The sequence below is a fragment of the Musicola keenii genome (genome assembly GCF_014855505.1).
GTDB classification, from domain to species: Bacteria; Pseudomonadota; Gammaproteobacteria; order Enterobacterales; family Enterobacteriaceae; genus Musicola; species Musicola paradisiaca.
The window spans coordinates 1-57,671 of sequence record NZ_JAAWVW010000019.1; the positions used below are offsets into that span (position 1 = coordinate 1).

Annotated in this window: 55 protein-coding genes and 8 pseudogenes; 18 read left to right on the plus strand and 45 right to left on the minus strand. The window is 48.4% G+C overall.

The window, feature by feature from the left end; translation table 11 throughout:
- Window positions 1-704, plus strand: a 704-nt coding sequence (locus HEP82_RS16405) for a P-loop ATPase, Sll1717 family (RefSeq protein WP_407938301.1), incomplete at its 5' end; no start/stop codon positions are given.
- Between the two features lie 224 nt (window positions 705-928).
- On the opposite strand, the gene HEP82_RS16410 is transcribed toward HEP82_RS16405, so the two are convergent.
- From HEP82_RS16410 to HEP82_RS16445, 8 genes are all read right to left on the minus strand, one after another.
- Window positions 929-1,675: a hypothetical protein gene (locus tag HEP82_RS16410; protein ID WP_192459081.1), complete on the minus strand. Its 747-nt coding sequence runs from the start codon at window positions 1,673-1,675 to the stop codon at window positions 929-931.
- A 98-nt stretch (window positions 1,676-1,773) separates the two neighbouring features.
- Window positions 1,774-2,547: a TIGR03747 family integrating conjugative element membrane protein gene (locus tag HEP82_RS16415; RefSeq protein WP_192459082.1), complete on the minus strand. Its 774-nt coding sequence runs from the start codon at window positions 2,545-2,547 to the stop codon at window positions 1,774-1,776.
- Window positions 2,547-4,637 (minus strand): type IV conjugative transfer system coupling protein TraD, encoded by a 2,091-nt coding sequence (gene traD / locus HEP82_RS16420; protein WP_192459083.1) that lies wholly within the window; start codon window positions 4,635-4,637, stop codon window positions 2,547-2,549. Before traD ends, HEP82_RS16415 begins: the two co-directional genes overlap by 1 nt.
- Window positions 4,627-4,956 (minus strand): hypothetical protein, encoded by a 330-nt coding sequence (locus HEP82_RS16425; RefSeq protein ID WP_192459084.1) that lies wholly within the window; start codon window positions 4,954-4,956, stop codon window positions 4,627-4,629. Before HEP82_RS16425 ends, traD begins: the two co-directional genes overlap by 11 nt.
- 2 nt (window positions 4,957-4,958) lie before the next feature.
- Window positions 4,959-5,480, minus strand: coding sequence for an integrating conjugative element protein (locus HEP82_RS16430; RefSeq protein ID WP_192459085.1), 522 nt, complete (start codon window positions 5,478-5,480; stop codon window positions 4,959-4,961).
- Window positions 5,477-6,094: a transglycosylase SLT domain-containing protein gene (locus HEP82_RS16435; RefSeq protein ID WP_192459086.1), complete on the minus strand. Its 618-nt coding sequence runs from the start codon at window positions 6,092-6,094 to the stop codon at window positions 5,477-5,479. Before HEP82_RS16435 ends, HEP82_RS16430 begins: the two co-directional genes overlap by 4 nt.
- Window positions 6,073-6,822 (minus strand): TIGR03759 family integrating conjugative element protein, encoded by a 750-nt coding sequence (locus HEP82_RS16440; RefSeq protein WP_192459087.1) that lies wholly within the window; start codon window positions 6,820-6,822, stop codon window positions 6,073-6,075. The genes HEP82_RS16435 and HEP82_RS16440 overlap by 22 nt, the downstream gene beginning before the upstream one ends.
- A 4-nt stretch (window positions 6,823-6,826) precedes the next feature.
- Window positions 6,827-7,729 (minus strand): hypothetical protein, encoded by a 903-nt coding sequence (locus HEP82_RS16445; protein ID WP_192459088.1) that lies wholly within the window; start codon window positions 7,727-7,729, stop codon window positions 6,827-6,829.
- Between the two features lie 405 nt (window positions 7,730-8,134).
- Here HEP82_RS16445 and HEP82_RS16450 point away from each other — a divergent pair, with 405 nt between their 5' ends.
- Window positions 8,135-9,163, plus strand: coding sequence for an AAA family ATPase (locus HEP82_RS16450; protein WP_192459089.1), 1,029 nt, complete (start codon window positions 8,135-8,137; stop codon window positions 9,161-9,163).
- Entirely contained in the window at window positions 9,160-9,669 is a 510-nt protein-coding gene (locus HEP82_RS16455) for a cysteine--tRNA ligase (protein ID WP_192459090.1), read from the plus strand. Before HEP82_RS16450 ends, HEP82_RS16455 begins: the two co-directional genes overlap by 4 nt.
- A gap of 18 nt (window positions 9,670-9,687) precedes the next feature.
- On the opposite strand, the gene pilV is transcribed toward HEP82_RS16455, so the two are convergent.
- From pilV to HEP82_RS16540, 17 genes are all read right to left on the minus strand, one after another.
- A complete protein-coding gene (gene pilV, locus HEP82_RS16460; RefSeq protein ID WP_192459091.1) occupies window positions 9,688-10,923 on the minus strand; it encodes a shufflon system plasmid conjugative transfer pilus tip adhesin PilV in 1,236 nt (411 codons plus the stop codon).
- Between the two features lie 2 nt (window positions 10,924-10,925).
- The gene (locus HEP82_RS16465) at window positions 10,926-11,579 is read right to left on the minus strand and encodes a prepilin peptidase (protein ID WP_192459092.1); all 654 of its coding nucleotides are present in this window, start codon (window positions 11,577-11,579) and stop codon (window positions 10,926-10,928) included.
- Window positions 11,576-12,064, minus strand: a complete 489-nt coding sequence (locus HEP82_RS16470) for a lytic transglycosylase domain-containing protein (RefSeq protein ID WP_456238331.1) — start codon at window positions 12,062-12,064, stop codon at window positions 11,576-11,578. Before HEP82_RS16470 ends, HEP82_RS16465 begins: the two co-directional genes overlap by 4 nt.
- The gene (locus HEP82_RS16475) at window positions 12,064-12,642 is read right to left on the minus strand and encodes a type 4 pilus major pilin (RefSeq protein ID WP_038903520.1); all 579 of its coding nucleotides are present in this window, start codon (window positions 12,640-12,642) and stop codon (window positions 12,064-12,066) included. Before HEP82_RS16475 ends, HEP82_RS16470 begins: the two co-directional genes overlap by 1 nt.
- Window positions 12,643-12,651: 9 nt before the next feature.
- Window positions 12,652-13,761: a type II secretion system F family protein gene (locus tag HEP82_RS16480; protein ID WP_225622518.1), complete on the minus strand. Its 1,110-nt coding sequence runs from the start codon at window positions 13,759-13,761 to the stop codon at window positions 12,652-12,654.
- Entirely contained in the window at window positions 13,754-15,310 is a 1,557-nt protein-coding gene (locus HEP82_RS16485; RefSeq protein ID WP_192459093.1) for a GspE/PulE family protein, read from the minus strand. The genes HEP82_RS16480 and HEP82_RS16485 overlap by 8 nt, the downstream gene beginning before the upstream one ends.
- 10 nt (window positions 15,311-15,320) lie before the next feature.
- Window positions 15,321-15,821, minus strand: a complete 501-nt coding sequence (gene pilP, locus HEP82_RS16490) for a type IV pilus biogenesis protein PilP (RefSeq protein ID WP_192459094.1) — start codon at window positions 15,819-15,821, stop codon at window positions 15,321-15,323.
- Window positions 15,808-17,094, minus strand: coding sequence for a type 4b pilus protein PilO2 (pilO2, locus tag HEP82_RS16495; RefSeq protein WP_192459095.1), 1,287 nt, complete (start codon window positions 17,092-17,094; stop codon window positions 15,808-15,810). The genes pilP and pilO2 overlap by 14 nt, the downstream gene beginning before the upstream one ends.
- Window positions 17,095-17,101: 7 nt before the next feature.
- Complete coding sequence (pilN, locus tag HEP82_RS16500) at window positions 17,102-18,796, minus strand: PilN family type IVB pilus formation outer membrane protein (RefSeq protein ID WP_161130156.1); 1,695 nt, start codon at window positions 18,794-18,796, stop codon at window positions 17,102-17,104.
- 10 nt (window positions 18,797-18,806) lie between these two features.
- A complete protein-coding gene (pilM, locus tag HEP82_RS16505) occupies window positions 18,807-19,277 on the minus strand; it encodes a type IV pilus biogenesis protein PilM (RefSeq protein ID WP_238553546.1) in 471 nt (156 codons plus the stop codon).
- Complete coding sequence (pilL2, locus tag HEP82_RS16510; protein ID WP_192459096.1) at window positions 19,246-20,454, minus strand: PFGI-1 class ICE element type IV pilus protein PilL2; 1,209 nt, start codon at window positions 20,452-20,454, stop codon at window positions 19,246-19,248. Before pilL2 ends, pilM begins: the two co-directional genes overlap by 32 nt.
- A 139-nt stretch (window positions 20,455-20,593) precedes the next feature.
- On the minus strand, window positions 20,594-20,764 hold the full coding sequence (locus HEP82_RS16515; RefSeq protein WP_192459124.1) for a DUF29 family protein: 171 nt from the start codon (window positions 20,762-20,764) through the stop codon (window positions 20,594-20,596).
- Window positions 20,765-20,923: 159 nt separating this feature from the next.
- Window positions 20,924-21,406 carry a single-stranded DNA-binding protein gene (gene ssb, locus HEP82_RS16520; protein WP_024108351.1) on the minus strand — a complete coding sequence of 161 codons (483 nt, stop codon included), beginning with the start codon at window positions 21,404-21,406 and terminating at the stop codon, window positions 20,924-20,926.
- Window positions 21,407-21,484: 78 nt separating this feature from the next.
- Window positions 21,485-21,712, minus strand: a complete 228-nt coding sequence (locus tag HEP82_RS16525; protein WP_192459097.1) for a hypothetical protein — start codon at window positions 21,710-21,712, stop codon at window positions 21,485-21,487.
- An 82-nt stretch (window positions 21,713-21,794) separates the two neighbouring features.
- Entirely contained in the window at window positions 21,795-22,274 is a 480-nt protein-coding gene (locus HEP82_RS16530; protein WP_024108349.1) for an STY4534 family ICE replication protein, read from the minus strand.
- Between the two features lie 697 nt (window positions 22,275-22,971).
- Window positions 22,972-24,996: a DNA topoisomerase III gene (locus HEP82_RS16535; RefSeq protein ID WP_192459098.1), complete on the minus strand. Its 2,025-nt coding sequence runs from the start codon at window positions 24,994-24,996 to the stop codon at window positions 22,972-22,974.
- Window positions 24,993-25,769, minus strand: coding sequence for a PFL_4669 family integrating conjugative element protein (locus HEP82_RS16540; RefSeq protein ID WP_192459099.1), 777 nt, complete (start codon window positions 25,767-25,769; stop codon window positions 24,993-24,995). The genes HEP82_RS16535 and HEP82_RS16540 overlap by 4 nt, the downstream gene beginning before the upstream one ends.
- A 167-nt stretch (window positions 25,770-25,936) precedes the next feature.
- On the opposite strand from HEP82_RS16540, the gene HEP82_RS16545 reads away from it, so the two are divergent.
- Window positions 25,937-26,614: a CPBP family intramembrane glutamic endopeptidase gene (locus tag HEP82_RS16545; protein ID WP_192459100.1), complete on the plus strand. Its 678-nt coding sequence runs from the start codon at window positions 25,937-25,939 to the stop codon at window positions 26,612-26,614.
- A 552-nt stretch (window positions 26,615-27,166) separates the two neighbouring features.
- Here HEP82_RS16545 and HEP82_RS16550 read toward each other — a convergent pair.
- The 12 genes from HEP82_RS16550 to HEP82_RS16605 all read right to left on the minus strand — a co-directional run bounded on the left by HEP82_RS16550 (window position 27,167) and on the right by HEP82_RS16605 (window position 36,531).
- Window positions 27,167-28,405, minus strand: a complete 1,239-nt coding sequence (locus tag HEP82_RS16550; protein WP_192459101.1) for an STY4528 family pathogenicity island replication protein — start codon at window positions 28,403-28,405, stop codon at window positions 27,167-27,169.
- A gap of 44 nt (window positions 28,406-28,449) precedes the next feature.
- Entirely contained in the window at window positions 28,450-28,689 is a 240-nt protein-coding gene (locus HEP82_RS16555) for a ParE family toxin-like protein (protein WP_050570885.1), read from the minus strand.
- Window position 28,690: 1 nt separating this feature from the next.
- The gene (locus tag HEP82_RS16560; protein WP_038913058.1) at window positions 28,691-29,266 is read right to left on the minus strand and encodes a DUF2857 domain-containing protein; all 576 of its coding nucleotides are present in this window, start codon (window positions 29,264-29,266) and stop codon (window positions 28,691-28,693) included.
- An 81-nt stretch (window positions 29,267-29,347) separates the two neighbouring features.
- Entirely contained in the window at window positions 29,348-30,097 is a 750-nt protein-coding gene (locus HEP82_RS16565) for a DUF2786 domain-containing protein (RefSeq protein WP_192459102.1), read from the minus strand.
- Window positions 30,090-30,338, minus strand: coding sequence for a TraR/DksA C4-type zinc finger protein (locus HEP82_RS16570; RefSeq protein ID WP_038913055.1), 249 nt, complete (start codon window positions 30,336-30,338; stop codon window positions 30,090-30,092). Before HEP82_RS16570 ends, HEP82_RS16565 begins: the two co-directional genes overlap by 8 nt.
- Window positions 30,328-32,088, minus strand: coding sequence for a ParB family protein (locus HEP82_RS16575; protein WP_225622519.1), 1,761 nt, complete (start codon window positions 32,086-32,088; stop codon window positions 30,328-30,330). The genes HEP82_RS16570 and HEP82_RS16575 overlap by 11 nt, the downstream gene beginning before the upstream one ends.
- A complete protein-coding gene (dnaB-PI, locus tag HEP82_RS16580; RefSeq protein ID WP_038914980.1) occupies window positions 32,085-33,413 on the minus strand; it encodes an SPI-7-type island replicative DNA helicase in 1,329 nt (442 codons plus the stop codon). Before dnaB-PI ends, HEP82_RS16575 begins: the two co-directional genes overlap by 4 nt.
- Before the next feature lie 28 nt (window positions 33,414-33,441).
- Window positions 33,442-33,852: a hypothetical protein gene (locus HEP82_RS16585; protein WP_192459103.1), complete on the minus strand. Its 411-nt coding sequence runs from the start codon at window positions 33,850-33,852 to the stop codon at window positions 33,442-33,444.
- On the minus strand, window positions 33,849-34,220 hold the full coding sequence (locus HEP82_RS16590) for a hypothetical protein (RefSeq protein ID WP_192459104.1): 372 nt from the start codon (window positions 34,218-34,220) through the stop codon (window positions 33,849-33,851). Before HEP82_RS16590 ends, HEP82_RS16585 begins: the two co-directional genes overlap by 4 nt.
- Window positions 34,204-35,229 carry a hypothetical protein gene (locus HEP82_RS16595; protein ID WP_192459105.1) on the minus strand — a complete coding sequence of 342 codons (1,026 nt, stop codon included), beginning with the start codon at window positions 35,227-35,229 and terminating at the stop codon, window positions 34,204-34,206. Before HEP82_RS16595 ends, HEP82_RS16590 begins: the two co-directional genes overlap by 17 nt.
- Window positions 35,222-36,109, minus strand: coding sequence for a ParA family protein (locus tag HEP82_RS16600; RefSeq protein ID WP_038913050.1), 888 nt, complete (start codon window positions 36,107-36,109; stop codon window positions 35,222-35,224). Before HEP82_RS16600 ends, HEP82_RS16595 begins: the two co-directional genes overlap by 8 nt.
- A gap of 164 nt (window positions 36,110-36,273) precedes the next feature.
- Window positions 36,274-36,531 (minus strand): helix-turn-helix domain-containing protein, encoded by a 258-nt coding sequence (locus HEP82_RS16605; RefSeq protein WP_192459126.1) that lies wholly within the window; start codon window positions 36,529-36,531, stop codon window positions 36,274-36,276.
- Between the two features lie 120 nt (window positions 36,532-36,651).
- Between HEP82_RS16605 and HEP82_RS16610 the strand changes: the two genes are divergently transcribed.
- From HEP82_RS16610 to HEP82_RS16625, 4 genes are all read left to right on the plus strand, one after another.
- The gene (locus HEP82_RS16610) at window positions 36,652-36,912 is read left to right on the plus strand and encodes a helix-turn-helix domain-containing protein (protein ID WP_012883609.1); all 261 of its coding nucleotides are present in this window, start codon (window positions 36,652-36,654) and stop codon (window positions 36,910-36,912) included.
- A gap of 103 nt (window positions 36,913-37,015) precedes the next feature.
- Window positions 37,016-37,276: a helix-turn-helix domain-containing protein gene (locus tag HEP82_RS16615; RefSeq protein WP_192459106.1), complete on the plus strand. Its 261-nt coding sequence runs from the start codon at window positions 37,016-37,018 to the stop codon at window positions 37,274-37,276.
- Window positions 37,277-37,401: 125 nt separating this feature from the next.
- Window positions 37,402-38,895: an AAA family ATPase gene (locus HEP82_RS16620; protein WP_192459107.1), complete on the plus strand. Its 1,494-nt coding sequence runs from the start codon at window positions 37,402-37,404 to the stop codon at window positions 38,893-38,895.
- Window positions 38,888-39,451 carry a hypothetical protein gene (locus HEP82_RS16625; protein WP_192459108.1) on the plus strand — a complete coding sequence of 188 codons (564 nt, stop codon included), beginning with the start codon at window positions 38,888-38,890 and terminating at the stop codon, window positions 39,449-39,451. Before HEP82_RS16620 ends, HEP82_RS16625 begins: the two co-directional genes overlap by 8 nt.
- Window positions 39,452-39,519: 68 nt before the next feature.
- Here the strand turns inward: HEP82_RS16625 and HEP82_RS16630 are convergent.
- Window positions 39,520-39,756: pseudogene (locus HEP82_RS16630) on the minus strand (Fic family protein); the annotation flags it as partial.
- A 522-nt stretch (window positions 39,757-40,278) separates the two neighbouring features.
- Here HEP82_RS16630 and HEP82_RS16635 point away from each other — a divergent pair.
- A pseudogene (locus HEP82_RS16635) lies at window positions 40,279-41,524 on the plus strand (tyrosine-type recombinase/integrase).
- Window positions 41,525-41,664: 140 nt separating this feature from the next.
- On the opposite strand, the gene HEP82_RS16640 reads toward HEP82_RS16635, so the two are convergent.
- Window positions 41,665-41,853, minus strand: a complete 189-nt coding sequence (locus tag HEP82_RS16640; protein WP_033111580.1) for a hypothetical protein — start codon at window positions 41,851-41,853, stop codon at window positions 41,665-41,667.
- 122 nt (window positions 41,854-41,975) lie between these two features.
- Here HEP82_RS16640 and HEP82_RS16645 point away from each other — a divergent pair, with 122 nt between their 5' ends.
- Both HEP82_RS16645 and mobC read left to right on the plus strand, forming a co-directional pair.
- Window positions 41,976-42,326 (plus strand): hypothetical protein, encoded by a 351-nt coding sequence (locus HEP82_RS16645; protein ID WP_015855074.1) that lies wholly within the window; start codon window positions 41,976-41,978, stop codon window positions 42,324-42,326.
- 899 nt (window positions 42,327-43,225) lie between these two features.
- Window positions 43,226-43,936: pseudogene (gene mobC / locus HEP82_RS16650) on the plus strand (MobC family replication-relaxation protein); the annotation flags it as partial.
- Window positions 43,937-43,952: 16 nt separating this feature from the next.
- On the opposite strand, the gene HEP82_RS16655 reads toward mobC, so the two are convergent.
- Window positions 43,953-45,064, minus strand: a protein-coding gene (locus HEP82_RS16655; RefSeq protein ID WP_192459109.1) for an IS3 family transposase whose coding sequence is annotated in 2 segments (ribosomal slippage) — window positions 43,953-44,803 and window positions 44,803-45,064 — 1,113 coding nt in all. Because the reading frame shifts where the segments join, the coding sequence is not laid out codon by codon here.
- 155 nt (window positions 45,065-45,219) lie between these two features.
- Window positions 45,220-45,549 (minus strand): annotated as a pseudogene (locus tag HEP82_RS20000) (transposase); the annotation flags it as partial.
- Between the two features lie 64 nt (window positions 45,550-45,613).
- On the opposite strand from HEP82_RS20000, the gene HEP82_RS20005 reads away from it, so the two are divergent.
- From HEP82_RS20005 to HEP82_RS16675, 5 genes and pseudogenes are all read left to right on the plus strand, one after another.
- Window positions 45,614-45,853 carry an HTH-like domain-containing protein gene (locus HEP82_RS20005; protein ID WP_225622520.1) on the plus strand — a complete coding sequence of 80 codons (240 nt, stop codon included), beginning with the start codon at window positions 45,614-45,616 and terminating at the stop codon, window positions 45,851-45,853.
- Window positions 45,854-45,887: 34 nt separating this feature from the next.
- Window positions 45,888-46,850: a DNA-methyltransferase gene (locus HEP82_RS16660; RefSeq protein ID WP_192459110.1), complete on the plus strand. Its 963-nt coding sequence runs from the start codon at window positions 45,888-45,890 to the stop codon at window positions 46,848-46,850.
- Window position 46,851: 1 nt separating this feature from the next.
- Window positions 46,852-48,867, plus strand: coding sequence for an ATP-binding protein (locus tag HEP82_RS16665; RefSeq protein WP_192459111.1), 2,016 nt, complete (start codon window positions 46,852-46,854; stop codon window positions 48,865-48,867).
- On the plus strand, window positions 48,867-50,255 hold the full coding sequence (locus tag HEP82_RS16670; protein WP_192459112.1) for a hypothetical protein: 1,389 nt from the start codon (window positions 48,867-48,869) through the stop codon (window positions 50,253-50,255). Before HEP82_RS16665 ends, HEP82_RS16670 begins: the two co-directional genes overlap by 1 nt.
- A 408-nt stretch (window positions 50,256-50,663) precedes the next feature.
- Window positions 50,664-50,780: pseudogene (locus tag HEP82_RS16675) on the plus strand (transposase); the annotation flags it as partial.
- A gap of 222 nt (window positions 50,781-51,002) precedes the next feature.
- On the opposite strand, the pseudogene HEP82_RS16680 reads toward HEP82_RS16675, so the two are convergent.
- Window positions 51,003-52,025 (minus strand): annotated as a pseudogene (locus tag HEP82_RS16680) (IS110 family RNA-guided transposase).
- A 67-nt stretch (window positions 52,026-52,092) separates the two neighbouring features.
- Between HEP82_RS16680 and HEP82_RS16685 the strand changes: the two are divergent.
- A pseudogene (locus HEP82_RS16685) lies at window positions 52,093-53,087 on the plus strand (IS3 family transposase); the annotation flags it as partial.
- On the opposite strand, the pseudogene HEP82_RS16690 reads toward HEP82_RS16685, so the two are convergent.
- The 3 genes and pseudogenes from HEP82_RS16690 to HEP82_RS16700 all read right to left on the minus strand — a co-directional run.
- Window positions 53,079-53,546 (minus strand): annotated as a pseudogene (locus tag HEP82_RS16690) (TRC40/GET3/ArsA family transport-energizing ATPase); the annotation flags it as partial. The pseudogenes HEP82_RS16685 and HEP82_RS16690 overlap by 9 nt on opposite strands.
- A 46-nt stretch (window positions 53,547-53,592) precedes the next feature.
- Window positions 53,593-53,958 (minus strand): arsenite efflux transporter metallochaperone ArsD, encoded by a 366-nt coding sequence (arsD, locus tag HEP82_RS16695; protein ID WP_192459113.1) that lies wholly within the window; start codon window positions 53,956-53,958, stop codon window positions 53,593-53,595.
- 264 nt (window positions 53,959-54,222) lie between these two features.
- The gene (locus tag HEP82_RS16700) at window positions 54,223-54,597 is read right to left on the minus strand and encodes an ArsR/SmtB family transcription factor (RefSeq protein ID WP_192459114.1); all 375 of its coding nucleotides are present in this window, start codon (window positions 54,595-54,597) and stop codon (window positions 54,223-54,225) included.
- A gap of 827 nt (window positions 54,598-55,424) precedes the next feature.
- Between HEP82_RS16700 and HEP82_RS16705 the strand changes: the two genes are divergently transcribed.
- Window positions 55,425-57,098, plus strand: coding sequence for a GGDEF domain-containing protein (locus tag HEP82_RS16705; RefSeq protein WP_192459115.1), 1,674 nt, complete (start codon window positions 55,425-55,427; stop codon window positions 57,096-57,098).
- The last annotated feature ends 573 nt before the right edge of the window (window positions 57,099-57,671 follow it).

Sequence of the window (57,671 nt, forward strand, 5' to 3'; positions counted from 1 at the left end):
GAACAGATATTCTCATGGGTATTTACAAAAGCAGCTTAAGACAAGATGAAAAAGATCAATCATTAATATATTCAATAAATTGGAATAAGACAGAGATACGCGAAATAATTGATAGAAGAATTAATCACCTAGTAAAAAATAAATATCAATCATCTAAAAACGTTACAATGAGTGATATATTTAACTTTAAAATCAACGATGAAAATGCTGATGAATTCATAATTAACAGAACAATGCTTAGGCCTAGAGATGCAATAAACTTTGTGAATCTTTGCTTGTCAGAATGTGATGGGGATGTTCTCTTAGACAAAGATATCGTAATAATGGCTGAAGAGAAATTCTATTCCGCTAGAAAAAGGGCGTTAGTAACAGAGTGGAAAAGCATATATAGAAACATTGAAGAATATCTAGATGCACTTTCCATAATCCCAAATAAAGAGTTCAATACTATTGAACTGAACTCAACTATAAAAGACAAAATACTAACCTACCTGATAGACAAATCTGCATCTATTGAATCAGATAAAGAGCACGACAAAATAATATTGGATTTTGAAGAACTCTTAAAGGTTTGGTTTACAGTAGGGGTAATAGGGATTAAAAAATCAGACTCTCTGACAATTTACTCATCATTCGAAAAATCGACACTAGACATTACAGATATAAAAAGAACATTTATCATCCACCCATTATTTTTCAGATGAGATATTGTCAGCTATAAAGTAAAAACCTGCTTTCATTGAAGGCAGGTTTTATTTCATTCAGAAATGGCGCATCAAAACTCTTAAAAGGAAGTCTCTACCAGCCCGGTTGGATTTAAATCCGAAGACAATAAGGCAGAGCCAAACCGGTTGATGACCTCGCCCACAGGACGAGGCTTAAAATTGGTAATAAATAACTGAGCTAGGATTCCTCGCTCAGTAAACATTCACTTATCTGAAATCTCTGTTGGCGTACTAACTACCATATGAGAAACAGATTTTATCTCCCATGCTATAGCCTGAAAATCAACGGTTCCATTTTTAGTTTGATGTGGATGTAAACCATGAGATTGACACACAAAAGAAACAGGAATAGAAATACCTGCAGAAGTAAAATAATTCACTGCCTTGGAGAAAAAATCCTTATTAACCAAATCGTTAAAATCAATGTTAACTCTCTTCTCGTTCCCAGTACAATGAATACCAGAACCGGCTTTACCAGATGAATAAAAGGGCATGTTTTTCAAAATATCTTTGATCTCTTTATGCGTACCAGCAAGAATAAAAACACAGATAGTATCTGGTTCCGCCATTTTAACACTAGCAAGCCTTAAAAAATCCTTAAATATATTATCAGGAGTACAATGAGATGATTGTGACCATTTTGTTTCTATCACAATCTGAGCATTTCCCTTCGAGACCCCATCGCCGGAGAGAACCAATGCAAAATCTAACTCTCTTTTCCTCCCTCTATTATCTCGAGAACCATCATTCCTTTGGGGATTCAAAACATCATGAGCAAAATCAGCATAGACACGAGAGCCTTTTACTAACTTTGGGAATGAGCTCAAAACCTGTCCTACAGCAGTTTTTAAAGAACTTTCAGAAAGTAAACCAGCACGATAACAACAAAACTCCATATGCAGCCAGCTTCCAATTGCCTCAGACAAACGGCGAGCGACATTCATTTTCATATAGCATCCATAATAAAAAAAATATAAAAGGCAAACCTAGACCAATATTTACCATCAAAAATATCTAAAAATATTTCTCAGTATATACAAAAAGTATCTTATAGGTATTTTTTAAATGCGCCCATCGTCACCGAGATAACACCACCCAGCAGTATTGCGGCAGGCAAAATCAGCAGATTCGGCCATACAGCCGTTGGCCAGCCGAGATAGAGCATGGTCGGACCGTAGAACGCTGGTTTGATAAAGCGTTTGGCATGGTGATAAAGAAAACTGGATTCATAACCGGCGCCGTAGCGCCGTAAATCGCGCCGAACCAGCCCATCTACAACGCCGGTGATTATGACCAGGACAAAGAGAGGGATTGAGAGAACGAGGATGCACACCCGGATGACGTAGATGAGCGTCACGTACATCATCGCCTCCAGGTACTCCCCCACCCACATCGCCAGGGATCTTCCTGTCTGGCTAATCGCCTCCAGCAGCTCACCACGACGATGGCCTGCTGCCGTTTGGTGAGCCGCACTGCCGTTCAGCCAGCTAATAAAGCCGGTATCAACAAACCCCCACTGATAGACCCGGTTCACTACGTGATTCATCGTGATAACCGGTTCCGACATCAACAAACTGCGGGTAAAGCCTTCTGATAAGTAGGCGCTTTCTGTATGCAGAACTTCACGGCTATGCTCCGCCCCAGCTGTCGGCCAAATCAGCGTCATGCAGGCAAACTCAACAATAATGCTGACCAGCCACGCCGCCAGAAAAATCCCCACCAGTTTCCACGGCAAATCCCAGAGCAGAAACATGATCGGCCCTGACTGTTTCGGTGGAGCGGCAGGCCGCTGTTGCTGTGATTGTTGTTGCGTCTGTGCCATCACGCCGCTCCCTGGCTCAAGGGTGCTTCCGCTTCCATGGCAGGTTCAGACCACCAGGACTCAGCCGTTCTGTAGTTACGCTGCATGTATTCCGCTATTTTCTCGATGCTCTCCGGCATCAAGGGATCATTTTCGGATGCCGGCAACGGCATCCGAATCTTCCACAACTTGCCCCCCTCAAGTAACGCAAAGGCCTGCCCTTTCGGCAGGTTGATCACATCTGCCGGCGTTATCATCGGCATCCGCACCGAGCTCACACTGTCCTGGACATTACTGGTGAAATCGCTGCCATGCTCCGGGTTAGACACATCCGTCACACCAGACATCAACGTCTTGGTATAGACGTCGACTTCAGGCAACTGACTGGTGAGCAGCTCGGCGGTGGTGTTCTCACGAACACGCAGCATGATGAGCGAGTTAAAGTTCCCCACAACCTGTGCTGCCTTCGCGGCACTACCGATGCGAGCCTCGATATCTGAAACCGTCTGTGTATATGCCGAAACCTGTATCCCTGCGCCCCCGCCTTTGTTGATCAAGGGAATGAACTCGTCACCCATCAGTTCATTAAATTCGTCGCAGTGGAGGTTAATCGGGGTTTTCTCGGCATTGTCCAGCCCCTCGCCGAGACCAAACTTGTAGATATGGCCAGCTACAGAGACAAGGTCAGCAAACATGGAATTGCCGACCGCGGATCCCACCGCCGCATCTGACAACGCATCCAGGCCGATGTAGACGATGCCTTTCTTACGGATGACATCCAGCCAGTTGAAAATAGGACGAGGGTCGTCCATATCGTCGTAATCCGGTGACAGCAGTCCCGCCGTCTTGCCGGTGGTGAGTTTTTCCAGCAAGGGCAACAAGCTCGCGACGATCTTGTCGAAATAGGTTCTGTCATAGCGCACCGCGGAACGCAGCCCATCCAGTACAGGGTCATATACCAGCGCCTTGGCCGCCTCGCTGCCGAGGACCGTTTCCAGCGCCCAGACTTTCATCGCGTTGGGCTGCCCGGACAAATTGCGGGGAAGATTACGTTCGTCCAGCGTGGCCAACAGGTTCTCGGCGTCTATCAGCAACTGTGGGGCCACTCTGGCCAGCAGGCTCTCCGCATAGCTCTCGTACAACTCCCCAATGTTGGTCACATAACGCAATACCAGGGTGTAATCCGGGCGCTGCCCCTGAGCCACCAGCGCGCGCGCAACGATGTTGACGAAACGCCAGGCAAACTCTTTAAATGCCGCGGAGTTGCCCTCTCCGGACAACTGCCCGGAGATACGTGATGCCACTTCGGACACACGGCTGAACCGCCCAATGGCGTTATATCGGGCGCTGATGTCAGGCCAGCCCAGATGAAATACATAAAACTCATTTTCCCGGCCAGCGCGCCGGGCTTCGGCCCACATACGCCGCAGCAGATCGGCATCCCCTTTCGGGTCAAAGACGATAGTCACGTCCCCCCGCCTGATATCCTGCGTGATCAGCAGTTCAGCCAGTCGGGTTTTGCCAACGCGGGTGGTCCCAATCACCAGCGTATGACCAACACGCTCTCCCAGGTCATAGCTGACATCCTGCTCATCCGGCTCCACACCGTGGTAAATCGAACTCCCCCCCACCGGCGGCAGCGGGCGTGCCGGGTTCAGCGGTGAATCCCAGCGCGTCAACTTACATAGTGCCGGCACATGTTCAAATCGCTGCTCCAGTGATCGGGCCGCCCGATACAGCGCCCCCGGCTGAACAAAATGCGACAGTTCCGGTCGCCGCGCCTCCATCACGCGTTGGGTATGTATTGGTGTCCAGGCAAACCCTTTTCCCAGGAACAGCCGTTTACGGCTGACCGGGATTTGATGACTGGACACAACGTAACGCGGAAGGCGTCGGATATTACGGCGATAACGCAATATCCTTAGCCCCTCCCTCGTCCGTTTCAGGGCCAGTACACCAAATCCAACAGCGGGCACCCAGCTGACGGACGGGGCCAGCGCAATCGACCAGGGTGCAGTCAGGCACAGACAGGTCGCACAGCTGGCGACGACGGCCGTATTCAACTCAACCGCCGGTCGCAACAGGGATTCCATCACATATTTATGGCTCATGACGCGACACCTCCGACGCCTCGCCGATTCGACGGTTCGCGTTCATATTCACAGCCAAAAACCACTGGAACACCAGGTAGAACAACAGAAAACCCAGCCAGTACTGGGTCAACAGTTCGGTGATATGTTCGTTTTCAAGAAAGGCGCGGACATATAGGAAGTAATCAGGCAACGAGAACAACCAAAGCGGGATAACAAGCAGGCATCCGAGACCAAACAGCGGGAAAAGTAGAACGGCCTTATATACAAACAGTACCGCCTCACGACCGGTTGTCACACCAAAGAGTAGAAAAAAACGTGAAACCAGGGGATTCATCATGGTTATTTCCCCTTACCACAGGCACTCAGTCCAATGGCACTCGCGGTAACCAGTACCGGGTAATGCGACAACTTCAGGCGTCGAGCCAGATCGCTGCCATTAACAGGCAAAATGGTGACATCCGGGTAATTGGCCTGAATGGCCCGGAACAGACTCTCATCCAGCACACTGACCATCAGTACCGTCGCTGCCATCTCCTTAAGTTGCGGATAGCAATAACGCAATGTCGCCAGCGATCGCTGATCATCCCCAAACAGAAATAACGGTTGCATACCTGGCAGCGAAACCGCCCGTTCCTGCTCAACACCCGGGGACAATTCCGGGGTGCGGATCGGCATCATGGACGACACGAACGCCCGTCCAGTCGGAGGGGTGTTTTCTGGCATACGAACCTCGTCCTGAACCGGGTTAATTGCCGAAAAATAACGGTCGGTCGACTCCCCACCCAGGTCCGCCACCACCGTTAGCGCCGTAGCGGCAGCCGGCACAACAAAACAGAGAGAACAAAACAAAATACGGATCATTTATCGGGCTCCACCCAGGTCAGTTGGGCCAAGGACGTGGCAGACGCCACAGAAAGGGGTTTCGTTTTCGGGCGAGGATTCCCCATCGCATCCAGCTTGCTGCGAACGATGGCCATATACACCCGGGCAGCCTGTCCGCCGGCAGGATGGTGATAACATCCCGCCGCCCGAATCCAACTCCCAGGACTGGATTCGTAACAGGCACGCAGCAGACGTGCCGCCACACGCAGGTTGAGATAGGGATCAAACGCATCGTGTAACGATGGGAAAAGATGACCATTCCAGCCGAGATTGACCTGGGCGATACCGACATCGATGCGTTTGAGTGGATACACCCGAATAAATGACAGCAGCGCCGCCATCGCTTTTTCACGGGTGTCGTAGCGATATCCGGTTCCGGCGACATTCAGCGTCCATGGCCACGGACGTACCCGACCGCCGGCCAACTTTTTGGAGCTTTCCGCCAACGCCAGCGAGTACAGCGACTCAACCGGGACCTGTTCTTCCTGCGCAATCTGTTGGTAAGCCCAGGGAATATCCAGGTCGGTTGCCGCTGACGCCAGCGGCATAATCAGAGAAGACAGCAGAGTTATCAAAACGCCGCAATTTGCCATCCGCCGTTCTCCCCCTGTTGTAAGACCACAGGCATTTGTCCCTGGCCATACTGCGTCCACAGCCCTTTGTCGTGATTCAGCGTAATCTGCCGGTTACGTACCCGCTCGACCGGGATACGGTGGGCTATCGCCCAGTTACGCACCTTGTCATCACTCCCGTTGCTGTCGACCAGGTAAATGTCTACCGGCCTGTTATCAGCCAGGATAGCGGCGAGACGCGCATCACAACGCGAACAGTTGTCCTGCACAAACAGAGCCAGACGGCCGGACGTGTCATGAGCGATACCGGTCGCATTACCCATATTGACTGCCAGTGAATTCGGGTACAGACGCGTCCACGCAGCGTTCACTTCACGCTCAAATGCCAGCTCTTTTTCAGTCCGCTGGAATTCTTGCTTCACCCACAGTTCGGCCAATTTGCGACGGTCGGTCGGATTATCGCTTTCAATCCCCAGTGCCGTCAGCGGATCGAGACCCGGAGATTGCACGCCTCGCGGTCCCTTCATCAGTTGCTGGTAGCGCTGCCATTCGTTCTCACTCAGCCCCCAGGCGCTGGCCTGACGTTGCTGTTCTTGACGTTGTTGTTCTTCACGGACAATTGACTGCAACTGGGATGACAATGACTGGGATTGCTGAACGCTGGAGTCCTGTTTATCTGCGGCCAACGCTATCGAACAGACGGACAGCAGCAATACGCCACCGGCCAGTTTCCTGGTTTTGTAATTCATGGTGTTACCTCAGGGGAATAGATTGGGAATGGCCGTTGACGGTAAAATGAGCCTGACCACCATCAACAGCCGTCAGTGTCCAGCCGGAAATGCTGTCGCCGGGAGATAAGAGACGAACCTGCGACAATGAAGTTGGCGCATCGGCAGGCGATGCGACCAGAAACATCTGGCCGCCGCGGCGCTCCACGCCATTCACGACGAAAGGCGGAGACAGCAATTTATCCTGCGCTCTAATGCGAGATACCCGCGTCAGGGACTTTTTTTTTACGGTCTCTTTGGCTGCTGAGGCACCTTCTGTCGTCGAAGTCGTAGCTGATTTTTCCGCTTTGCGGTCAGCGGTCATTTTTGACCACTGTTCTTTCCAGTCAGACAGGGCAGTAAACTGAAATTGCAACGTTTCCAGCGTTTTCCGTTCTGCCGCCTGCGCGGCACTCAGACGCTGTATACTCTGTGTATTCTCAGCAACCTGCTGTTGTACCGCGTTACGCGATTGCTCAACTGTCGTTAACCGGTCAGCCAGGGCCTGTGCATCCTGACGAGATAGAAACTCAGCAGAAAAGCCCGTTAGCCGCCCTTCAATTGTCGCGATAGATTCTGACAGCTTGCTCAGATTCCCCGCCCGGAAAGCCGCTTCAAGCGATGTCATCCTGATTTGCTGCAGACTCAGCTCATTGAGCAGATAAGCGTTGCAAGCCAGACTGGCAGTGATGATGACCACTTTCCCGACACGCCAGATAGTCATCAGAAGCGAGGAAAAAGGAGGAGTAGATTTACGTTCACGGCTCTGCCGGAAGATAAACCCGTTTTTTACTGGCTTCTCATCGGGTAACGACGAGACAGCAGGAGAAACGGCGGGCTCCTCAACCGAAAACGAAGTAGCGGCTTCGGTGAGTGTTTCGGTCGTCATAACAACATCCTTTAGCATTTAGCAAATAGCGGACTACTGTCGCGCTACAGTGCTAAATTCAGTCAGCCATGACGAGCCGAAACTCATTTTGTGAAGGATGAAAAAACGTTAACGCCAATAGAGCTTCCCAGACTCTATCGGGGATGCTCCAGGTCACGAGAATGTTGTCACATGTTGAGACCCGATGGATGCCGAACCCCGGAGTTGAAATCCCGGAGTGCAACTGCTCAAATGAACCCATTAGCCGGAACAGTGGTACAGGAACAGGATTGTCATAACCTGGTATGGAAATGTCTGTACAAACAGACAAGCCTGCCAAGCATGAGTGATACAATTCGGCCCCTTATCTACAGATGTGTCCGAAAGCCGCAAGGCGGGTGAAAATTTCAATCTGGATTTTTAATCATGTTAAAACTGGCCAAGCTCAAGAACTTCACCACTCTACCCAATGAAACCATAGTGTTCGCGCCGGGTCTCAATGTGATTGTTGCGGAAAATGGTTGTGGCAAGACTCATTTACTCAAAGCCATCTACTCGTTGCTAAGCGTCAATACCGGTAAGGATCTTTCAAAAACTGTCTTGCAAAAAAGTTATGCCGATAAGCTGATGGGGGTATTTAGGCCAGAAAGCTTGGGACGGCTAGTAAAACGCAAACAAGGGCGTGAGCGCTGTGAAATTCAACTGCAGATGGCTGACTCCCAGCAGAATTGCGAGATCAATTTTGCTTCCAATGCAGCGACCGCTGTTCAGGTTGAACTTGCCCCGCAAGTGAACTTGAGTCAACCTCCCGTCTATTTGCCGACCCGAGAACTGGTCACGCTTTGCCCTTGGTTTATCAACTTGTACGACAACTACCATCTGGAGTTTGAAGAGACTTGGCGCGACACCTGTTCATTGCTGGGGGCGCCGTCGGTAAGAGGCCCACGAGAAAGGTTGGTTGCAGAACTGATGCAACCACTGGAAGAGGCCATGAACGGTAAAGTTTTGGTTGAGGCCAATACGGGACGATTTTATCTACAGCAGTCTGGCCAAAAGTTGGAGATGCCGCTGGTCGCAGAAGGTTTGCGAAAATTGGCAATGCTGACGCGGTTGATCAGTACTGGTGTACTGCTGGAGCAAGGGTATTTATTTTGGGATGAACCAGAATCAAACTTGAACCCAAAATTAATCAAGATGTTAGCCAAAGTGATTCTGTCACTGGCGAAACAAGGGATTCAGATTTTTATCGCCAGCCATTCGCTGTTTTTACTACGTGAGATTGAAGTGTTGGCCCGCAGTGACTATGCAAGCGTGGCTCGCCGTTATTTTGGTTTGAGTCAAGGTGAAGAGGGAACTGTGCTCGAGCAAGCCGATGAGCTGGAAGATATCCAGACACTGGTGTTGCTGGATGAAGAGCTGGAACAGTCAGACCGCTATTTGGGGTTCGGTAAATGACACAGATCACTGAGGGGGCGTTGACGTTTACGTTTCCGGATAACGCACTGGTGTGTAAATACGATGAAACGAGTTTCTATCGCAACCAATTTATCAAGATGGCGAATAGCATCAAAGCGATGGACGTGGTGTATATCGATGCGCGCACATTCTGGCTGATCGAAGTCAAAGATTACCGGGTTCATCGACGCACCAAGTCTATTGAGTTAACCGATGAGATCGCAGCCAAGCTGCGTAATACCCTCGCGGGGCTATGGGCGGCCAAATGCAATGCCAATGATCAGGATGAAAAGCGATTTGCGGCTGAGGCGATCAAAGCGAAAAGGATCCGTGTCGTTCTTCATCTGGAGGAATCACCTCACCTCGATCGTTTGGCTCCGGACCGGTTGCTGAAAGCAGGATTGCAGCAAAAGATGAAACAAAAATTAAAGAGTGTGGATGCTCACCCTTATGTTGTGGATCAGCATTCACTCAAGCCGGAAATGAGATGGACAGTAGAGGGATAACTACCGATAAAGTTAAATCTATTGCCCGACAATCAGCTTACCGACATAATCGCACCCCGCCTGGCCACCGCTTGCTCGACACTGACACATTGGTTGCGTGCTCAGTTGGCCAGCACAGGTACTGGCAGAGTTGTTATCACAGATCTGGTAGGGACACTGGTAGACATTGATGTTCGTAGCTTTGCCCGACGAAGCAGTCCAGATGCCATCTTTACACGATAGAATTCCGCCTGACGCATCACGGCTGACCAGGCCATTCGGGCCGCATCCGACACCAGCGGTATTTACCTGATCCAACTGCAGAACCTCACCGGAACTTAATCGGCCATTTGCCCGAACACTGCCCCCCAGCATCGTACCTCCCGTGTAAATGTTTTTATCGTTCACTGAACGGACCCAGTCATTGTCTGTCATATAAAATCCGCCGCCGTGGTCGGCGTTAAGCCAGCCAAGATTACCCCGTGAAACCAGCCATCCGTTTGTGCTGGTAACATTACCACCGGCGGTCACCGCGCCGCTGGCATTCACATCACCACTGAAATTCCCAGTCTGTGCGTTCACAGCGTTGGCGTTGTTGAGGTTATTGCTTCCCATGTCGATGTCGGTATGCATTTTGTTTAAATCCGGCTTTCCTGTGACAGAGAACCGGTATAACCGATCGTTTTCGTTCCTTGCGGCTCCTAGTTCGTCCGTGGTCAGTAACGCAACAATATGGCCATTGGTAGTGCTAACGCCAAAACTGCTGAGCGGCACACTCCAGCTGTTCATTGCACCGGTCGCATTGGTGCCATCCCATATATAGCCTCCCAGCCCATTGGTAATATCGATAGCAATCTGTCGTAATGCCAGAAACGGTAGCCCTACCCCACCCTGAGTGAACACCAGCGCTTGCAACTGGCTGGTGTTGGTCGCATTGCGAATGACGGCTGCGCGGTAAGTATGACCAGATGAGTTGGTGTCACTGAATCCGGCTTCCAGAAAACCAGTGCTCTTGAGCATGGCAGGAGTGATCACCACCGGTGCAGTTGTCGTGGCCGAATTCAACAATGTGTCGTAATACCGGGCGGCATAGCTTTTCACCGCTACGGTAAATCGACTGGTCTGTGCCGCGACTACCTGCCATTCCCGCTGCTGCAGGTAGTCATTCCACCTGGTAGTCCCCCAGATAGCCACGATAACGAGAATAATCAGCGAGACACCGGTACTCAGAATGGCCCAGCCACGATCCGGCGTTTTTCTGGTTGAAATGTTCATGTTCACCACGTCAATAAAGGTTGATACAGCATCTGCAACATCAGCAACTGGCCGCCCCAGCACAGCCAGGGCCCCAATGGCCCTCCGTGGGATTGACGACCAGCCAGTTGCCACAGGACAAATCCACCGGTGCCAGCCAACACTGCCTGCAACGCTGGCATCCAGCCAAGCCAGGCACCGAGTGCACCAGTCAGCCACACATCACCAAGGCCAATAATCTCCTGTCCGGCATACCGGGAGCCGACGCTGCGCAGTAGCGCACTCGCGCACACCAGCACTGCGGCCGCTGCAAGGTTGACCAGCCCCTGCGACTGCATCACGGCGGCAAGAATGCCGGCGAGCAGGCAGCTCCAGGTAAAATCACTCGGCAGCCAGCCGGACAGGCGATCTGTCAGGGACAGACGGAAGACGAACAGACAGAAAAAGGTCCACAGCAGCCGCGTTCCAGCATCAGTTGGTGCCATGATGATGAGCGTCAGTACACCGGCATGTAGCCAGGCGTAGCGCAATGCCGTTCGTCTGCACCACAGCTCAACAGAGTGCTGTTCAGCCAGGAAATAATGCACCTGTCCGGACACAGCCATCAGTGCCGTCAGAGAGAGCACAAAAATCGGTACCATCAGCGGCCATGGCAGGGCCAGCGTAATCAGCGTCACAGTACGATCCCACGCCGTTCACGCAGCAGTTGGCGATAAATGGCATAAATGCGGTTGGCATAGGATTCGCGGCTTTCGTGTCTGTCCTGGCGAAAACCCGCGTTGTAGGAACCAAGACAGTTCCATGAGATACCGCACACCTGGAAATGGCGGGCCAGTATCCAGGTGCCGATTTGCACGTTAAGACACGGACGGGTGAGAAGATCGTCCGGCCCGCTGATGATGCCTTGTTTAATCAGGCCGGGCAGGTTTGTTGAATTCACCTGCATCAGACCATAATCCCTGCTGACCTCCCGCCGGGTGACTTTGTCACGATTGATATTCACCGCAGCAGGATTCAGTGAGCTCTCTCCCTTGGCTATCGCCAGCAACAACAGCGGATCGATATGGTATTTTTCGCCGGCCGCTTCGAAGCAGAATGCCCGTGCCGACGGCGATACCAGAGCCAGCAGGACGGAAAGCAAGGCCGCATACCACATCGTCATCAACCGTTAACAGTAAAGACCAGCGTGTTATTACCGGTACGACCACTATCAGCCTGGCATGACTTGCCGGCATCTTCGGCGGACACTGCACCGTCGCTAAACGCCGTGCTGTTGATCGTGATACTGGCAAATGCACCACCACCACCCAGTTGCTGAGCAATGGAGATACAATCCGCTTGCGGAACTCGCGGATACGTGACCGAAAACCCGTTGTTAAACCCGCTAGTGGCGACAGGAGCCATCACCACCTGGCCGCCGTAGGAGTTCCACAATGTTGCGGTTCCCGATGATGCGGTGCCCTGCACCGTCATGCCTTTGGGTGCCCCACCCACCTGGATCAGGGTCCCGGTCATGGTGGTACCACTGGTAAAGTTGTAGCCACTGTTGCTTTTCATTGCGCGTCCATTCGATACCAGGGTCTGAATGTTAGTGGTTTCAACAGCAACGTCCTTTTTAAACCACAGGTCCCACAACTTGGATGCCACATAGGCCACGACAATGATGATGAGTACAGCGACCGTACCATGCTCAAGGATCGCCCAGCCACGATGTGGACGTTGATTAACTGAAACTGACATAGGTATTCCTTAATGGACAGATAATGAGACGATGTCCTGAATCTGCATCACCATCTCAAGGATGAGTAAGAAGAAAGTGATTATCAGGAGCAGGGAAAAAAACTTGGCAGTATTGGCACGACGGGCGACCAGCTGCAGAGCCTGCTCCAGCCAGCGGTCGGCATAGTTGCTGATAAGCGTGGACGCACCATCCCCCTTACCCAACAGCGACAGATAGTTGGCGGCCTCCTGACTTGGGAAACGATAGCCACAATGACGCAGTGCCATGCCCAGTGCATCACCTCCGGTCATGCAGTCCATCGCCGCTTCCAGCCGCTCCTGCAACCACGCAGAGCCGTAGCTATGCAGGACCTGCAGCGCTTTTAGTTCAGGTACACCGGCACCCAGCAACGCGGCAACATTCATCAGGAACACCGCCCCCTGCAGGTCTTTGTACAGCGACCACGGCAGAGCATAGTCAGCCAGTCTACGCAGTTGGCCACACCAGCGTGGTAACGACCAGGTCACCCCAATCACCAACAACACGCCACCAACCCCTGCGACCACACCCCATTCGGATATCCAGGTGGCGATGGTGTTCATCAGGCCCAATGCGCCGGACCAGTTTTTCGGGTCTGACATCGAACTGAGTGTGGGAACAAGCATCAGGTTATTAACAGCCAGCAGCGCCCCACCAAGGATTACCAGTACCAGCGGGTAAATCGACGCGAACAGGACCTGGAGCAGGATCCGCCGCCTCGCCATAATCAGCTTGTCAGCTTGCATCAGAGCACGAGGCAAGCCACCACTTTGCATCCCGGCACTGATCAATGCGGCCTCTTCGCTCGGTGCCCATACAGCAAGCACGTCTTGCAATTCGCGCCCTGCACGGTTATCGCTTAGCGCCTCAAGGCAGTCGTCTACCAGCTCGATATACGGACTCCACCGGCGTCCGAAATCGGTATGCACATCACCGATCATCTGCAGCGCTTCAGCCAGCGGAGTCTTGTTATCCAGAAGGAAACGCAGCGTTTCGTAGAACGGCTGACGGTAACGGCTGGTAAACGAATGACGAACCAGGTAATAACGCAACCGCCTGAAGACATGCATCGGACGTTCTGGATGAAAGGCATCAGACATGAGGAACCTCGCTCGCCAGCACCGCATCCTCATCAAGCGGACAGACACGATCCCCTTCCAGTGGATCAACCCGTCCTTCAGCCAGCCGACGCAGCAGATGTTGACGACGGCTAATGCCTCCCAGATTGTTCCGCCAGTACTGACGGGCTACAGCATTACCGTGCGACAGCCATAGCGACATAAACCGAGCATCCGGACGAATCACCTCCGCTATCGCCGTCCGGCCAATTACCCCACGGCTGACGATGCGACCGGTCAGTTCCAACATCTTCTGACAGCGCGGACAACCATCAGGGTGGCGAAACCACAGTTGCTCCGGGGTACAAATACCCGGTTCATTACACCACTGCTCCAGTCGAGCCCGGGTTTCCTCACTCAGTGTCGGCGCTTTTTCATGCCAGGGAACCCGGCAATGTGGACACAACACCGGAACCAGGCGCTGACTAATCAGGCCGATCATCAATTGCGCATCGGCGATCAGATGTCGGTCAACCCCCATCACCGCCATACGCGACAGAATGCCAACGGCACTGTTACTGTGCAGGGTGGACATCAGCAGATGCCCGGTCTGTGAGGCGTAAATACCCGACATCAGCGAGTAAAATTCACGCATCTCGCCGTTTACAATACCGTCAGGGTCAAGACGCAACAGGGATGCATCGCCATCTTTCCAGGCTTGTGCAACATCGTCTGGAGACTGGCTTTTGGGGATCACCGGCGTCTGAACAGCGCCGGCAGTACGTCCCTCAATGGGATACTCCTGTGTCAGCAGACGCCGCCGCCCCTGATACTGATCCAGCCACATCCGACTGAACACACGCAGCGTGGTCGACTTACCCGAGCCTGTAGGGCCTGACAGCACCACCATGCCTTCTGGCTGACGCAGGATGTACCGGCACTCTTTTTCCTGCTCCGGCAGAAACCCCTGCTCAGCCAGCGTCGGCACCCGGTCGCTGTCATCAACAATCGTTCGTAGTACCACATACAGACCATCTGCCGTCGGTTTATGCTCATAGCGTGCGCCATACAGACCGGCACGCCGGGCATAACGGGCATCGATACGTCCTGACTGTATTTTGTTGTCATAAAAGCTGGTTTCGTGGAGATCACACATCGACAGGTAGATGGTGGATACCAGCGTCTGACCTTCTTCAGCTGTCAGTTCGTCAATGACATAAAGTTCGCCGTGAACACGCATCTCAATAATCGTCAGGTTGCGATCATGGCTGATGGTAAAATGGATATCCGACGCGGCGTGCTGTTGTGCCAGTGTCAGATAGGCCACCACTTTTTTCTGCGACTCGCTGAGATCACCTGCCGCATCAGCTGACGGAATAATCAACTGTAAACGCCGTGAGCTGAGCTCACTTAGCGGCACAAATTCGGTTTCAACCCTCGGTTTCTTCTTACGCTGATCCATCACCCAGCGTTGTATACGTTCATCGCTCTTCCGGTTAATGTCGATGACCAGTCTGGTGGCTCCCAGCGTCGTCGTTTCCACCAGCACAAAGTCCATGATGTCTTTATCTACTTGCTGCACGGCCTGCATGGGTTACTCCTCAGAATGACAGTTCAGAACCGTCACTCAATCTGACGGCCGTTGCTGTGACTGACTGAACACGCGTGTTCATGCCAGGAATGGGATCCCCCGCAGCCACTTCAGTGACACCGCCGCGTGGCAGCAGAATGCGGGCGCGTAACTGATTGCCACGCCCATAGATTTCCTGCAATTTTACCGTTGAGGACTCGGTGCCAGCTTTCTCCTGTGCTGTCGATAATGGCGATGAGGGTGCCATGGACGGTGATACCGGCATCGACAACGCTGATGGCATGGATGTCATCGCCGTTGTGGCTGCGGCATCAGTTTGGCTCTCACGCAACTGACGCTGGAGACGTGCAGTCTGCACCTGCTGCTCCAGCAGCATATTTCGTGCCTGCGCCGTTTCGAGTTCACCCATGGTGACATTGCCGACGTCATCCATAGCCCACACAGGTACAGAACCGGTGAAAAGGAACAGAGCCAGGCACCTCCCCGGCCAGATCGGGTTATTTTTGCGCATACAGGCTCCCTTTGATCGTGTAGGTAAATTGCGACTGTGGACTCACCGTGATGGCAATACTGGTCAGACGCAGACCGGTGTCATCAACGTCAGCCAACAGCCATTCAGCAGCCAGCCGGGAATTGAGGGAAAAGGTGAACTCACGCCAGTCCTGCACCGAAGGAGTATCCTGTGTACCCGGTACCGGCTCCGGCGGTTTGACTTCAGTAAACTGGACATTGAGATGGCGACGCTGAAGATGAGAGATAAACCGCATCAGTTGCTCGTCAGCCGTCGGAACACGCTCATCGCGCCAGACTGTTTTGCTCTCTGACGTAAACGGAATGAAGACATCACCGCTCTGCCCGCCCTCCTGCAGGTTGAATTGTGCTGAATGACCCAGCAGTTCGCGGGCACGACGGGCAAAGTCGATCACGGTACTGCCAGGTGTGACGGCATACCTCAGCCGTAACCCTTCGGAAATACATTCGGCATTAGTCAGACGCCAGCCCGCTACAGAAACCGGCAGCGGCTCGCGGGTAAACCAGCACTGATTCAGAAAAACCGAGGCGGGCAAGAGGCGTGACCAGGGATGCGGCACCTTTTGCGGCTCCGCCGGTTTGGTGGGCAACAATGCCTGACGAGCACGTAACTCAGCCAATGCGGCTGCCTGCTGTGCTTTTTTAGCCGCCTCATCGCGCCAGAAATAAAGCCCGGTCAGAACCAGGCTGACCACTAATGTGAGTGCAACCACTCTGACCGGTGACACGTTCTGTCGCAGGCGTGACTGACGTAACTGACGGCGGCTCAGCCCCTGAATCAATACCGACCAGTCTTGTGGGTCATCGACCGACGCACAGCAGGAAAAGCCGTCGTCACCAGACTCGTTAAAATCCAGAAAATGCTGCTGAGCCAGCTCAACATCCTGGCGAGTCCCTATCACATCAGCCATGACGGATAGCCGCCCCTGTACCGTGGCCAGAAATACCCAGCGGTCATCCACGTCACTCAGTCGGTAGATGCCATAGCTGTTGGCCCCGGCCTGTTGCAGAAAGGCCATGGCCAGCACATACAGAGGCAAACGACGGCGCCGTTTCGCCAGGCTGACATAGCCGACCATGCGAGAGGGCTGACGTCCGGTAAATATCACATGCGTGTCCGGCTGCCGGACAGACAGACGACGTAACCAGTCCGTCGTCTGGTAATTCTCCCATCGCAAACCGGCCACCCACCCCTGCCGGTTAGCCAGCAATAACGTGCCGACGGTTCGTGTATTATTTTTTGTACGTTTCATAGCGGCCTCAGTTCAGCAGGAAAGGCGTGATCAGAATGACCAGCGTGGTGCGCTTTGCAGAGCCGTTCTGGCCACCTCCGAGAATGAAATTCCCTGGTGTAAAGGTGCCCTGCCGATCAGCCGAGGTTGTCTTCTGATCCGACCCTGTCAAAATCAGAGTCTGACCGGCCTTCATATTGACTTTCTGCGTCGTCGCTTCCGTCGACGTATCGGCGGTATCATTGCGGGAGTTACCGTCCCTGCTGATAAAGGACTCGATTTTCGGAGGTGTGGTGTAACTGAAGGCGAACTGCAGTTGCACATCGCCGTTATCCTGAATAAACGGCAGCATGGTCATGAAAAGCCCGGTAGTCACCGTGGTAGTCGTCATCGTTGACGTCACACCGACATTGGCTGTTGCTGTAGAGCTGGAACTGGTCAGCATCCCTTTCTGATTGGAAAGTTGGTACGGTACCGGGGTCAGATTGGTTGTCGCCCGTGACTGGCTGGTTACCACACTGACATTCCCTTGTTCAGACAGTGCTTTCATTAGCAACTGAGAGCCGGAAAAACGCGCAGCACTGCCCGAAGCCGTATCCAGTATCGAGAAACCTGAAGAGGTTGCCGTCGAAGATGCACTACTGAAACTGCCGTTCAGCGTGGCACCAACATTGTGAAGAGACTTGTAGACCAGACCCCAGTCGAGTCCCAGCTCTTCATTACGGGTCTGGGTCACACTCAGGATTTGTATATTCAGCTGTACCTGACGATTAAGCACCTTGTTCTGGTAATCGACATAGCGCCCGACACGCTCCAGTACCTCAGGTGTATCAGTCACCGTCAGCGTCCCTGTAGCAGACGACAACCAGTACCGTCCGCTTTTGGGCGTCAGCATGTTTTCGATGGTCTTACGAATGTCTTCGTACAGGTTGCTGCTCAAATCAGTACTGGTTTTTTGTGCTGAGCTGACATCACCTGTCGCCCCGGAGGTACTGCCACTCCCGGCTCCCAGCTGACTACTGGAACCCGAATTGATTGAGGCGGAACTGTCAATTTTGGTATTGAGGATCACCAACTGATACGTCTTGGTATCGAGCAGGTAAAAAACGATGTTGCCCTGCTCACTACGCCAGGACAAACCGAGCCGACTGGCAATCAGGTCAAGCAAGCCTCGCAACTCTCCCTGCCATTTCAGGCCGGATACCATTGCGACAGGCAAGGCCACGGCAGCAGACTGGGATGTACCGCTTATCTGCTGCAAAGGTACCCGGCCGTTATCACTCGGAGCTGGCAGCGTGCCACTCATTTGTTGTGTCGGTGTATAGCTGACATTGCCAGAAGACAGCGACTGGAACGCATCCGGTGTAATGGTGACTCGCACCCCGCACAATGCGGTAATACGCTGCCCCAATTCCGGTAGCGTTATGCCGTCAGGCCGGTTGATCACAATCTGGCAGGATGGCACCGACTTATCTTCAGGCGTCGCTACCACCGATGTGATCGGCTTGAGATTGACCCAAGGCTTCTCGGACCACACCACCGCAGAGCGGGGAATATCCTGACGGCTTTGAGCGATACGCTGAGCGGTGTCGGCGTTACCGGCAGCGTCCCTATCCATCTTGTTAATTTCAGATAGCGAACACCCGGCAAGAAACATAGAGACGGCGACAACGACAATGACGGACGCCCGACGGAAAACATGCTGAACACGGCTGGATAGCATCCGGCTCTCCTTAATTCAGGTAAACAACATTGCCTTCCGCCACACCGGCCGGAAGAGCAAGATTCATATCGGTACCGTCCGCCATGAGCAGTCGCCCACGGGTCACCATGAGTGCCAGGGCAGAACGGGTAGAAAGACGTGAAAGGGCCGGAACCAGCCCAGGCATATCAGCGCTCCAGATCCACAGTCGGCCACCACTCATCGCGGCATGGATACGGCTATCCGGTGCCGGAATCAGGCTGAACTGGCTGAGTGTAAGCGCCCCATCGGGCAGGCTCCGGGTGTAACGCCAGTTGTTTATGGCGTCAGCGATACGCAGCATGTCCGACGCCACAAACGCTGCCGTATAGACTTCAATCTGTGCGGCGTATTGATTGCGATCCCGAAGCTGGACGCTGCTTACCAGCAACATAAAGACCGTCGCTATAGCGGCAATGGCGTAGCCCATCTCAGCGACCAGCCCCTGAAACGGGCGTATCACTGACAGAAACCAGGCATTGCATCCTGCTGGCTTCGGCAAACAACGGTTTCTCCGCACGCCGATACAGCTCAAAAATCTGAACCAGTACGGATTCAAAATTGCCGTGGAAAGACAGCGGCGCATCAATGCGGTAATCGACAGCCACCGGCCAGATAACAACCCAGTTACCACCGTTCGTATCGCATTTGGCCTGTGCAGCCCATTTCGTCAGCGTCTCTTTCAGTGTCGAACCAACCTCAGCTTTCCATGTTGGTCCTGTCTGTGCAGCCGCCACCAGTGCTGATGCTGGTTTCGCAGGGGCCGGTTGTGCACTTACCGCCACAGGCGTGACAGTTTGCCGGACAGGCTGAGGTTGCGCCGCCGGTGCCGGAGGCAATGACGTGGTGGGGGTACGAGGCATTACCACTGACGCTTTCGGCACAGCTTTCGATTCAGAGTTAGCACTGATCTTCTGGTTCGGGTTATAAGGTGGCAGATCAAATGATTTGACCCGTGTCGGCGCTGCCGTTGCCGATGTTGAAGAAGCTGCTGCAACGGCAACCGTGGGTTGAGCGCTCAGTGTCTTAGTCGAGGGTAGCGGTGGCAGCGGCTGGGAGTCCGGTTTAAGCAGGAATTTTTGCTGTGATTGAGCAGTCGCTGCAGGCACGGGTGCCGAATGTGCCGAAACGATTTTGGCATTAACAGCAATAGGAGTGGATACCGCAAATGAACGGTATTCATCGCGGAGTACAAAACAGATTTCGCGGTTCACTTCATCAATGCGCAGCCTCCATGCCTGGCCAGCCACGATTTGCAGTGCTTCACTGAGACGAACTGGACCGATAGAGCGTTGAACTGCTGGTAGTGGACGACTCAGCAACTCAGAGAACACGGGAGAACTGGATGGACAGAGGGAATACCCGGACTCAAGCAACAGGTAACGAAACCCGTCACCGACAGATTTGACGATCGATGCCGGCATCGTGATATCGACTATCTGATTAAGCGGATCACGTTGCGAATCTGCAGGCCGGGTATTGACCAGTGTATAGCGATCGTAACGCACCACTTCAGGTGAGCGTTGATAGATATCATTTACGCGGGGAGGAACCCGATAGGGCGATGGTTGGGGCGTTTCAGCGCATGCAGAAAGCAGCAATGGCAGCGAAAGCGCTGACAAAATTAACGTTTTTTCCATCCAGTTCCACCGTCAGATTGTTCTCAAAATGAGACTGTATTCTGACCAGCGGCCAATAACGGACAACGCTAAACTCTGTATGTAAAAGATAAAAAAACGCCGGAAAACCGGCGTTATCATGAAAAAAGACTATGTATTCTTATTCTGGATAAAAATCGGGATTAACAGCCTGCTCAAACGACCAGGGACAGTTAGCCGGGAATAATCCGCGATTCAGGCCGGTTTCACGTTCGGCACCAATTACCGCATCCCCATAGGCATCGGCGATAATATCCTGGAGCCGGGACTTGAGGCTCGGGTTCTCGGACAGAACACGATACGATACTGTAAAATTACAAAAACAATTAAAACAAAAAAACCCTTAAAATGCTTACACATTAAAAGGGCTTATTTTCATTAATCTCTAACAAAACCAATCAGTTAAATAGACCAGTTCAAGAATTACTTAACAATATTTAGTTTATGTCATTCAGAACGGTATGTCGTCGTCAAAATCCATCGGGGGTTCATTCCCCATGGATTGAGTCGGCGTTCCGCTCATTGCCGGTGCGGCAGGCTGCTGAGGTTGTCCCCAACTGCTTGCTGCATTCTGGTTACCCTCATTGGCTTTACCCAGCATTTGCATAGTGCCCTGCTGAGACACAACAACTTCAGTCGTCCAGCGATCAACGCCGTTATTGTCTTGCCATTTACGGGTACGCAACTGGCCTTCAATATAGACCTGTGAGCCTTTACGTAAATATTGCCCAGCAATCTCAGCCAATTTGCCGTACAGAGAGATACGATGCCATTCGGTCCGCTCTTTCTGTTCCCCGCTTTGCTTGTCACGCCAGGTTTCTGACGTTGCAATCTGAAATCCTGTTACTGCAGTCCCGTTTGGCATAGACCGAACTTCCGGATCCTGTCCCAGGAAGCCAATCAGGATTACTTTGTTAACACCGCGTGCAGACATGATTCATTCCTCAATAAAAGTTTGAAGAGGAACACACCATCAGGTGGTATGTTCCTGATGGTATGATTACGAATCGGTTCAGAAAGAATCAGCAGGGTATTGTTTATCCTGCAGAGATTCATTCTGTGCCAGCGATGTCGTTGTAGATGGTTCAATCGGATCAACCGATTTTTTCCTTGTACTGATGATACTGATAGTGACAATCAACATCAGCAAGAAAAAAACCACTGGCAGATTAAAAAATCCTTTCGGCATCAAGGCTATCGTCAGGAAACCGAGCAGAATAATTTTGTTAACGCCGTGCATGATTCATTCCTCAATAAGTCAAAATTTGAAGAGGAACACACCATCAGGTGGTATGTTCCTGATGGTGTGATTCCGAATCGGTTCAGAAGGAATTAGCAGCGTATTGTTTCTGCTGCTGAGCTTCGTTCTGTGCCGGCGGTGTTGTAGACGTCGGCTTTTCAGCCTTATAAACCGTCTCTTTCCCGATTTTGATAAAGTCGATCTTGATCAGACGGGAGCGAAGCGCGATGCGATCTTCACCAGCGTGTTCACCACTTTTCAGTGTGAACACCTCAGAAGACAGACCACTGAGGACAAAGCCAATCAGTACCTGCTGTTGTTCATCAACCGCTTTTTGACAACGGTTGACCAGCTCCACCGTACTTTTGCCCGATACAGTCACGTCAAAACGTATATACGACGCGTTGTCCGTTGGACCAGACAAGGCGTTAATCACCGCACAGGTGAAAGGGCCTTTATCGCCAGAAACCTGACGAATATTGGACAGATAACCGATACCTGCGGTGTTGAGATTAAAGTACTGAGTTTCAGTTGCTGTGGTTGATTTTGCTGATGCAGTCATGATGTTTCTCCGGAGTAAAAAGATGTCATGCGGAAAAACATTCATTCCCGACGGGAAAATGTTTCCCGCAGGGAAGCCAGACTAAGCGCTTAGGCTGACTGTTAAGTTGATATGACCTTAAATGCTGTTGTGCATTCACCGTTTTCAAAGGTTAAACGGCTTTACCACCTGTTAAAGCGATCATCTTCCAGGTCACATAACTCGCTTATGAGGGTTATGCGGATGATCTTCATTTATCGTGATTACCCGAAGGCGTTCCTCTCAAACCACTGGAACATTGGCTGTTGTCAAAGACAACGAAGGTTCGCCTTAATCATTAAACCGGGAACAAGTTAAGTCAACAGTGGTGGGGATGGATAATTATTCATCCGCCGAAAAAAATAACGGCGCAGAGTAGTCACCTACCTGCGCCGTTATTTAATCTAATTTTCACCACAATCGCTGTAAATATGTGCTCCGCAGACCTCTGATTAGACACATCCAGCATCAATCAGGGGATCAGACACCGGTTTCACGGAGTTTTGGTGCCTCATGAACTCGCCCGGTGTGTAGGTAGGCGGTTCATCACGTTGCTCCGACAACCTGGCGTATAATCCGACAACAGGCAGGGACCGCAACGACGGGGTGCTCTCAGCTTCTTCAGAGCCGAAACGAAGATAGCCGAAAGATCGTCGTTACACAATCAGTTAATTCTCAGTTAATTCTGCTTTTTATTGAATGACTTGGATGACCCTGAACGATTCCGACGCTTATTATTAGCACCGGAATCGACAATCCCTTTACAGGTCGGGTAGTTTTCACACCCGTAAAACGTCCCATTAGGCCCTTTACGTAATCGCGTTCGGCCACCACACTGCGGACATTTGGGGCGATCTGGAATACGAATGGTAAATACCTGCTGTTTACCCTGCTCAACCAGTTGATTGACCCATTTCAACTGGCGATCAACAAACGTATCAAGGGTCATCTTTCCGGCCGCAATATCATCGAGCGCCTGTTCCCACAGCGCCGTCATTCCCACCTGAGTTAATGCCGACGGCAGCGCATCAACCAGGTCACAGGCCGTATCAGACGCATGTAAATGGTTCCCTTTTTTAATCAGGAAGCCACGTTTCATCAATACATCAAGAATCCCGGCCCGGGTGGCTTCGGTACCGAGTCCTGCATTATCGCGCAGGACTTTCTTCAATGCCGGATCATCAACAAGTCCAGCAGCGTTCATCATTGCCGCAATCAACGTCTTGAATGAATACGGCTGAGGAGGCTTGGTCTTCAGCGCCTTCAATTCAGATCCACGGATACCACACACGGCGTCTTTCGTCAGCGGCGGCAAAGAAACAGCCGCCGCCTCATCATCACGTTCATCGCCATCTGATGCAGCCGCCTGGCCGAACAGGGTCTTCCAGCCTGGAACAACGGTCACCCGGCCACTGGTTCTGAATAGCTGCCCACCGATATTGAAGGATGCCCGGGTCACATCCATTTCCAGCAACGGCATAAACTGGGCCAGGTAATGCGTACGGATCAGCGTATACACATTCCGTTCAGCTTCATTCATACCAGCAAGATTGCACTTATGCGGAGTAGGTATAATCGCGTGGTGTGCGGTGATTTTCTTGTCATCCCAGATGCGGGAGCGAAACGAGGGGTCAATAGAAGCAATGACCGGGGCCAATGACGGGTCTGATTGCTGTAATGCTGATAGAACGTGCGGAACCTCCGACAGCATGGATTCCGGCAGGTAACCACAATCGGTTCGCGGGTAGGTTGTCGCCTTGTGGGTTTCATACAACGCCTGGGCGATATCCAGGACCTGTTGCGGAGAATACCCAAAACGCTCGGCACAACCCTGCTGCAACACCCCCAGACTGAACGCCAGCGGCGCCGGTGTTTTTTCTCGTTTCTTTTCGACATCCAGGATTACTGCCTTTCCGACCTTCAGGCAAAGCTGGCGAACCTGCTCGGCTACACCCTGACTCACACAACGCTTTTCATCGTCGGTATACGCCGCAGCGGCAACCCACTCAGCCGGAAACACTACGCCACCCGACTCCAGCGTAACATGCACCTGAAAGTACGGTTTGGGAACAAAAGAGGCAATCTGTCGGTCACGATTGACCACCAGTGCCAGTGCCGGTGTCTGTACCCTGCCGACAGACAACACGCCATCGTAGCCCAACGCAGAGGCTTTCAGGGTGTACAGCCGACTGATGTTCATACCGATTAACCAGTCGGCACGGCCGCGTCCGAGACCGGCATAATACAAATTCTCTGTCTCGTTACCAGGTCGAATATTAGCGAGTGCTTTACGAACACTCGCCTCATCCAGCGCTGACAGCCACAGCCGTGATACCACACCGTTAAACCGGCAGTAATCAAGTAGCTCTCGGGCAATAACTTCACCTTCCCGATCTGCGTCAGTAGCTATAACCACTTCATCGGACTGCTTTAATAAACGGGTGATCACTGCAAACTGGTCGGCGGTATCTTTCTTTACCACCATCTGCCACTGCCGGGGCAACAGAGGCAGCACGTCCAACCGCCAGGGTTTACCATACTGCTCGCCGTACATTTCCGGGGAAGCATTTTCCAGCAAGTGACCGACAGCCCAGGTCACCACGGTATCGGGGCCGGACAAAAAGCCCTGACCACGCTTTGATGCCCCGAGTACCGCCGCAATGTCTCGTCCCTGTGAGGGCTTCTCACACAGGAACAACCTCATGATGGTGCCCCAACCGGGTTATGTCCTCCCTGGCTCTGAAACGCCTTCATCCTGGCGCGGATTTCATCGTTCAGTGGAGCACAGAACGATGCGCGTCGGCTGCCGTCGAGGATTGCGGGATTGAGTTCTTTCAGACGGTACGAACTGAGCGCTTTTTGGTAGGCCTCCGAGTTGTCCACCACATCCTGTCGGGTAACGGGTCCTGCGCGGTAACCCTGAACAATGGCATAAATGGCACGCAATATCCGCGAGCCATTTGAAAGATAATCATCACGCTCATTACGCGAGATAAACCCGAAGTGGTATGCCTGAAGCACTTTCTTAGCATACTGATCGAAGCCGACCAGCAAATACACACAGCGATAACCAAAAGGCGTCCGGCTGAAAACCTGAATATCAAGAGGTTCGCGGCTGACAACGTCAGTAATGTGGACCCCAGCTGGCACAGCCACAAGCACACGATCCAGCGTACTGACATAACTATTCATCTTGATAAACGCGGACTGAATAGCCAGGTCCAACTTGTACAGAACGTGATCCGCGAACGGGTTATCCGCCAGTGAGGCGTCATTAATTCGTCCAGCCGCCGCGATAAACATTGGCATACTGGGAATAGTGAACTTCACCCGTTCGTTATTATCATCAAAAATCGCCCGGCGTCCCTCCCACAGGGAAATAGCGTAGTTGGTGTGGAGCTCAATTTTTAACTCGGAGACCAGCGCACCAGCACGGGCGCGCGACGGCAATTCATCTTTTTCAGTTTTTTCAGTCATATCGATTACCTTTAAAATAACCACAGACTGAAATAGTGTTGAATCTCATGCACATCCAACAACACGAAAATCAAAACGGCGCAGAATAAAATACATGGTCTAAGGAATTGATCGGCATGATAATGGCAAGTTTTTCAAATCTGCACGACCAAAGGACTCCTTAATAAATGAAAAAAAGCATAGTGAATAACATTCAAAACCTTACTCCTTGGGCAACTACTGTATTAGCAGCAGTTGTCATTACATGGGCATGGGAAGAGATAATAAATAATACTGCCAACTGGGCATCGCTTAATGGCTATGCAGGTTATCATCTAACAGCCGAACACCTAGCAGGTATGATATTCCTTATCACTATCGCATATCCCTACCACCGTTGGATCTCCCCACTCGGCATTGGCCAAGTATGGCAGCGCTCGTCTGTTCTTCCTGCTATAGCCGTAGTAGCGATTTATAGCATAGAGTTCTCTTATGGAAAGCTGACGGGCCAGGCTCCCGAGACGTGGGTTGAAACATTACTGAACCAACCACTTGCGCAACTTTCAGCCGTATTTCTGACTATCCTTATCCTTTCACCCGTTAGTGAAGAAATTATATTCCGGGGAATTAATCTCAATGTTTTTCGAACGAAATACAAGTGGACTCAATGGGTAGGTATTGTATTCGTTTCATTAGGATTTGCTGCTATGCATATCCAGTACCAAAATCTGAGCACATTTGTTGAGATGTTTACCCTTTCCATTGTGCTTGCTTGGGCGCGAGTACGGAGCGGAGGGATGTTACTGCCGATTATGCTGCATTCCCTAGCATCCATACTGGCTGTTATCTTCACTTTACTGGATTGATTAAGCAGCCTGAGCTCGCTGGCAAAAACACTGTTGATTATTTTTATACTTTACTGCCAGTGGCAGTGTGGTGTGTTTTTTAACCAGCACAACTCACCCACGCAGTGAATTACCTTGCAACAACGTCATTGGTTGTTTTTTGCACTTTCCGCCACTGGCGGCAAGGTTGTTTTTTAATCAACCCGATTATCACGGGCCACTCACCTGTCTGGCAAACTCTCAGGCAACAGCAACATTGATCGTTTTTTATACTTGTTGCCACTGGCAACAAGGTCATTTTTTAACCACTTCGGCGTTGGGCAAGACGCTGTCGGAGATCTGAGACCAAGCGGCTCATCGTTTCCTGATTATCTCGAATCGCTCACATGCACAGAGGATTACCCAACAACAGCACTAATGCTCATTTTTTGTACTTTGCTGCGCCCCGCAGCACGGTATGTTTTTTAACCATCCCAATTATCCCGAACCATTCACCCACACAGCCAACTACCCAGCAACAGCACCACTGGTCATTTTTTGCACTTTGTTGCTACTGGCAACACGGTATATTTTTTAACCACAGCGGCATTGAGCAAGGCGTTGCCGGAGATCAGAGACCACGCGGCTCACCGTTTCGCGAGATGCCCGGACCAGATTTTGCTCGTGACCTTGCAATGGCGTATGGTCTGGAGCATACGCACGCTCAGGTTGTTCACCTGGTCGTGCAGGTACGGAAGGGGTATCTGACACACTGTCCGGCACAACCAGCGCCCCCTCACGGGCACGTTTCAGCATTGACAGCATCCAGCCCAGCGGATTTCTGACACTACCGCGGCCAAGTTGGTCAGACAGCATGGTCAGCAACGTGGTTGCCGCAGATTCCGGCAATGCCAGCAACTGAGCCTGCAGCATGTCGGCATTCTCCGCTGTGATTTTTTCAAGCAATGCGTCAGGCAATACGTACGTTTTTTTATTCACACTGTGTGTGATAGTACGTACGTTACAGTTCGAATTTCGAACTCCAGCGTAACTCTTTGTTTTTAGGCTTAGTTCGGATTCCGAACTCGGTGAATCTGGCCTTTCTTTTGTACTGAGTTCGGATTTCGAACTCAGTGAAATAGATTGATTTTTAACCTTTATTTCTCCCGGTTCGGATTTCGAACTCGGTGGGAGAGTACTGCGTTTTAATGCCGCCATTTCAGCGGGTGAGGTCGGTTCCCCTAGTCGAGCATTTATCGCAGCCAGGCTGGAATGACGATGACGCATCGTCGGGTCGTTCAGTATCTCCTCCAAGACGACACGAGCCGTCATCCTTACACTCTTATTTTTGTGGTGGCAACTCTTCGCCACCAGGTCCAGCCAACCCGGGTCAAACATTTCTGCATCGCGGCAGCTCAATGGTTCATCATGCTGAGCATAGATATTGCCGCGCACACGTCCCTGCGCGTCACGAACGCGCTTGCATAAGCTCAGCCAGCCGGTTATCCGGAGCATCAGCAACGCCCTGCTGACCGTTTCGCGCGATGCTTTTTCGGCATGTGGTGATACCAGTTGCAGTTGCAGCTCGTCGTACGATGGAAATACAGCGCCACTGTTCTGCTGTGCATACAGGCGTATCATGACCCATGCTGTTTTATCGAGTGGGGACAGGCGTGTATCGAGAAAAAGACGCCTGGGGAAAGCATCATGCACATTGCCGAGGAACAGCAGACCGCTGCGCTCTGTCGTGACATCATCCATGCGTTGTTCGATGCTGGCTTGCATACGTGACAACGTAAACTCAACGATGCTGTCCGGCGGTAATCCCGTCATCGTTGCCCTCTCATAGTGAAACGGGGCCTGGATGGCCCCACTGGTTACTTATTGATTTCACGGTTATATGTCGCATGTTGCAGCAGGTACCATTTACGGCCCCCGTCTTTGCTCAACAGTCGCCAGAATGGGCCGATATCGATTTTCAGATATCCCCGCTCAGGTAAACGCTTGCAGAATCCACGTTCGCCTGTATAGAACCGCTCTAGCAGACCTGTCGCTTTGTTCTGCGTACAAGGAGGAACAGGCAACCCCCGAGGCATGACGTCAAATGTCATTTCCATATCATGACGGCTCCTTGTTCCTGGCACGGGCCTCCCGACAGAACACCTGCACCCTGATCCATACCGCCGTCAGAGATATGTTGTTCTGCTCAGCAGCCAGCATCATGACATCCAGTGCCTCGAGCGAATCAGCGTTCGACAATCCCGACTTCTGCCATACATGCCATATTGCCGCATCTGTTGCCTCATCAGGTGATTGTGTGCGCCCCTGCCGGGTCTCGATGCCGTGTAAACGACGACGCGCGGATACCTCAGCAGTCGTCATCCCAAAATAAGCCTGCATCATTTCAATCGACCCGCCGAGAGCAAGAGCGCGATCGATGCGATGCATCCTTTTTTGCTCGTTCCGCGCCTGATTCATCATTAAGTGAAGATTTTCATGGTTAACTTCAAAATTCAGAACCGATACATGACTGTTCATCAAGTAATGCAGGTCATCGACGGTCAATTGGTTCAGCATTCTGATTTCCTCAGCTGTCAGCCCCAGTGACTCACAGCGGCGGACGTTGCCGCTCTTGAGCTCCATTAATATGTGAGTTAGCAGGGAGTTAGTTGCCTGCGACAAATTTTGGCTCATGACTGGAGACCTCCCATCAGGTAAATAACTGAAACCCATGCCATTACGCATGCACCCAAAAGAACGTAATCCCCCCATTCTCTATTCGCCATGGGAACCTCCAGGAAGGCAAATACCGTTAGGAGATGAAGATGAATCCGCTTTATTAATGGCCTGATTCAGTTCGGCATTACGCCCGGCAAGATAACCAGCTAATTTGGCACGCCGATCCCCCCGACATGCCCTTGCCTGCCGGGACGTAACCTGACGAAATTCACCATCACACCGCCTGTTCAGCCAGCGCTGCAGCAAAAGATCATGTTGTTGTGGGTGTGCAAAGGACTCCAGAACGACCCAGACGCCGCTGATGTAGCCCTCGCGGAATTGATCTGCCCGGTTGCGGCGTGTCTGCAACTTCAATCGGCTCTGACTTTTCATGTGTGTTGCTGTTGCGTGACGTAACTGACGGCAGAGCACAGCAAAGATGTAAACCGCAATCTCAGGCCGCTGTTCAAATCCATAGAAATGCAGGCTGCGTCGCTGCCGTCGGTGGCCATTGCTGCCTGTTACGGTATACGAGTCAAACCAACACCGGCATTCTGTTGCCATGCAAACGACTGAGGCCAGACCATGTAACCATGCTGGCAACGTGTGAGCATTGCTTGGCAACTGGCGATACTCACGCTCATTGATTGCGTCAATCGACAGATCATCATCCGTGATACCGTGTCGCTGCATCAGTTTCTGGGCCAGCCGTAATGCCCGTCCAGACTCATGAGCGTTGTTGTTACGGCTGCCGAGTGCCATCAACTTGCGAATACGCGAGCGAATCTGCGACAAATCATTAGCCATGCTGCCTCCCTTTACCGGTACCAACATGCTGATGGAATTCGAGCACCGACTGGCATCCAACACACAGCCTGACCCCATTGATAGCCTTCCGGCGTGCTTCAGGGATGTCATTGCCACACTCTTCGCACTGCATCAGCGACGGCCCGGTCACTGCTGCCTGTGAACGTATTTTATTGAGACTGATATCCAGGAGTTGTTGTGTCACTGCCTGGGCCAGCTCGTCATCAATATCATGAGACATGGTCAGTACCCTCCTGAACAGAAACAGCGCGTTGCAATTCACGCAGACGGCGGATTACGCGGATGAGACGCATCAGTTTGACGACAGCCACATCGTTAAATACCGGACTGTCTCCTTTCTTTTCTGACCCTGTCAGCCATAACGTAAATGCGAACAGATTGAATGCCTCATTACCGTCATCATTCCCGGTGAGGCCATTAAGAAATGCAGGAAAAGCGCTAGAGCTGATGGAATGAACGGCATACCCAACGCTGTGCTCACTGCGGTCATCAGAAATGCAATCCGCGCAACCCATCATTTCTGCCATCTCATATGCCAGTCGATAAGCCATGTCCTGCAGATGCTCGATATCGTCCTGCAGTGCGGAGATGTGCCAGATATCAGTAACAGGTTCCAACCCGACTGCTGCAAATGCCAGAGATGCCTCACCAGCAGAGGCAGAGCACTCAGGTTCGCCAATCGCAGACACCAGCTCCCCTGACAACACAGGATCCCCGCCATACATATCTGGCTGAAGCTCCACTCGCGGAAGTGATTGCAGACCAGCGACGTCGGAGGACAGAACCCGCTCTGTCGTCGCAACACCATGCATCGGCATGGGTGGAACAGCCATCGTGGTCTGTTCTTCTTCCTGCATTACCGTTCCTGATGCTGACGATGCAGGCTCGGGTGGCGTATTCTGAATCAGTGTTCCCGAACGTAATCCAGCACTCTGTTGGCGTTCTGATTCTTGGGGAGGGATAACATTAACTTTTTTAGAGTCAGGAGCTTCTGTTTTGGAGCTAGGTGCCCCTGTTTCTTGTGGTTGAACCGGCGGTGTAAACGCCGGTGGCTCACCAAATAATGCGCGCCGCTGCTGCTCGGCAGGATCCAGTTCAATCAGCCACCTGTCGTAATTCAGAGAAGGATGCGGCAAGGCCTGTAATAATTGCCCGATGAACTCATCGCGAAACATTTCCAGCGAATACGTGTCAAGGTTGTCAAAGCTGACACATGCGCGCGCAAATGCATCATGGAACGAAAATTGAGGGGAAACATTCTCAGCAGACGAAAACATCTGCCATGTTTTTTCTGCCGCTGAGCGCAAATTAAGTAAAGACAATACCTGCAGTCTGGGTAAACCTGCATCTAACAAATTAGGCAAATGTGGATACAGATGCCTAATCGTATCCTCCATCCGGCTGATTGTAGAATAGTGAACCGGGTATCCCTCCTGGTTCAGCAGGTCAGACAATTCGCGTAATGTAACCGAACGGCCCAGCTCCGTTTCCCAAATTGTACGGGCATTATGAATGCCAAAGGCTTTTTCTATATATGTGAGATCTCCCCTGACCTCATTTTCGGCAAGATGCCCAATCACACATTGCAAACGACCGGGCCAGGGCTTGAAAACAACGTGAATACGGTAAAACCGCTCGTCACCTGTTTCCTGCCACAGCTCACACAGGATTTGGTACCGTGTATTACCACCATCACTGAAAATGTATTCACCAGCACCTTCAGGATCACGCGTAACTTTCGGCAGCGAATCGAGCCCTCTTGCCCTGATTGAGGCTTTAATTTCGTCATACCGGGGATTACGTGACGTACGTGGGTTGTCGGGGTTTGGGCGCAACTGGTCCAGCGTCAACAACATCGGCATCTCAGAAACTGGCAGAACCGACACACCGTTATCAGCTGGTTCGTGGGCACCTTGCAGCATTGCATCTCCCAGCGCCAGTGAACGGATAGATTTAGTGCCTTTCATCATCGACCTCCTCGCTCAGCGAATGAGGCGTAACGAGCGTTAAATTCCAACGTAACTGTTGCCAGCGGCCCGTTACGTTGCTTGCCGATGATGATCTCAGCCTGCCCTTTATTCGGTGTATCCGGTTCGTAGACCTCTTCGCGATGGACAAACATGATGAGATCGGCGTCCTGCTCAATAGAGCCACCATCGCGCAGATCACTATTATTCGGCCGTTTATCACTGCGTTGTTGCAGCAGACGATTCAACTGAGAAAGAGCGACGAGTGGTACTCCAAACTGTTTAGCGATGCCTTTCAGGGAACGCGTAATGTCCGCAATTTCCTGGGTCCGGTTTTCGTGACCCGGGCTCTTCATCAGTTGCAAGTAATCAAGCAGAATCAAACTTGGCTTACCGTATTTGCGGATATAACGTCGGCAACGTGCCCGCAGTAATGACGGCGTCAAATCTGAATTATCATCGATGACCAGACGATCGCCCCATTCTGTAATCTGCGCCATCGCCCCAGAGATTTTTGCCCAGTCTTCATCATCCATTTGACCAGACCGCAGACGCTGGAACTCCACGCGAGCCAGTGATGACATCATGCGCATCAGCAGCTGCTCGGTGGCCATCTCGAGGCTAAAGATAAAAACAGGCCGATCAGGCACGCGCTCCAGAGCACGCGCTGAGATATCCATACCGAATGCCGTTTTACCCATGGACGGACGGCCAGCAAGGATTATCAGATCAGTGGGCTGTAACCCACAGGTTGCAGCATCCAGTTCGGCAAACCCGGTAGGCGTACCAGTCACACCATCCAGCGACTGATTATTACGCTCAAGGATAGCGAGTACACGATCCATACCGTCATGAAGATTCATTTCCCTGGATGGATTTTGCCGCTCGGCAATCTCAAATAACGCCTTCTCTGCGCCTTCAGCCAACTCGCTAATATCACTCCTCGGCGACATCGCATCAGCACTCAGAGAACGCCCCAACATAACAAGTTGTCGTGCCACAGAACGATTTCTGACGATATCAGCATACGCATCGATGTTTGCCGCGCTGGGGGTGTTTTTCGCCATTTCCGCCAGGTAAGCAAACCCGCCGACACTGTCAATAGCCGCACTACCGTGGCTCTCCAGATAATCTGTCAGGGTGATCAGGTCGATGGGCCGGTTCATTTCGATCAGGCGTTGCATTTCAGTAAACACACGCTGATGAGCCGGATGATAAAAATCAGTGGCCGAAACCCGTTCAGTCACACTATCCCAGCGGTGGTTATCAATCATCAAACCACCTAATACCGCTTGCTCAGCGTCCGTCGCCTGAGGCAATTGTGACATCTCAATGTCGCCACGACTTGCAGTGGATTTAGCCATGAGCAGCCTCCAGAGCCGGGTGGCAATCCATAAAGGCACTGACCAGACGTCGATGATTTCTGGGGCTGACCAGCATCAGTGGCCAGTCGTTGAGTGATGGATAAATCGGGCCTTGTAACGAGCAGCCAATCTCAAACAGTTGACGTTCGAACACAGGACCGTGATACGCGGGTGGAACACCATTGTCATCGCTGGTGATCGACTGCCGATGCAGGTCGGTTTCGGAGCTGAGGTTGTAATAATCAATAGCTGATGCTGGGACGCCCCAAACCGCAGTCAGCAATTTCCTCAGATGCTCAGCCGGTGACTGGTGAGATGCCGCATCAATATCGAAGAACACAAGTTTTTCGCAACTCTCGTAGCGGTCCGTGCAAAAACAAACAGCGCGATAGAGGAGTTTCATCGGCCACCCTCCTGCACAAAAAACGGCGCTGAACCAACATTAAAACCATGTAGATTCATGGCCTTACATTCAACTATGTAAACTTCTGAAAAGGGTGCCGGACTCAATGTTGCCAGGGATATACTCCCTGGAACTGGATGTGCATTTTCTGATCGATGAGTTCGCCAACCGCGATCAGATGCCCATACCAGTGATTTCATATTCACGAACATACAAGGAAAAAAATGAATACAAACAAACAACATGAGTCCGACATTGAATCGATTAAAAAATACTCCATGCAGTTTTTTTTGTTGAAAAACAATAGCGTCGTTATTGCCAATAACATCGACAATCCCTTCCCGCCAGTTCTTATTGAGTCGGATCATCCGTTTCCTCCTCTGCATCAGGGTGAATGGATTGAACTGGATTCAACGGGGCAAAACGGCCCAGTCCCGATGATTTTTCAGGTTCAGGCTGTTCTTCACTCTGTGAAGCGGAATGTAAATGAGGGCCAGAAAACATCTCTCCCTGAATACGGTCAACTTGTGGCGTCCTGGCATACTGACGTGCTGGTAACGAAAGTAGAGTCGGTTCCCACTGAATTGACTTCATGGCTAGTGGCCAACCGTATTGCAAAGATACGGTCCTAAGTAATTCAGCGAAAATAGAAGCGGCATGAAGAAGAAAATCCGTCGAAAGCGAACTGGACTGTAACTCAGGTAGTTTCCGCTCTACCCACTCATTTAATGCTGCTTCACTGTTGCAATATATCCATCGCAGCAAGAGCAGTGGCGGTTGAAACTGATCTAACGTCCTGAGCAATTTTGATTGGACAAAATAATTGAACACCGCTTCTTTCCCGAAGCGGTGCAGGATCATCGCTATCCCAAAATCACTACTGATATATTTAGCCGCACTAAATGCATGTTTATTTTGGTAATACATGATGGACATCAGCGATGCCCATAAATTATCGTCAAAACAGATATTCTGGCTCTCATACGTACACACTCGATTCAGTGTTACGTCATCACGATCGTCTTTTGCCCTGGCCAGGGCGCAAATAAGCGTGTGCATATCTTTTTGCAGCAGGGAAACTGCTGCTTTTCTGTAGCATTCACCATCTTTTTTAATCGCCGCATGGTGTAGTGGGTACCAGACCTCCAGGAACCAGGTGCGTAATGCTTCCGGTTCTGCGGTACTGAGGATTGAGACTCCATCTTCCAACCTGTAAGTCAGAAGCAAACGGTTATGAACCGCACTTCCATACTCGCTCAGCTGAATTTCCGCGCCTTTCCAGTAAATCCTGCCGTCATTACTGTTACAAACTGACTCAACCACGAACCGCAATTCATCCAGTGACTCTTGTGTCAGCAAAGAAGGAAAATTAAGCATTACCCACCTCCTCGGCACCGGTTCGGTTCCGTAACACGGAATCGAATCTCTCTTTCCACTCAGGAAAAAGCTCGCAGGCAAGCGAGTGGATCGTTACCGCCGCAGCTGGGCTTTTGCGGTCTGTCTTATATTCGAGCCGGTGGACAGGCTGCCCCAGAGCATGTCCACGTTTGTAGACTTCCAACTGGTCTATCTTGGTCTGTAAAACAGAAACAGCGATATGCTCCGGCTGAGGGTATTTTTTCTGCTCGATAATCTGGGTCAGTTCGTCGAGGGTGGCTTTGTCGAGCGATGTGTTTTCAATGCAGTTGGTCAGAATCTTGATAGAAGGCACTTTTATGCCGTACGCCTGTAATGCCAGCAAACGCGATATCAGGCGAACTGTACCGCGCATAAATTCGCGCACATCAGGCAGGATGGGTTTGATAACCCCCAGCACGCTCTCAGTTGCCGCCAGAACGACCAGTTCAACCATTACACCGGCGGCACCTTTACTATCAATGATGATGACATCGTACTTCTGAAAACTCGGGTGCTGCAGGATATTACGCAGCCGCATCCGGCCATCAGGCGCGTGCAACATCGCGTTAGATAAACGATCGTCTGGATCGTTGGAGATGATCAAATCGAGGTTCTTGATAACTGTACGAGATATCACAGTATCGGGCTGCCCAAGATCAGCAGTCTGCATCAGCAATTCAAACAAACCGTACGGTGCTTCATACTCCAGCGCATAGATGCTACTGGCAGTTGGCTGTGAATAGTCGCCATCAATGAGGAGGGTTATAAGGCCGGCATCAGCAAGGAAACCTGCCAGATTGGCCGCTTGGGTGGACTTACCCTCGCCGCCTTTGGTGGAGATAACTGGGATTACATGCATTTTTACACACCTAACAATGAGTTAAGCGTGTACTGTCAAGCCACATGAAATGGACTCAGGGATTGAAAATCCCCGTGTCCTTGGTTCGATTCCGAGTCCGGCACCACTTATTCAGAAAAACCAGCCTACGGGCTGGTTTTTTGCTTTTGGGAAACAGAGTTCAATTATCTACGAAGGGACAATTGTGCCTCCCCTTCCCCATGATTTTGGCTCATATCCTGATAGCGTGACGGCCAGATATCCTCCGGCTGCTTTCCCAATGCATCAGCAATTAATCTCTCACCTTTCGGCCAATGTCTTATCAATGCGTTAGCGAGTGTTGAAGACGCCAATCCAGATGCTCTTGATACCGCCGCCAGTGTTGTTCCCCGCTTTCTTAACCCGGCGATGATATCAGCCGGGTGCCAGTCCTTATCAATCATCGCCATGATCCTTATTCTGTAGCCTCACATTAAACATCATTTGTTCAGAGAGTCTAAACAACCACGATGTTAAGTAATGCTAAACACTAAGTCAATCTATGATCATTGATGGTGTAATGAATGCTGCCTGCTCGTCTCAAAACTGCCCGACTACGGGCTGATCTCACTCAGGAAAAATTGGGAGTTCTTGCTGGCATCGAGGAAGAAACTGCACGTTCCCGCGTATCTCAATATGAAGGTGGGATACATCGTCCAACATTTGAAATGATGTGCGCATTTGCAAAGGTGCTTAATGTGCCGGAATGTTACTTTTATACGGTAAACGATGATTTTGCTGACATGATTCTGGAGCTTTACCTTAAACATCAGCGCCATTCCTGATGAATGCAAATAAGTTCCCCTCTCTATTGTTCAGGAAGTCTAAGCAACCCTCATGTAAAGTAGTGCTAAACATGCTATCAATATTCTTATTGATGGTGCCATTATGCTGCCCATTCGCCTTAAAACCGCTCGCCTACGAGCAAATCTCACTCAGGAAAAGTTGGGCGTACTGGCGGGTATTGAAGAAGCCACCGCACGATCACGCATATCCCAGTATGAAAGCGGAATACATCGTCCAACATTTGAAATGATGTGCGCGTTTGCTAAGGTGCTTAATGTGCCGGAGTGTTATTTTTATACGGTTGATGATGATTTTGCTGAAGTAATACTGAGAACCTATAAACAGTGGTCAGGCAATCTTTAGTATTGCCAAATATAGAAAGCATAGATCATAGTATGAAAAGATAATATTTTTTAAGAGAATATATGGGCCTAATAATAAAATTCACAACATTTACAACAATCCAAATAAGTATTTAAGGAGTTTTAATGAAAATTGGACTTAGAAATTTTGGACCTATAAGAGAGTTTGACATTGATCTTAAAAAAGACTTTCATTTACTTATTGGTCAAAACAGCATCGGGAAATCTTACGCCATCACTGCGATATATTTAATTATAAAGAATTTATTAGAAATTAGAAATATGAGGAATTTTTCATATTTTGCTTTTATAGAAGAAGTGATGACTAGCAATGAATACTCGATAATAAATCGGACAGATAAAATTAAAAATTTTCTTTCATCAGAAAGTCAAAAGGAAATGAATATTTCTGACTCACTTAATTCAGACCTTAAGTATTTTTTTGAAAAAACTTTTTTAAGAGAGTTGTCTAACTCACTAATTAATACTTTCTCTTCACTATCTAACGTAAAAAACAAATTCTCATTAGAAGATGAGACTTTAATCATACTTTCCATACCATATATCTGTGAAATAACTTGCAAGGTGAACGAGAATGATATTTCTATAGAATCAATCATTAGTGATGATAAAGTACTACTTAAGAAATCTAAAAGAGCAAGAAGCAATCATTATGGAAATGAAATATCTTTATATATCAAGGATGATGTAGCTATCAATGAGCAATTGATGCAGTTTAAAGAAAATTACTTAAGTCTTTTTCGAGTAGATTTTAGCGTATTAATAAAACATTTAACAGATCAAATTTCTGGCGTACATTACCTTCCTGCTAGTCGTTCTGGTTTATATCAGGCTCTAAGTGCTTTTGGTCAAATTATAGCGGAACTATCCAGAAACCGTTCATTTTTGAGCAAGAAAATTGAATTACCAGGAATATCTGAACCTGTAAGTGATTATTTCATTAAACTTTCTGACATAAGAGTTTCAAAGAAAAATTTTGAAGAAAAGAAATTAAACCTTATCGCCAAGGAAATAGAGGACTATATCTTAGGTGGTGTAGTTGAATTCAATCCAAACACAAAGCAATTAATGTTTTCACCAAAGAGAACAAAGCTTAAGCTGGAATTGTCATCTACATCATCAATGGTTTCGGAGCTAGCCCCGATAGTTTCATACTTACGTTATGTGCTAACAAAACCTCTGCCAGTAGTCAAAACCAAAAATGATGCGACCCAACAACAAAAATCCTTAGTTATGATTGAAGAACCAGAAGCCCATTTGGGCCCTGAGGTTCAAATAAAGTTAACGGAAATATTTGAAAAATTAGTTGGCGCAAATATCAAGCTAATAATCACAACACATAGCAATTTTATTTTCAACAAGGTTAACAACTTAATTATTAAGAAAAAAGCCAGCTATTCAGATGATGGTTTTAGTAAAGATAATGTTAATTCCATGGTGTTTAAAAACACTGACCATGGTAGTGTTGCAGTCCCTATGGATACTGATGAATTTGGCATATCTGATAATAACTTTATTGAACCTACAGAGTCTTTATTTGAAGAAAAAATGAGTCTATTTTCTCAAATAGAAAAAAATGAGGATGATCGCCATGATTAATGGGATTCATTCTGAGCCTTTACTTAGGGTACTACATAGAGACACTATCGAAGAGAATGGTGTAAACATAATTATCGATGAAGAATTTTATGATGAAAATGGAAAGCTAAAGTCTGATATCATAGCTAATCTTTCTATTGACTCCTACTATAACTCCCTAGGATTAGGTACTACCCCTCCATCTCCTGATAATCTAGTGGTTATTAAGCGTGGTGAGAAAAAGTATTGTATATACATTGTGGAGTTAAAAAACGTAACAAGAACAAGCACACTAAAAGCAAATAACATAAAGAAAAAATTTGATACTGCAATAAACGATTTCATGAATGAAAGATTCTCAGATGTATTTAATAAATCTGACACAAAAATCACAGATATAACACTTTGGTTAGTATGCAATAGATTTGATTTTATTGACAGTGAAATAAGCGAAGAAGACTACCTTAAGCGTATCCGAGGTAGTGTAATAGAATCTCTTCTTTTAGCTAAACCTTGGGTATTTAGAAATAAAATTGCAAAACTTGACCTTATGCTCAGTGGAAAAGAGATAATTTGATAAATAATATTTTGAGATATCAATTATATTGTCAGCTTTACACCACCTCCTTGAGAGGTGGTGATTATTCCTTCGACTTTGCTTTCCACATAGTCGGCAAGCGTGGTGTGGTTTCCCTCAATCCTCGCAGAGCCCAGACTCTCCAGCATGTGGAAAACGGCTTTCAGTTGCGCAAACAGGATAGGGTGAACATCCGTTTCCAGCCTCAGATGCCGGAGGATCTCCAGTTCCGTCAGCGCATCGACCAAAGGGGAGTCAAAGCTGGGGTTAAGAAGCGAAAGTTCAAAGTGATTAAATTGAGCCATGATATGTAGTTATCTCAAATCGAGCATGAGAACATCTCAAAATAATAGCAAAAATACCAATATAATCCATATATTATAAATCACACTATTTATGATTATCTCAAAAATCACAAATCCGACATATCAAGTCTACGTTTGAAAGATGTTCAATGCAGAGAGGAACAGGCCATTGCCAGCATGGGAGATGAAGCCACGTTTTTAGCGCCGTTAACCGCAAAACGCCAATTCATCGTGACAACCCTCACAAAACCAAATCGATCTTTTATGGGGGCCTAAGTGGGGGCGCTGTTTGGTCTCTTTACCAATAAAACCAATAACAAACAGCATATTAATCACCGATACGATTCCGAGTCCGGCACCACCTTTCCTTTTTTATGCCTCCCTATAAATCCCTATGTTGTTGCGATTTAATCAGTTAGCGTGAAAATCTTCTCCGATGCGTTTTGATTTATCCCTTAGTATCGGGGAATTTGTGGGTCAGATTGCGGGTCATTCAGTTCGATGAACGGGAGTGACCCTCATATGTTAACTGACAGCAAAGTCCGATCCGCGAAACCTCTCGCAAAATCTTACAAGCTCACCGATTCGCAAGACCTGTATCTCACGATATCTACCAGCGGCGCTAAGCTATAGTATTTCCGCTATCGCTTCGGCGGTAAAGAAAACCGTCTGGCCTTCGGCCCCTACCCTCAGACTACGCTAGCGGAAGCCCGTGAAAAGCGCGATGCGGCGCGTAAGTTGCTGGCATCAGGGCTCAACCCTTCTCAGCTTCGTAAATCGAACAACCCCGCCGTTGAGGAATCCCGCACCTTTCAGTCTGTCACAATGGCGTGGCACACCAGCAGCCTCAAGCTCTGGTCGGACGCGCACGCCGATAAAATCCTCATCTGCCTGAAACGCTACGTTTTCCCCGCCATTGGCGCGATGGATATCGCGCAGGTTGAAACCCGCCATCTGGCGCAGTTGGTTAAGGCGATTGACGATAAAGGCGTGCATGACATCGCCGGACGGGTGCGCCAGCATCTGACCAAAATCATGCGCCATGCCGTACAGCAGGGCGTCATCAAATACAATCCGGCTTACGATTTGGACGGCATCGTGACCCAACATCATCCCGCCCTACCGCTAAAACACCTGCCTGAACTGCTGGAGAAGATGGAAAGCTACAAAGGCCGGATGCTGACCCGTCTGGCGCTGGAGCTGAATCTGCATGTTTTCCTGCGCTCCAGTGAACTCCGTTTTGCCCGCTGGGATGAATTCAACCTCAAAGCGCATATCTGGGGCGTCCCCGCCCAGCGCGAAGCGGTAAACGGCGTGCGGTTCTCAGAGCGTGGCGCAAATGAAAGATGAACATCTGGTGCCGCTGTCACGGCAGGCGGTCGCCCTGCTGAAACAGATTCGGGCACATTCCGGCGAATCGGTCTTCGTTTTTCCGGGCGCACATACCCTGAACAAGCCGATGAGTGAGAACACCATTAACAAAGCGCTGCGCGTGATTGGCTACGACACCCAAACCGAAATCTGCGGCCATGGTTTCAGAACCATGGCCTGTAGCGCGCTGAACGAGTCCGGACGCTGGTCAAAATACGCCATTGAGCGGCAGATGAGCCACAAAGAGCGCAACGGCGTGCGGGCTGCCTACGTGCATAAAGCGGAGCATCTGGAAGCCAGAATCGAAATGATGCAGTGGTGGTCAGATTATCTGGACGCCAACCGCGAGGGCTACGTCGCACCATATATTTATGCGCGGAGTTATACGGCTGGCTAACGCGCTGCGCTTGTTGGCTCCTGACGGGATTTCTATGTGATAGAAAACCCGTCAGGAGCGTTGTCGTAAAACCATCCGGGCATACTGCCAAACGTCTTTTGCTACGCTAGGATTTGCGACATCGACGGCCCCAATCACCGTTAACCTTTGGGTTCGATGCCTCGGGTCTGGAGTTCTTTGCGCAGAATACGCTTTATCCATGTAGCCAATGTCTTGTCGCCATCCTTGTGGGCTTGTTCTTCCAATTGCGCCCGAAACTCGTGGGACAGTCGAATCTGATACTGGTCTGTTTTTGACTTTTCACTTGACATTGTAATTACAAATTCCATAGCATGGCCTTGTTGTAATTACACCGCAATTACACGGTATTTTGCAACGATAAAGAGCGAAGCCCGGCAGTGCTAGGAACACTCACCGGGCTTCTGACCACAACATTAAGGAGACTAATGCTATGGCTGACACCGATAGTAACACGGGCCCGTCTTATCAATCACTGCCGGATTGCGAGAGCCTGTATTCCGCCATGAATGCCGCGCTGGCTCGTCTGGATTTTTCAAACATGGACGATGACGAACTCTCGCAGGTGGCAGAGTATTGCGCCGAAACCAGCGCCGGGCTGTGTCATTGCCTGAATTTTATTGGCGATGCGCTGATTACCTTTGCTGATAATGACGTGTGCGAATCCACGCCGGAAAGTTTATGCCAGTTGGGGCATGGGCTAAATGCCATCAGCTTACTCATCCCGGCGCTTAACGATATGCACAGACGCGCACACGCACCGACCCGCCCGATAAGCCTCTGAACCTGCACCTGATTAAAGCTCTGCCGTGAGTGACTCACGGTCAGAGCTTTTTTGCTGCCATAACTGAATCCCCCTAATTCTTGATATTCGATATTGAGTTGTTTGCAGGCATCCTCCCTTTTCCCCGATAGCCTTCTCTACCGGCTGATTTCAGTAGAGAAGACATGCCAGCACGTTTTATTTTCGCAACACTGACAGCGCTCAACAGGCCATCCAGGCACGACGCAGGACGCGACGGGTTTAGGCGGGTGGGTGCCTGCGCCCCGCGGGCATTCAACCGTGGCGTGAGGCGAGTAAATGCCATTTCGCAGAAAGGGGGCATTTACGTCGCCCGAACCCACCGGCGAGCGTTCCCCCCCAAGGGGAACCGAGCAGGCCGGGGGGAGCCGAATAAATTTTGCCGCCCCAGCGAGCAAAAAGACGCGCCCACGCGTCGGTTTATTTGGGGGGCTTCAGCCCCGCACACCGTCGCGGCTAAGTCTCCGGCCACCAGCCGGTAGCGAGGTGCGACTACCCGCTTTGAAGGCGTTTTCCCATTTTTTCGCTGACCGGAACGGGCAAAAGAAAAAGTGGGCTAAAAACGGCGTCTCAAAGGGGGTAGTCGCGCGTAGCGCGCGACGGTGTGCCGCTGTTGACGTTGGGGGTTTTGGCGTGGCGTCCAGCCGCGACATTACCCCCATGTGCCAGGCAATAAGGGCGTCCAGCCCGCATGAACTGGCGCACGCCGTTCTGTGCCGGGAAATGTATTTCCCGGCGCATGGCTGCGAAGCAGGCACCGCACTCGCCTCACGCTGTCGGCGCATCGCATGGACCCATGTCATTCACAGAAATCTGAGCCGATGCCATGAGGCGATAAAGCTTAAAGAGAGAACAACCCGGTAACATGCGAAGGAGGAACCATGCTGATTTCCGATTACCGTAAACGCCGCGAACGTCATTGCGAAAAGATCCGGATACTGCTCAATTTTCTGAAAGAAGAAATCTGGAGCGACTTTAAAACGCTGATGCTGCTTTTTGATTATAAAAATCACAAGCCGCTTTATCTGTTGCTGGCAAAGGCCATCGACATGGGATTCATTCAAAAGCAGACGTTTTGCACAAGGATGGAGAAAATCTCACTGTGGGGGATCACCAACGACGGATTAGCCGTTGTCGTCACACCCCATGAGGATGGCTTTCCTGCATGGTTCGAGCCTTCGAAAGTCACTGGCTGGATGCTGGATCAGCATCTTGATAACCAGCTCGCACGGATCATTCTGGAAAAGAAAGGCGCTTATGGGTGGATCAGCGGTGCTGATTCAACATTCCGCAGCCGCTATGAGGTATATCATCGCCCGGCCGGGGTGATAACGTTACCAGACGGAACCGTCATCGCCGTTGAGACTGAGCGCCGTCTGAAAACTAAAGCCCGTTATCAGGCGATTATCACCAGCCATTTGCTGGCCCGCACTCAACAACACTGGATGTACGTTTTCTATATCGTGCCCAACCCGCAGATGAAGCGGGCTATCGAACTGCTGTTCAATAGCGTGAAATACGCCATCGTTAACCGTCAACACATCCGGCTGGAAACGAAGCACCGCCATGTTTTTCGGGTTTATACGTTTGAGTGTAAGCACACCCGTTTTAGTTCCATGCACTTTTTGAGATATCCGGTTTTTCAGTCATCAGCTGGTATTCTTCTGGCGTCAGGTTATTCAGGGATTCATGAGGCCGCTCGCTGTTGTATTCCGTCAGCCAGCGCTCTGTGATTTCCCGTGCTTCATTCAGTGTTCTGAACAGATAAAAATCCAGTATCTCTGTCCGGTATGTCCGGTTAAAACGTTCGATGAAGGCATTTTGTGTGGGTTTTCCCGGTTTGATAAATTCCAGCATCACGCCATGCTCTTCAGCCCACTGCGCCAGAGTCAGTGATATTAGCTCTGGGCCGTTGTCCATCCGCAGTTTCAGCGGATAACCACGGTTTGCCACGATCCTGTCCAATACCCTGACCACCCGCTGCGCCGGGATATTCAGGTCGATTTCTATCGCGAGAGCCTCGCGGTTAAAGTCATCTACCACATTAAAGGTCCGAAAGCGCCTGCCACAGACCAGCGCATCATGCATAAAATCTATCGACCAGCTCTGGTTAAGTGCTTCCGGCGTCACCAGCGGTGCGGGGTTACGCACCGGCAGACGTTGCTTTCCCTTACGGCGAAAATTCAGTTTCAGCAGGCAGTAAATCCGGTGAACTCTTTTATGGTTCCAGATATTGCCCTGCCTGCGAAGCACCTGAAAAAGCTTTTTAAATCCATATCGCGGATAGCGTTCAGCTGCTGCGGTCAGTGCCATAATCACCGGCTCATCACGTTGCGTATCCGGCTGATAACGAAATACCGTCCTGCTCAGCGATAACGTCCTGCATGCCTGGCGTATGCTCATCGTAAACTGCGCGGTCAGATAACTGACAAGCTCACGCTTTATCGCGGGTTTTAAAGCTTTTTTTCGATGACGTCTTTTAATGCCCGATTCTCAAGGCTCAGATCGGCAAACATCTGTTTCAGACGCCGGTTTTCGTCCTCCAGCTCTTTCATCTTTTTGATATCAGAGGCTTCCATACCGCCAAACTTCGCTTTCCAGTTGTAATACGAAGCCTCGGATATTCCCGCTTCGCGGCAAACGTCTTTGACGGTCCGTCCGGCTTCAACGGACTTCAAAACGGCGATGATCTGGTGTTCGGTGAATCGGGCTTTGCGCATGGCGATCTCCTCAAGGGACATAATCAGTATGTCGGAAGATCTCTAAAAGTGAATGGTTCGGTTTACCGGGATACTTACATGAGGAGTTGAAGGGGTTGGCGTTAAGTTTTGGCTAATTGCTGAATAAGCACCTAGAGTATAAATAACTTGGCACATTACTGCTCTACTTTGGCCAGAACTTGTTGATTGCCAGATAATGGCGAAATGGCATTCATACACTGTTTTACCCGGTCTAGTAACAGCCACATGCATCGGCACTGATGGTTTCGTGTAACGATAACTACAGCCGCTCTATTGGATTCAGCCACGACGAATACGTGGGCAGGAACAACAATTTGAACTTGGTGTTTTTCCAACCAACGCTCCACTTTGTGGTTTTTATGGATGATGTAATTATCCACCACTAACGTGATGATTTTTGTTCGCCGGTATGCACGCCGCAATCCTGCTAACAGGCTGATAAAGAGATCAGAATTCTTACTGTTATCTCTTGAATTCCATATATAATCTATATAGATTATATAAATTATATACAATAGGCTACTCGCTATGGATGATCAGACTATTTTCAATAAAATCCGGGAAGCTCTAGAATGTGCTCCGAGGAATCATTATACGCTCGAACTGCATCTTCAAATGCTTAAATACGCTGATGATCTTAACCACATAACCGCAAAAGAGTTCTGTGAGGGAGTTGGCATTAGAGAAAGTCTTGGAACTGAATTTTCTAAGATGCGTAATCTTACTCCGAGATTGAAAGCTGCTGGTTTAATAACAGATCTAATTTGACCAGAATAAAAAGCAAAAAGGTAATCAGCATCAAATGAAGCTTTATTATAAGACTGAACTTGGAAAACTCTATCTCGGTGATTCTTTGGATGCACTGAGTGAAGACGATATTAATAATTATAAAGGGAAGGTTAATTTAATAGTCACATCTCCACCGTTCCCATTGAATAATAAAAAAAAATATGGAAATGAGATTGGAGATGCTTATAGAGAGTGGTTCAAAAAACTAACACCTATATTCAATCAACTTCTTGCTGAAGACGGTTCTCTTGTGATTGAAATAGGAAATGCTTGGGAACCTGAGAGGCCTGTTCAGTCTACTCTACATTTGGAATGTCTTTTTGAAATGACTAAACAGGAAAACTCTGAGTTACGACTAATCCAAGAGTTTATTTGTTATAACCCAGCAAAACTCCCATCGCCTGCTCAATGGGTTACAGTGAATCGATGGAGAACTGTTGACAGTTATACTCATGTTTGGTGGCTGGCTAAAACTGATTATCCAAAATCAGATAACCGTAAGGTCTTACGTCCATATAGCAAAAGCATGAAAAAACTGCTAGAGCGTCAGAGCTACAATGCAGGTACACGACCTTCGGAACATAAAATTAGCGAAACAGGATTTCTGAAAGATCATGGTGGTAGCATTTGCCATAACTTCTTTGAGATGGAACCTTTAGATGAATCGAGAGAAGTACGTTTACCACACAATGTGATGTCTTTCTCAAATGTATCATCAAACGACTTCTTTACAAGGAGGTGCAAAGAGTTAGGTATTACACCTCATCCAGCACGAATGAACAAAGGTATTGTTAACTTCTTTATAGAATTTCTAACTAACGAAAATGATTTGGTATTTGATCCCTTTGGCGGTAGTAATACATCTGGATTTTGTGCTGAGTTGAAAAATAGAAGATGGTTGTCTATCGAAGCGGATGATAAGTACGCAGAACAATCAAAAATCAGATTTGAAGATCCAGACTTAAAAAGGAACTAGTATGAACTTGAACGAAGCTTTATCAACGGATTTGCTAAAGGAAGGCAAAAACAAAGAACAGTTTGTTGGACGCCCGTTCTATTTGTCATATGACATCGCAAGGTTATTAGTCTGTGATGCATGGAAAGCTCAGGTAAAAGGCATTCCTGCAGGTTGTTTCCTCCTAGCATTCTATGACGGTGAAGATGGTGTTGAAGAAGCTGTATTATTGAGAGCCCTTTCTCAAACAAAACTCCCGACTGATAACGATGTCATATCATCGATGATTGAGTATTATAAAGATAATTTAGACATATCGGGTAGGGCTGGTAGTGTAAAAGGAGGAAAGCTAGACGAATTTACTCGCTATGAGTTTAGTTTTTCAGGGCTTGAATGTCGCGTTCTTGGTGTTTTCTATCGAAACCAAGATGGAAAAACAGAGTTCGGTGCTGATCTTGAAAATTTCTACTCTGCTAATAATTATAGTGTTTACAAAGCAAGTGGTGATGTTCTTGAATTCATCGTAAACCAAAGAGATGATGATGGTTTAGCCGGACAAGATTCTGACTTTAAAATTGGTAGAGTCAGGTATTCCTCCAGTCGAAGACACCAAACACAAGAACAAGATGTTGGTGTATGGGTAAACCCTAAAGACTTTTTGGGTAAGAGAACTGCTATGTTTGGTATGACTCGTACAGGTAAATCTAATACCGTAAAGAAAGTCATAGAAGCTACGGAGGAAATATCAGCAAAGGCTAAAATAGAGCTTCTTTCGGCCCCTCCTGAAACACCTGAATTTTCTGCTTCCGGTAGTCCTACATACCCTGTCGGACAAATTATATTTGATGTTAATGGTGAATATGCCAATGCCAATAGACAAGATTCTGGTACGGCTATTTATGACTTATATAAAAGCAAAGTAGTTAGATATAGTGTCTTGGAAAAAGGAAATGATTTCAAGGTAATGAAAGTCAACTTCTTTAAAGATATTGAAAGTGGTTTTAGCCTCATATCTAGTTACCTTCAGGAGCGATCAATTGGTGGGGACTATGTCAATAACTTTACGGCAGTTAATTTTGAAACGCCAGAAAGCTCTAATACAAATGGTTCCGAATGGACTAGATATAATAGATTGATTGCTGCATATAAATGCTGCCTATATAGAGCTGGTTTCAAGGTTCCTCAGGGATTAAAAGTACAATTCACAGGCGCCGCAGAAATAAATAGTAAAATTCTTGATGGAAAAACACTAGATCCGAAGCAGGGCTTAACTCTTGAAGAAGCCTGCACTTGGTTTGAAAGAACCTGGGAACAATATGAAGAATTAAATTTTTTTAAAGATTATATCAACAAAAAGGGATATGAATGGGCAAATGATGACTTGAAGTCCATGATGGTTTTCTTGTCTACATATAAGTTACCAAGTAGAAAGAATCAAGTTAGTGGCTACAAAAAGATTCGTGTAAAACAGTTGCATAATTTGCATACTATAAGTATGGATGAATCATTTGAAGTAGAAATTCCAAAGTTACTACAAGAAGGTAAGATTGTCATTGTGGATTTGTCTCAAGGAGAGCCAGTTGTCCAACGGCTTTTTTCAGAGAAAATATGCCGTTCTGTTTTTAATATTTCTATGGATAGATTTATAAAAAACCTTCCAAATAATTTTATTCAGTTCTACTTTGAGGAGGCTCATAATTTATTTCCCAAAAAGGACGATAAAGATCTCAGTCAAATATATAATAGAGTCGCAAAGGAAGGAGCAAAACTTCACTTGGGAATGATATATGCAACACAAGAAGTTAGTTCAATCAGCTCTAATATTTTGAAAAACACTCAAAATTGGTTCATTGCTCACCTTAATAACATCGATGAAACCAGAGAACTAGAGAAATATTATGATTTCAATGATTTCACACAATCATTAGTTCGCTTCTCTGCTACTAACGACAAGGGTTTTGTAAGAATGAAAACCTATACAAACCCATTTATTGTTCCTGTCCAGATTGATCGATTCTTGGCGAATAGGGGAATGTGATGAGCTATAGTTCTAAGGGGAATCGTCCATTTGAATGGGCCAGTAAATCACAACATTCTCATGTGATAAATGATCCATATGTTCAGAGTTTGATGAAAAGATGTAAGTTCCCATCTACTAATGAAGAGGCAGAAAATGATGTTAGAGACTTCGCTTTTGATATAGAAACAGGTTCTCATCGTAACGTAACTACTATCATTGCTGTAGATGGTGGATACTCAGAGGTGACGGTACGTAAGAACTATCCCAGTTCTAAGGTTGCATTTTTTCAGTTCGGTGGTTTAGAGTTTAGTCTTGATGACTTAAAGCAACTGGGCGAGTCGCCATTTATTCACCCAGAAAAAATGGAAAAATTTAAAAAATTAGAACGTTTTAAACTTGCAATACCGACAAAAGCGACATCACTAGACTCTTTATCAATGATTGACTCAGTAAGGATACCACTAATCGAGTTTTTTAATGAGAGTCGAGATGGGAAAAAATATATAGATACCTTAAAGTGGCTTGTTTTTCATGAGTTTAAGAATAAAGGTATTGGCAATGATTATTCCCTGCAAGAAATTACTTTTGGAAGTTTACCACAAAGGAATAATGAAGTATTTAAAGATGTCACAATTAAAAAGTTAGATATGGATTCCAGAGGATATTTTGAATGCGGTGGTGAAAAATTCAATCTGATTGACATACTTAGATTTCATGAAATAGTAGATGAAGAACTTGGCGCTAGTGGCATTCTAGGTTATTTAGCTAATGTTATTGAGCATATAATTATAGTTCATTGCATTAAAGAAATTGTCACAAGGAAGCCTTCTTTTCTGAAACGTTTTATTTTTATTAAAGATGGACCTCTTGGTTTCTTTGGGCAAACGGCGAAGTTACACAAAGACATGAGGGAGTTGTGTAATCTTTATATCCAAGAATATTCTTTAAAGTTAGTTGGGTTGGAAAAATCCGGATCTTTTGTTGAACACGCAGATCATATTACTTCAGGAGAAAATGCATGTTTGAAGAAAGGAAAGGTCTTGCCACTTTTTAATAATTACATTTATAAGCATATACTTCCAGGACCATCTACAGAAGAAGAGTTAAATAAACTTTCGCCATATGCATCAACATCATATTATAGTGGGAAACTGATTTATCGTAGTCAAACAGATCGCACTTGGGTATTAACTATTCCAATAAAAGATAGCAGTGAAGTGAAAGTCCTGAGTAAAAACTCATTCTCAAATCTTGATGAAATTCTTAATGTAGTGGACTATTTAAAATGTGATATGTATGAGAATGCTATTGTCCCGATAGCTTTGGTGAATCAGCTCGTATCTCTTGCAAATCACCCATCGTCCAAGATGTTGGAAAAATTTGCTATCCAATCTATAAGTGAGTGAATTGCTTCATCGTATTAAAAATGAGGCTGTAATTAAAATTGTGTAATTGCCTGTTTTTGATATGTTCATTTCAACAACGGAGACAGGCAAGCTATTGACCCTGACCCCGAATCTGATCCACCCATAATCAGAAATTCTCGACTTCAGGATGGCTGCATATTCTGGCAACCGCCCCCTCTGTCAGGATAGTTGTCACCCCCATCGAAAATACTAATGACAAGATGGGAACAGCTCGTGAAACGAATTTCACCAGAACGTAAATCAGCCGCACTGGCTAAATTACTACCGCCTTACAACATGACCGTCACCGCTGTTGCACAGATGGAAGTGTAAGTATCCCGCTAAACCGAACCATTCACTTTTAGAGATCTTCCGACATACTGATTATGTCCCGTTGAGGAGATCGCCATGCGTAAAGCCCGATTCACCGAACACCAGATCATCGCCGTTTTGAAGTCCGTTGAAGCCGGACGGACCGTCAAAGACGTTTGCCGCGAAGCGGGAATATCCGAGGCTTCGTATTACATCTATGGACTACCTCCATTTTGCAAGTACTGAATCTGGTTTTGGGTTGTTGCTTACATCTATCCGGCATCAGGAATACTAACCTGTGCCCAAATGGGTAATCCGCACACAATCGCCTCAACAACTGGGCGGCCTCTGAGGCCAATATAATAGTCAGGTTCCGATTGTGCAGGTGCAACCTGTCATCATTTTTCAGTACACTGCAACTTTTCTGGCTGGGTACTAACTTCCAACTGTCTGATACTCGGTATCATTTCTCAGCATCGACCAAATTATTCTCGCGTTCTTGTTAGCGACCGCCACGGTCGTTTTATTAAACCCGCGCCGTTCCTTCAACTGGTTAACCCACTGATACAGGCAGCCATCATTGTTATTCGTGGCAACTCTGACGACAGCGCGGGCACCATGAATAAAAAGTGTCCGCAAATGCTTGTCGCCTTTTTTCGTCATATTCATCAACACCTGCTTGTCGCCACTCGAGTGTTGTCGTGGAACCAGACCAAGTCATGCGGCAAAGTGACGACCATTTTTAAATTCGGTTCCTCTGCCAATCGCGGCAACAACAGCCGTGGCTGTTTTAGGACCAATGCCTTTAACTTTGGCAATGCGCTGACAGGCTTCTGATTGCCTGAACACAACATCAATTTCTTTATCAAAAAAGTTTATACGACGACCAAGATCGTTAAAGAGATCATAGAGTTCTGCAATTGTCCTCCGCATTCTGGCACTGAGACCATTTTCAGCATCTTCAAGGATAAGCGGAACGGCACGACGAACTCTTGAAACTGCCGCGCCGATTGTTATTCCCCGGTCAAGCAGCAGTCCTCGGATTTGGCAGACTGTCGCAGTACGATGATTGACAATACGCTGTCTTGCGCGGTGCAGAGCCTGAATATCCTGCTGTTCAGGGCTTTTCGGTGGAACAAATTGCATCGTAGGTTGCATCAGAGCCACAGCTATCGCCTGCGCATCATTGCCGTCATTTTTTTGGCCACGGACAAAAGGTTTTACATACTGAGGGCTAATAACTTTTACTTTATGTCCCAGTTTTTCAAATTCACGTTGCCAGTAAAATGCCCCAGTGGATGCCTCTACACCAATCAGACATGCCGGAATATTCGCCACAGTCTGGAGTAATTCTTTTCGTCCAGTGCGTTTTGTATAAACCGGCTTACCGGCCTGGTTTAATCCGCAGAGCTGAAAGATATTTTTAGCCAGATCAATACCCAGAAATACGATATTCATGGTGATTCTCCTGCTGAACGTATTTCGTACAGTTAACCGCAGAGGGGGGGAGGTAGTCCATCCCATTAACTGGAAAGCGAAATTTGGCGGTATGGAAGCCTCTGATATCAAAAAGATGAAAGAGCTGGAGGACGAAAACCGGCGACTGAAACAAATGTTTGCCGACCTCAGTCTGGAGTGCCGCGCACTCAAGGATGTTATTGAAAAAAAGCTTTAAAACCAGCGATAAAGCGTGAACTCGTCAATTATCTGACCGCACAGTTTGCGATGAGCATCCGCCAGGCATGCAGAGCGTTATCGTTGAGCAGGACGGTCTATTTTTATCAGCCCGACACCCGGCGTGATGAGCCGGTGATTCAGGTATTGACTGAAATGGCGGAACGCTATCCGCGCTACGGTTTCAAGAAGTTGTTCCAGAAGCTACGCAGGCAGGGGCATGCATGGAACCATAAACGAGTTCATCGAATTTATTGCCTGTTAAAACTGAATTTTCGCCGTAAGGGAAAGCAGCGCCTGCCGGTGCGTAACCCAGCACCGCTGATGACGCCGGAAGCACTTAACCAGAGCTGGTCGATAGATTTTATGCATGATGCGCTGGTCTGTGGCAGACGTTTCCGGACCTTTAATGTGGTAGATGACTTTAACCGCGAGGCTCTCGCGATAGAAATCGATCTGAATATCCCGGCGCAGCGGGTGGTCAGGGTATTGGACAGGATCGTGGCAAACCGTGGTTATCCGCTGAAACTGCGGATGGACAACGGCCCAGAGCTAATATCACTGACTCTGGCGCAGTGGGCTGAAGAGCATGGCGTGATGCTGGAATTTATCAAACCGGGAAAACCAACACAAAATGCCTTCATCGAACGTTTTAACCGGACATACCGGACAGAGATACTGGATTTTTATCTGTTCAGAACACTGAATGAAGCACGGGAAATCACAGAGCACTGGCTGACGGAATACAACAGCGAGCGGCCTCATGAATCCCTGAATAACCTGACGCCGGAAGAATACCGGCTGATGACTGAAAAACCGGATATCTCAAAAAGTGCATGGAACTAAAACGGGTGTACTTACATGACCAGTCGGCGCGGTATCAAACACAAGATGATCGTACTCGTCACGCAGCCGCGCATCCGTCAGCAAGGCGGTGAACTCGTCGAATGCAGCAATCTCCGTCGTACATGCCCCCGACAGTTGTTCCTCAATACCCGCAACGATGTTATCCGGTAAAACACCGCGAACAGGCCCAACAATACGCTCACGATACGTGGCTGCGGCGGCAATCGGATCGACCTCCAAAGCGGACATCCCGTTTACTGCCACGATTTGGGTAATGCGATGCCCGATGGTTTGTTCAAATACTTGGGCGATATTGGAGGCCGGATCCGTACTGACCAGCAACACCCGCTTACCGGCATCAGCCAGATGGATCGCCGTTGCGCAAGCCAGAGAGGTTTTCCCAACCCCGCCTTTGCCGGTAAAAAACAAAAAGGGAGGTACCTGCTGAAGCATCAGCATAGAAATACTCCTTTGTATTCAATGAATACGGGAATCGACACATCAGTTAGCAACACGATTTATTGTTGCCGCTACAGCATGGCGCTGCGGGAGCCGTATCAACCGCTGCCGACAACATCCCCCAGCGCGCCAGCTCATCGCGATGAGGATAACGGCCAGCCAGCACGACTTCCCCCTCAACCAACGTCAGCGGTAATGACTCCTTGCCGGATCGGGCCAGAAAGCCTTTGACGGTTTCGTTCTGTGCGAAAAGTAAGGGTTGTTGCGCCAGATTGAAGCGCTCGATGCGTATACCCTGCTGCTTTGCCCACTCAAAATCAGCGGCGAATGCAATTAATGCTGAATCAGTTTTCGGACCGCAAACCCCTGAAGAGCAACACAGTGCCGGATCAAAAATCTGAATAGTGTTCATTTGACTCTCCATCAACTATTGAAGTAATGATCGTTAAACGATCCTGCTCAACCATCAATCCAGGATCGTCCACGGTAGTCATTCGCACGCGGGTCGCGCCAACATTCTTAACCAATCAGTATTCAGCGCTCCGCTGACGGCCCTTTCAGCCAATGAGATGCAGCGATAGTCCAGGTATTTCACTGAGGCAGTGGCCGGCGCCTCCACCGCCGCAAAGCGGCGGCAGTCATCAACATCGAAAAAGTACCTTCATGAAAAGTACCCTCATGTTTTGTCCTCTTTCGAGAGCTTAAGCGGCGGCAAAACAGCGTCAGAACACGCTGATGCAGAACGAAAACCAGCGCATTGCTCAGGATGATCCGCACAACACTCTTCGGTCAGCCAGGCAATCAAATCCAGCATTAATGGGATATTGGCGCGATAACGCTGGTAACGCCCTTCCTGTTCAACCGTCAGCAACCCAGCCTGAACCAACGCTTTTAAATGAAACGACAGATTGGTCGGCGGGATATCAAGCGCTGATGCAATATCGCCTGCAACCATGCCTTCAGTTCCCTTTCTGATCAGCAAGCGATAGACATCCAGACGTACACCGGAAGAAAGGGATTCAAAGAGACCTGTGGCTATTTTTTTTTCCATAATCTGCAATCAGCGTGTCACCTAACACAACCATACGATACTTCAATTATTGTTGAAGTATCATGATGTAGCAAGCCTCACCCCCCTGATAATTTAACCCTGTATCGATAAACGTCGGCATCCGTACTGATTGAACGACGGGTTGTACGAGGAATAATATTAAGATATTCAAACTGATGCTAAACCTGGCAGCCTTCATCAAACGGTGATAATGGCACGGGCCTTTCGCTCGCCACACTCCCGCTAAGGAATAATATCCGGTGGTCTATTTACCCAGATGGCAATCCTGAGTTTCATCACTCACGCTTGCCCGACGGTAATGTGGGTTATGGCAGAAAGCACGGAAATACTTCACAAAAAATTATCTATATATATATTCACAGAAAAATTAGCCCTGCTAAACACCCGCCGCCAGCGCGATAAAATAGAACGCGATCCGCATGCCTACTCAATACGCTAAAATAATTAATATAATTATCAACAAGTTCCATCAACATGAAAAACCAACTGCCATCTTGCATAAAATTTTTTGAAAAAAATAGACCTCTATCATGACAGTCACATCATCACGTAAAGAACTCACCATAAATATTGATTAGCAAAAATTCAGTATAATTTTATTTAAAACACGCAAGAATCTCATTCCACTGAATAATAGGAAATAGCGTTATCGAATATCCTCCCCAATGCAATCTAGCTATGAATATTTATAAACATGAACAATCATCATCAGCCAAGATTTATTTATATTGAACATTGACATATTTTATAAAAATAAGATAATAGGAAATTATTTAATCTATTTTCTCATGTAAGAGAGATATGCAATGATTGCGGATTTTCAAAATGAACTTTTTGAACAATCTGATATTTCCACTGCGATACTCAATCTCAAAGGGAATTTTGTCAAAGTTAATGTAGCATTCTGTGAACTGCTTGGCATCAGCAGGGAAAATATTGAAGGATATCCTTTCCGCAAGCTGTCTGCTATTAATGATTCTACCGGACACATATCAATAATTAGCGCATTATTGAAAGATGAACTCAAAAGTTCTTTTTTTTATCACACGTTTCAGAAAAGCGATGGCCACCCTATCCAAACGCTTATCCACATAGGTGTTATAAAAAAAGATAACCAGGTAATTTATTTTTACCTACATGTTTATGATACGGCCTTTTTCAAGAACAATGTTCCAGGCTTAGCGGGGAAAAATCATTTCCCCGACTCAGCACCTCCTGATGAGACGGATCGATTCGATACTTTCATCAACAATAAGAAACAGGCATTCATTGAATTTAATGAGCATGGCTGCGCCACAAAATTCAATATTGCAGCCAGGAATATGTTCCAGCTGGATGAGCGAGCATTAAACCATAAAATATGTGAAAAAATTATTTTTCCTAAAAAAAGAAGCCCGCTGGGGGCTTCTTTCTCAGACATATTCATGGCTCACTCAGAACATCATGATGGTTTCAAAAAACGTTTTTACGGAAAAGATAGAGATGGCAACTGGTTCCCCATTGAAATAGTCACCAATACCTATCAGGTTAATAATGAAAACTATTACTCCATTTCCATTACAAATATCAGTAATCGAGTTGAAAATTTAAAAGCGTTGATTCACCGCCAATTGCGATTAAGTGAGATCATTGACAGCATCCCTGCGTTAATTGCCCACGTGGATAAAAACCTCAATTTTACATTTATCAACAACATGTATGAGCAATATTTCTCATGTAAACCGGAAAGCATACTAAACACATCGGTTTTCCATTTTTACGACCGTAAATTTTTCTCTCCGGCGGATTTCAAAATCAAAAAAGTCTATGAGAAAATAAGTTACTCATTCGAGAAAACGATAGAAATTAATGGTGAGAATGTTGTTTTCAACAATACGGTGATACCCGCCAAGAAACTTCAGGATGGTTTTTACCTTTTAACAAATGACATCACTGAATTAAGAAACCAACAAGATGTATACCGGTACGATGCTAATCATGATCTGTTGACTGGATTACCCAACCGTCGCGCAGTTGATGACTACCTTGAACATTATCGGAATCTAGAATTAAAAACTCGCCATGATGATTATGGTATCGGTGTTTTATTTTTTGATTTAAACGGTTTTAAAGAAATCAACGACAGCTACGGGCATGACGTGGGTGATAAAACCCTGATCAAATTCTCACAGATTGTGAAAGAAAACATTCAACATGATGATTTCTTTGCCCGGCTATCAGGCGACGAATTTTTGTTAATCATTGAGCGATCAAAATTCAACGTTCTGGAATCCGAAGCGGAATTACTGGTTAAAAAAATCCACTCGAACCTGAACTCGCCAGTGATTATCGATGATATCGAAATCACGATAAGAACCAGTATTGGTGTTTCGTTAAGGAAAAATAATCAGAATATTAATATTGAAAACTTAATCATTGATGCAGATAAACGAATGTATAAAAACAAGAGGGAACTAAAATCTCATCTGTTATCAAAATGACAATCATAAAAATAATTGTATTACATCCTCACTCATTCGAATGGCAGGGACTGGCTGACGTATTAAACAACACGACGTGAGTGACCCCCGATGAACGGATTACAGTGAGTGATTCGGGTGAGCGAACGCCGCCAATGCCCCTGAAATATAAACCACCTGAAACGTAAAGTATGACGTTATACACTCGTATCAACATCGTGATTGTTCAATAACGATAAAACTCGTCAGGATATAGCGCACGTTGCGGTGAATGATTCAAATACATGACAAATTAACCGGGCAAATTTCAACACCGCTTGCTGTGCCCAAAAAGGGCAAAGCTCAGCAATAGGCCGAGCAATCAAATCAACTCGTGTACAACCTGCGGGACGACGGGAAGATGTGGCTTGAAAACAACACACCGGATCCCGCGCAGCACATCGTTTATAACTCTGCTTTTTACTTATAGTTCAATGTGAATGGAATAAACGCTCTGCCGCGTAGAGAAAGCGTCCGCCGCACCGCTGATCAGGTGACGCTGTTAACCAGTAACATACCATTCGGGTTATTAAAGAGCAGGTTGGTTTCTTTCAC

Excerpts from the sequence above, each read along its gene's own strand:
- HEP82_RS16595 (WP_192459105.1), bottom strand. The coding sequence starts at position 35,229 with ATGCTTAATTTTCCTTCTTTGCTGACACAAGAGTCACTGGATGAATTG.
- HEP82_RS16610 (WP_012883609.1), top strand. The coding sequence starts at position 36,652 with ATGCTGCCTGCTCGTCTCAAAACTGCCCGACTACGGGCTGATCTCACT.
- arsD (WP_192459113.1), bottom strand. The coding sequence starts at position 53,958 with ATGAACACTATTCAGATTTTTGATCCGGCACTGTGTTGCTCTTCAGGG.
- HEP82_RS16590 (WP_192459104.1), bottom strand. The coding sequence starts at position 34,220 with ATGATCCGACTCAATAAGAACTGGCGGGAAGGGATTGTCGATGTTATT.
- HEP82_RS16445 (WP_192459088.1), bottom strand. The coding sequence starts at position 7,729 with ATGACGACCGAAACACTCACCGAAGCCGCTACTTCGTTTTCGGTTGAG.
- HEP82_RS16625 (WP_192459108.1), top strand. The coding sequence starts at position 38,888 with ATGATTAATGGGATTCATTCTGAGCCTTTACTTAGGGTACTACATAGA.
- HEP82_RS16440 (WP_192459087.1), bottom strand. The coding sequence starts at position 6,822 with ATGAATTACAAAACCAGGAAACTGGCCGGTGGCGTATTGCTGCTGTCC.
- HEP82_RS16525 (WP_192459097.1), bottom strand. The coding sequence starts at position 21,712 with ATGCACGGCGTTAACAAAATTATTCTGCTCGGTTTCCTGACGATAGCC.
- HEP82_RS16620 (WP_192459107.1), top strand. The coding sequence starts at position 37,402 with ATGAAAATTGGACTTAGAAATTTTGGACCTATAAGAGAGTTTGACATT.
- HEP82_RS16560 (WP_038913058.1), bottom strand. The coding sequence starts at position 29,266 with ATGAGCCAAAATTTGTCGCAGGCAACTAACTCCCTGCTAACTCACATA.
- HEP82_RS16665 (WP_192459111.1), top strand. The coding sequence starts at position 46,852 with ATGAACTTGAACGAAGCTTTATCAACGGATTTGCTAAAGGAAGGCAAA.
- HEP82_RS20005 (WP_225622520.1), top strand. The coding sequence starts at position 45,614 with ATGGATGATCAGACTATTTTCAATAAAATCCGGGAAGCTCTAGAATGT.
- HEP82_RS16410 (WP_192459081.1), bottom strand. The coding sequence starts at position 1,675 with ATGAAAATGAATGTCGCTCGCCGTTTGTCTGAGGCAATTGGAAGCTGG.
- HEP82_RS16450 (WP_192459089.1), top strand. The coding sequence starts at position 8,135 with ATGTTAAAACTGGCCAAGCTCAAGAACTTCACCACTCTACCCAATGAA.
- HEP82_RS16615 (WP_192459106.1), top strand. The coding sequence starts at position 37,016 with ATGCTGCCCATTCGCCTTAAAACCGCTCGCCTACGAGCAAATCTCACT.
- HEP82_RS16530 (WP_024108349.1), bottom strand. The coding sequence starts at position 22,274 with ATGACTGCATCAGCAAAATCAACCACAGCAACTGAAACTCAGTACTTT.
- HEP82_RS16480 (WP_225622518.1), bottom strand. The coding sequence starts at position 13,761 with ATGTCTGATGCCTTTCATCCAGAACGTCCGATGCATGTCTTCAGGCGG.
- HEP82_RS16555 (WP_050570885.1), bottom strand. The coding sequence starts at position 28,689 with ATGGAAATGACATTTGACGTCATGCCTCGGGGGTTGCCTGTTCCTCCT.
- HEP82_RS16415 (WP_192459082.1), bottom strand. The coding sequence starts at position 2,547 with ATGGCACAGACGCAACAACAATCACAGCAACAGCGGCCTGCCGCTCCA.
- ssb (WP_024108351.1), bottom strand. The coding sequence starts at position 21,406 with ATGTCTGCACGCGGTGTTAACAAAGTAATCCTGATTGGCTTCCTGGGA.
- HEP82_RS16570 (WP_038913055.1), bottom strand. The coding sequence starts at position 30,338 with ATGTCTCATGATATTGATGACGAGCTGGCCCAGGCAGTGACACAACAA.
- HEP82_RS16455 (WP_192459090.1), top strand. The coding sequence starts at position 9,160 with ATGACACAGATCACTGAGGGGGCGTTGACGTTTACGTTTCCGGATAAC.
- HEP82_RS16430 (WP_192459085.1), bottom strand. The coding sequence starts at position 5,480 with ATGATCCGTATTTTGTTTTGTTCTCTCTGTTTTGTTGTGCCGGCTGCC.
- HEP82_RS16535 (WP_192459098.1), bottom strand. The coding sequence starts at position 24,996 with ATGAGGTTGTTCCTGTGTGAGAAGCCCTCACAGGGACGAGACATTGCG.
- HEP82_RS16645 (WP_015855074.1), top strand. The coding sequence starts at position 41,976 with ATGGCTGACACCGATAGTAACACGGGCCCGTCTTATCAATCACTGCCG.
- pilO2 (WP_192459095.1), bottom strand. The coding sequence starts at position 17,094 with ATGAAACGTACAAAAAATAATACACGAACCGTCGGCACGTTATTGCTG.
- pilN (WP_161130156.1), bottom strand. The coding sequence starts at position 18,796 with ATGCTATCCAGCCGTGTTCAGCATGTTTTCCGTCGGGCGTCCGTCATT.
- HEP82_RS16435 (WP_192459086.1), bottom strand. The coding sequence starts at position 6,094 with ATGGCAAATTGCGGCGTTTTGATAACTCTGCTGTCTTCTCTGATTATG.
- HEP82_RS16550 (WP_192459101.1), bottom strand. The coding sequence starts at position 28,405 with ATGACGGGATTACCGCCGGACAGCATCGTTGAGTTTACGTTGTCACGT.
- HEP82_RS16640 (WP_033111580.1), bottom strand. The coding sequence starts at position 41,853 with ATGGAATTTGTAATTACAATGTCAAGTGAAAAGTCAAAAACAGACCAG.
- HEP82_RS16425 (WP_192459084.1), bottom strand. The coding sequence starts at position 4,956 with ATGATGAATCCCCTGGTTTCACGTTTTTTTCTACTCTTTGGTGTGACA.
- HEP82_RS16475 (WP_038903520.1), bottom strand. The coding sequence starts at position 12,642 with ATGTCAGTTTCAGTTAATCAACGTCCACATCGTGGCTGGGCGATCCTT.
- HEP82_RS16470 (WP_456238331.1), bottom strand. The coding sequence starts at position 12,064 with ATGACGATGTGGTATGCGGCCTTGCTTTCCGTCCTGCTGGCTCTGGTA.
- HEP82_RS16540 (WP_192459099.1), bottom strand. The coding sequence starts at position 25,769 with ATGACTGAAAAAACTGAAAAAGATGAATTGCCGTCGCGCGCCCGTGCT.
- HEP82_RS16600 (WP_038913050.1), bottom strand. The coding sequence starts at position 36,109 with ATGCATGTAATCCCAGTTATCTCCACCAAAGGCGGCGAGGGTAAGTCC.
- HEP82_RS16660 (WP_192459110.1), top strand. The coding sequence starts at position 45,888 with ATGAAGCTTTATTATAAGACTGAACTTGGAAAACTCTATCTCGGTGAT.
- dnaB-PI (WP_038914980.1), bottom strand. The coding sequence starts at position 33,413 with ATGTCACAATTGCCTCAGGCGACGGACGCTGAGCAAGCGGTATTAGGT.
- HEP82_RS16575 (WP_225622519.1), bottom strand. The coding sequence starts at position 32,088 with ATGATGAAAGGCACTAAATCTATCCGTTCACTGGCGCTGGGAGATGCA.
- HEP82_RS16705 (WP_192459115.1), top strand. The coding sequence starts at position 55,425 with ATGATTGCGGATTTTCAAAATGAACTTTTTGAACAATCTGATATTTCC.
- pilL2 (WP_192459096.1), bottom strand. The coding sequence starts at position 20,454 with ATGGAAAAAACGTTAATTTTGTCAGCGCTTTCGCTGCCATTGCTGCTT.
- pilP (WP_192459094.1), bottom strand. The coding sequence starts at position 15,821 with ATGCGCAAAAATAACCCGATCTGGCCGGGGAGGTGCCTGGCTCTGTTC.
- HEP82_RS16585 (WP_192459103.1), bottom strand. The coding sequence starts at position 33,852 with ATGAAACTCCTCTATCGCGCTGTTTGTTTTTGCACGGACCGCTACGAG.
- HEP82_RS16605 (WP_192459126.1), bottom strand. The coding sequence starts at position 36,531 with ATGATTGATAAGGACTGGCACCCGGCTGATATCATCGCCGGGTTAAGA.
- HEP82_RS16545 (WP_192459100.1), top strand. The coding sequence starts at position 25,937 with ATGAAAAAAAGCATAGTGAATAACATTCAAAACCTTACTCCTTGGGCA.
- HEP82_RS16670 (WP_192459112.1), top strand. The coding sequence starts at position 48,867 with ATGAGCTATAGTTCTAAGGGGAATCGTCCATTTGAATGGGCCAGTAAA.
- HEP82_RS16700 (WP_192459114.1), bottom strand. The coding sequence starts at position 54,597 with ATGGAAAAAAAAATAGCCACAGGTCTCTTTGAATCCCTTTCTTCCGGT.
- HEP82_RS16565 (WP_192459102.1), bottom strand. The coding sequence starts at position 30,097 with ATGGCTAATGATTTGTCGCAGATTCGCTCGCGTATTCGCAAGTTGATG.
- pilV (WP_192459091.1), bottom strand. The coding sequence starts at position 10,923 with ATGAACATTTCAACCAGAAAAACGCCGGATCGTGGCTGGGCCATTCTG.
- HEP82_RS16485 (WP_192459093.1), bottom strand. The coding sequence starts at position 15,310 with ATGCAGGCCGTGCAGCAAGTAGATAAAGACATCATGGACTTTGTGCTG.
- traD (WP_192459083.1), bottom strand. The coding sequence starts at position 4,637 with ATGAGCCATAAATATGTGATGGAATCCCTGTTGCGACCGGCGGTTGAG.